Genomic DNA, 57,398 nt, shown 5'->3' on the forward strand with positions numbered 1-57,398 from the left:
CTGACCACCAACACCACCAGCCCCGACCGAAACGCGGCACCGAAGGACTGCGAGGAAGGACTGCGATGACCACGATCCACGGCTACTGCGACAGCCGCTTCCAGGCCGTCGCCGACACTTTCGCCGACACTTTCGCCGACACCTTCGCTGCCAACTTCGACGAACGCGGCGAACGCGGCGCCGCCTTCTGCGTGACCCTCGACGGCGAGACCGTCGTCGACCTGTGGGACGGCCACCGGACTCCGGCCGACCCGGAGTCGATCCGGGCGTGCGCCCTCGCCGATCTCTGCGGCTACGCGGAGCCGGGCGCCTGGAACCTCCCCGAGTACCTCACGGCGGAGATCCCCTCGTCGAACGGGATCGCGAACGCCCGAGCCCTGGCCGGCCTGTACCGGGCCGTCGTCCACGACCGTGCCCTCGGCGGACACAAGCTGTCGGCCTACGACGTGATCCGCATGGGCGCCGTCCGGTCGGCGACCTCCGTGGACCGGTTCTTCGGCTCGCCCAGTCGCTGGGCGCTCGGCTTCGCCAAGGCGACCCCGCCCGGAGACTCGTCCCAACTGACGCTCCGGCTGAGCGAGTCGGCCTTCGGCCACCAGGGCATGGGCGGCTCGTACGGCTTCGGCGATCCGGCATGCCGGATGAGCATGGGATACGTCATGAACCGGATGCACGCCGGCCCGGCCCTCACTCCGGCCGGAGCGTTGGCCGACGCCGTGTACCAGAGCCTCGGCCACGAGCGGCACGACAGCCTGTGGGTGGCACCGTGACCGACCGCCCCTTCTCCTGCCGCGACCTTGGCCGACGGCTTCCTGAATTACCCCGCCCCAGGCCGACAGCCGCCCAGGTCGGGCGCGTCGGCGGCCAGTAGCTGACACCGCGCCGCTGAACCGCCTGCCCCTCCCACCCCAAGGACAGGCGCTTCGACGCCCGCACGTCGCACGGCCGGCCGTAGATCCTCAGGCACCGGCGCCACCCCGCGTCGAGCCGACCACAGGCGAGATGTCCGCCTCCGGTCTCGACGGCCACCGCCGGACGGCCGGCAGGGCACGAGAACCGCTTCCCCGCACCGGTCGGCCCGCCCGCACCCCGGTCTCAGCACCGGCGACCGTACGCCCTCTCCACCACAACCTCGAAGCCACGACTCCGTCGTGATGACAGCCGCGCCCGCCGCTCCAACCGAGCCTGCCCGAATGGAGACAATGATGTCCCTGCAGCCCGAAACCGTCCCGTCCTCCGAAACCGTCCCACCCGTCGACACAGTCCCGGTCGCCGTCGGAAGACGGGTTCCCTCGGACCTCCGTCGGCTGTTCTACAGCTCCCCCTGGATGGCGGCGGTCGCCCCGGTCGCCACCAGCACGGCGGCGTACTTCCTCGCGATACAGGTCCAGCTTCTGGAGGGCAACGCGAAGGTCGGCTCGCTCGCCGTGGTCAACGCGCTCGCGTCGGCCGCGGCCATGCTCACCCAGCCGATCGTGGGTGTTCTCTCCGACCGCACCCGGTCACGCTTCGGTGCCCGTCGGCCGTGGATGCTGATCGGGGCGGTCATCGGCGCGGTCGCGCTGGTCACGGCCGGGCTCTCGCCGAACCTCGCGGTGCTGACCGTCGCGGCGATGGCGCTGCAGTTCGGGTTCAACGCCTTCCAGGGCCCGTTCTCGGCGCTCATGCCCGATCGCGTCCCCGAGCGGTTCCGTGGGCGCTACGCCACCGGGACCGGGCTCGGGATCATTCTCGGAGCCGTCCTCGGCCCCGTCGTCGGCTCGCTCTTCGTCGACCGGCTGCTGGTCGGCTACACCGCCGTCGCGGGGATCGCACTACTGGCCGTCGTCGTGTTCCTCCTGCTGGTGCCCGAGGCGGACAACCGCAGTGAGCCGCGCCGTCCGTTCGCACCGCGTGCGTTCATCGCCGCGTTCTGGGTGAACCCGGTCAAGTATCCGGACTTCTTCTGGGGCTTCCTCGGCCGCATCCTCCTGTTCGGCAGCTACGCGATGCTGAACACCTACTCCCTTTACCTCGCGCAGGACTACATCGGCCTGTCGCTCGCCGAGGCGACGCGGATCGTGCCGATGATCATGCTCGTCTCGCTGCCCGGCATCATCATCGCCGCCGCCGTGGCGGGCCCGCTCTCCGACCGCATGGGCCGCCGCAAGCCCATCGTGCTCGTGTCCGGGCTCGCCATCGCACTCGGCGCCGTCATCCCGTTCGCCGTGCCGACGGTCATCGGGCTCACCGTCTCCACGATCGTGGTGGCGGCCGGCTTCGGTGCGTACGCGGCTGTGGACCAGGCGCTGATGAGCTCGGTGCTGCCGAACCCCGAGGACCACGGCAAGGACCTCGGCGTACTGAACATCGCGGCCTCGCTGCCGTACACCATCGCGCCGGTGATCGCGGGCGGCGTCGTCCTCGCGACCGGCGGTTACGCGGCTCTCTACCCCGTGGTCGGCGTCGTCGGCATCATCGGCGCCCTGGCGGTCCTGCCCATCCGCGGCGTCCGCTGACCCACCACCCACGGACGCACCCGCCACCCTGCCCCGTGCACGCGGCCCGGCCGAAAGGCCGGAAGCCGCGTGCACAGGGTTCACCTGGGCTGGACCACCTTCGTCAGCCGGGTCTCCGCGGTGACCGCCTACTGATAGCAGGGGGGTCCGCACAGCACGGTGACCATGCCGCTGCCCCCGGCCGCTGTGTGGGGAGCGTGGTGGACAGCGGTCGTGGGGGTCTTGCTCGTCTCCCAGGGCATGGGGGCGGCCACAGCCTGAGGGGCGAGGGCGACGAAGGCCGCGGTGGCCGCGAACACGGCGGCTGTCGCGCGCTTGCGCAGATGCATGCGGACTCCTCGATCGATGATCGGCCAGTGAACTCCGGCGGCCCGCGCGATCCTCGGGCAGGCCGCCACGGCTGGCTGCCAGTCTTGCCGCGCGCGAGGACTCAGGCCACGTTCGTGGGACGAGTGACGCGGTTCTCCGCAGGATCGTCGAATGGCGGACCGTGCTCAGGGTGGGCCCGACGCCGGATGCGATGTCTTCCGAATTCATCGACGGGAGATAGGGTTTATGGCGACATCGCGTGTCGGTCACCGGCTGGGTGAGGCATGGAGGTGTCAGGACATGCCTTCGGAGGCATTCCTTGTCAGTCGAGCTGAACCACACGATCGTCCACGCCCGGGACAAGCGGGAGTCCGCGGAGTTCTTCGCGAACCTGCTCGGTCTTGAGATCACCGCAGAGTGGGGCCCGTTCATAGCGGTCGACCTGAGCAATGGCGTCACGCTGGACTTCGCCACGATCCCCGCGGACAGCATCACCCCCCAGCACTACGCCTTCCTGGTCTCCGAGGAAGAGTTCGACGCGGCGTACGCGCAGATCAGACAGCGTGGCATCGAGCACTACGCCGACCCCCACCGGAAGCGGCCCGGCATGATCAACCACCACGACGGTGGCCGCGGCGTGTACTTCATGGACCCGGCCGGCCACGCCATGGAACTCATCACCGTGCCGTACGGCGGCCGTCCCTCGTAACCACATCACCGAGGGCCGCACCCCCGCGCGGAGTGCGGACCTCAACAGCTGCTTGCGGCCCACGTGATCCCGGCCGGCGCCCTGCGACCACGTACGGGATCTTGAGACCCCGAGCCCCCCATGGCAGGCTCATGCCGCATGATCGATGAATTCGCGAAGGACAACCTGCACGGGAGACTGCGGCGGGACCGCGAGGCGCTGCTCTGGAAACTCGACGGCTTGTCCGAATACGACGCCCGTCGGCCTTTGACCGTGACCGGGACCAATCTCCTCGGCCTGGTCAAACACGTGGCCACCGTCGAGGCCAGGTACTTCGGCGAGGTCTTCGACCGCCCTTCCCCGGAACGGCTGCCCCGGTGGCAGGACCACAACGGCAGCGATCTGTGGGCGACCGAGGGCGAGTCCCGCGATCAGATCATCGGGTTCTACCGGCGTACGTGGGAACACTCGGGCGCGACGATCGACGAGCTTCCCCTCGACGCCCCCGGCCACGTGCCGTGGTGGCCGGAGCCCTTTCCCAACACGAACCTGTTCGCCGTCATGGTCCATGTCCTCGGCGAGACCATCCGGCATACCGGGCACGCCGACATCCTGCGCGAGGGCCTCGACGGCCGGACCGGGATGCGCGCCGAACACGAGAAGCGGATCGACGAGGAAGCCCGCGCGGCCTACCGCGCGAAGATCGAGCGGGCCGCCGGATCGGCTGCACCAATCACGGCCTAGCCTCGGGCTTTCATGACGGCTGTCCGGGCGGCTCGTCGTAAGTCCTTGGCACTGCCCGCGAGCTGGGCATCTCCACCCCTGCCCAGGTATCAGCCGAGTGTGGTGCGTGCACCCGTGGGGTGAGCTTTCATGTGGCGGATGCAGTAGCTGGCACGCTGTTTCCATGGGCATGGAGGTGCTCAGTGCGGATGACTACGAGTCGGTACATCGGGCAAGCGGGAGACTGGCCGCCCGGTACGGGGTGGCTACCGTGCCATTGCACGGCCAGGCCGACAACGTGAAGTGGCGCTCCCGCCGACCGCTGCGGATTGTCGGTGGCCCTCGGCTGGAACCGCCGGCGTCCTGGCGCGTGTGACCCGTTCCCGCTGACGTCCAGGAATCGGGCAGGATCCCGGAGATCGCCGCTGAGCTGGGAAGACAGGGCTTGTCCAGGGTCCTGTCCGACCAGCGAAAGAGGGACTCTCCGGGTGAGTAATCGTATTGGGTCATACCCGCGCGTCCGGCTACCAGACAGTGGTGGCCGAGTGGTCTCACAGGCCGGCGGTGCCCTGCTGGTGGAGACGGCCCGCCGAACGGGCCTGGCCGACGCACTGTCGCGGGCGCTCGCACCATGGCGCAAGCCCAGAGCAGTGCACGATCCCGGCAAGATCCTTGGCCCTCGCCCTCGCCGTCGCGCTGGGCGGCGACTGTCTGGCCGATGGTGGCGTGTCGCGGGCCGAGCCAGGAGTGTTCGGGCCGGCCCGATCCAACAGTCTCCCGCCTCATCGACACGCTGGCCGCAGCCGGCCCCCGCGCTCTGGTGGCCGTCCGGCGGGCCCGGGCCGAAGTCCGCGAGCGGGTCTGGCGGTTGGCCGACCAGGCTGCACCCAACTCGGACGGCCAAGTGGTTGTGGACATGTTCGCGTTCGTCGACCACGGCCGGCACGGGGTCTGGCGAGCCGGTCGCGGGCTTGCTGCGGCCGGGAGACGCCGGCAGTGACACTGCAGTCGACCACCTTGCCGCCTGCGACTGCCGGCCTCGATGACGACCGTCTCGTACAGCCGTTTCAGCAGCCGTTTCAGGAGCCGTTTCAGCATGCCGGCGTCGGCATGCAGGAAGTCGATCGTCGGGATCGTTTCTGCCTGGGAGCGCGGGAAGGTGTGCCGGGTGTCGGCGCGCCGGGACGGCGGCGGGGTCCGGTGTGCCCGCGGGTTTCCCGAATGCGGCGGTCCGGGCCGCCGGTGTTTCGGCGGCCCGGACCAGTGATGTGTGGTGTCAGAAGGCGGTTGCCGAGTCCAGGGCGATGATGTCGTTGGAGCTCGCGCCGTTCTTGGTTCCGGTGACGGTGATGGTGATCGTGTGGGTTCCGGAGGTCAGGCCCGAGGTGGTGAACAGGCTGGCTCCCGGGATCCGGGTGGCGCTGTAGTCGTCGACGCTGCGGGCGGTGCCGCCGTCCACCGAGTAGGTGGCGATGCCCTGGTCCACGTCCTTGACGCCGTAGATGACCGCGCCGGTGCCGGTGAAGGTGAGTGTGGCGGTCGACCCGGTGGTGCCGTTCCAGTGGGTGGTTGCGCTGTACAGGTCGCTGATGTTGGTGGCGGCGCCCCAGTTGGTGCCGTAGCCGAACCGGTTGGTGCCGGTGGTGGCTGCTTCGTCGATGGTCGAGATGTTCGGCGTGACCGTGGCGTAGTCCAGGGCGACCGTCACGTTGGTGCTGGCGGAGTTCTTCGTCCCGGTGTTGCTGATGGTGACGGTGTGGGTGCCGGAGCTGAGGCCGGTGGTGGACCACAGGGGTGCTTGTGGGGTGCGGGTGGTGGCGTAGTCGTCGGCGTAGGTCACCGGGCCGCCGTCGATGGAGAACGCGGCGATACCCTGGTCGCGGTCCTTGACGCCCCAGATGGTGGCGCCGCTGCCGGTGAAGGTGTAGGTGGCGGTGCCGCCGGTGGTGTTGCTCCAGTGCGCGGTGCCCTGGGACAGGTCTGACACGCCGGTGGCGGTGCCCCAGTTGGCGCCGTAGCCGAAGTGGTCGGTGCCGGAGGTGGCGGTGTCGTCGGTGGTGGTGTCGCTGGTGACCGGGCCGGGCGGCGTCACATACACGACGTAGGCGCCGTTCTTGTCGCCCAGGGCGACCGGCACGGTGATGGCTCCGCCGGAGACGGTGAGGTTGCCGCTGAAAACGGTCTGGGGGCTGTTCAGTGAGGCCACGTTGGGGATCCGGTCGACCTCGACGTGGGTGGCTCCACCGGAGGCGAGCCAGGGGACCGACCCGAATCCGGTGATGGAGACGTTGGCCTGTCCGACAAATCCGGCCGAATCGCCGATGAGTGCGGCGGCCTGGTTCTTGGTGCTGTCGATGGCGGCGGTGATGGTGGTGCTACCGCTGCCGGTGGTGGCCACGCGCGTTCCGGTCAGGTTCGCGTAGGCGCGGTAGGTCCAGTACTGGCCGGAGGGGACCAGGTTCCCGCCGGTGTGGTTGAGGATGACGCCGAGGTCGCCGGAAGTGCAGCAGTTGATCCACTCCGTGCGGGCCGCGGTGGCCATGCCGGACTGGGCGAAGCGGTCCAGCATCCAGGCGGTGTGGGCGGGGTCCTGCTGGTCCGGGACGAGGTACTCGTTGGAGGACTGGGTGAGGCCGGTGACGCCGGCGGCGGACAGGTATCCGTTGACCTGGGCGACCGCGGCGACCGGGTCGTCGGTGGTGCCGCCTCCGAGGTGGTAGCTGATGACGTCGGGCAGGGTGCCGGCGGCCTTTGCGGTCTGGATCCACGTCTGCATGGCGCTCGTGGGGTTGGAGGCGTACGCGGGGCCGTCGATGCGCGCGGACGGGGCGACCCGCCGGATTTCCCGGACGGCGCTGTTCCACATGTTCCAGTACTGCGTGCCGATCCCGGGAGGGAAGAAGCCGCCGGCGTTGGGCTCGTTGTAGGGCTCGTAGGTGACGGTGACGCCGGCGGACTGCATGGCGGCCACGGTGGTGTCGATGAACGTGGTCCAGCTCGAGCAGTCGCCGTTGTTGCAGGGGTAGAGCGCGTTGCCCGGCTGGGTCAGGTCGGCGCCCCACAGGTCGCTGAGCATCAGGACGTACTCGGCGTGGTACGGGGCCTGGGTGACCCGTCTGGCCTGGGCGATGATGGAGTTGATGCGGGCCTGGTAGCCGGCCCCGGCCTTGTAGCCGTCGCCGATCCAGCCGTCGCCGGGGATGTGCGCCCCGCCGCCGCGCATCAGGGTGAGGTTGAGCGGCTGGAGGTAGTTGTCGCCGGGGGCGCTGCCGTCCTGGCTCAGGCCGTACAGGAAGCCTTCGCCGACGCCGGTCATGGGCCCGGCGGTGGTGGACAGGTCCACGCTCAGTGTTTCGGTGGAGGCGCTGGCTGTGGGCGGTATGGCCAGCAGCGTCAGGGCGGCGGCCGCGACGACCGTCAGCCAGCTCTTGATCTTGAGGCGGGCAGGGAGTGCCATGGTGACTGTCCTTCGGGATGACGAAACACGATGGTGCACTTGCCGGGATCGGTCAGGCCCCAGTCCGGAGATTCCTTGTTCGGGGGGCGGGCCGGTCCGCTGTTCGGCGCGCGATGCGTCGTACGTGGGGAGGGCGGGGTATGCCCTCGGGTCGCCGGCCGGGTGAGACGCCCTTTGTCGAACCGGTTCGTCAGAAAGTAGGGGGCCCGGATCGGTGATGTCAATGGCGGATGAGCCTTAGGTTTCAGAAAAGCAGCAGGCCGTTCATGTGGTCGACACACGAACGCCGTAGGGTCTCGGGCTCGCATCCACCCAACCGATCGAACCGGTTCGACGCGCAGGAGTCGATCCGCGTCATCCAGCATCGGACAGTCGCGTGAACATGCGTGAGACCGCTCGGCGCGCGGGAGTCGCACGCGGCACGGTGCCGTACGCGCTGCCCGGGAAGCGTTCGATCTCGCCCGAGACCCGGCGCGGATCCAGACGGTGATGGACGAGTTCGACCACCTGCCGGCCCAGCGCCACCCCGCGGGCGCTGTCCTCGGGTGAGACCCGCACCGTGGGTCTGGTGTTTCCGCCGGCCGGCGGCCACCACCCCGACATGCCGTTGGATTTCATCGGCTCGCCGGTCGAGGCCGCCGCCGGGTTCAGCTGCGACGTACTGCCGGCCGCCTCGATCGGCGACGGCGAGCAGGGGCCGCGGCGGCTGGTCGCCGAGCGGCGGGAGGACCGCGCGGTCCTGATGGAGATCCGGTAGTCGACCCGCGGGTCGACTACCTGTCCGAGGCCGGGTTCCCGTTCGTCACCATCGGCCGCACCGGCAAGCCCGACCACACCAGCCTCGGGCTTTCACCAGGAGGGGAAGGACACACTTCTCAGGCGAGGCGGCGTTCCACCGTCGACCCGGACGTTTCCCGGCTTGTCTCCGGTGGCCGTCCACGCTCGTAGCGCTGAGGTCGCCCGCACGGTAAAGAACGGGACCCGGGGTGGACAGGGTCGTTTGCCTCATCACCTTTACGTGATCGAATCCCCGCGGCCAGCCCTCCCGGCGTCGCCCGAGCGGGCTGTCCGACGGGTGCCCAGATAACTGGAAAGTGCCTCTGACCAGCGAGAATAAGGATTGTCGAGGTCCTTGTTCCCGCGCCCGTCGGAGGCACTTTCCAGGTGATCAATCGTATCGGGTCCTACCCGCGTGTGCGCGTGTCCGGTGGTGGCAGCGGGGTGGTCTCGCAAGCCGGCGGGGTGCTGTTGGTGGAAACGGCTCGCCGGACGGGCCGGGAGGCTGCGCTGTCTTCGGCGCTCGCGCCATGCCGCAAACCCAGGACGGTGCACGATCCCGGCAAGATCCTGCTGGACATCGCCTTAAGGTGCCCGCAGTTCACGTCGCAAGGAAGTGCCCAGTTCGCGGTAGCTCTCGACCAGGTCCACGGCGTCAGGGTCCAGTAGCCACTGGGTCTGAAGGCCGTCGAGAGTCGCGATGAGGCGTTGGGCGACCAGAGGCAGATCCGCGTCCGGACGAATTTCTCCACGACTCTGACCGGCATGCAGAGCGCGGAACATCGCGTCTCGTAGCTCCCGGTACCGCTGTACGAAGAAATCATGGGTCGGATTCCGGGGGAGAAGGTTCTCGGCCACCAGGATGGTGAACAGTTGCGAAAGCCCGGCTCGTTTTACGTTGTGTTCGGCGAGGAGATGCAATCGGTCGAGCATTCCCAGGCCTCCGTCGCCGATGATCTCCGCGATGAGTGAGGCGTCCTGTCGGCTGCGGTGACTGATCACCGCCTCCAGCAGCGCTTCCTTGCTGCCGAAGTGGTGTCGCAGACCAGCCTGGGTGATGCCCACTTCTGTGGCGATCCCGGCCAGACCGGTGCCACGGTATCCATGCATGGCGAAAAGCTCGGTAGCGGCCTCAAGGATCTGTTGACGCCGCTGTCTGCCCCGCTCAAGGGTCTCCGGCGAGGAATGTTTCTTGGGGCCCTGGTCAATGGCAGTCGTGTCAACAGATCGGAAGCCATTCGAAAGGTCGCTCAACTTGTTGCCTCGATTCGATGGGCGCTCAGGAAGTCGAGGACCACTCTGTTGCCGAGGCAGTCGACGTCGTCCATGTAGTTGTGGCGAGCGCCGGGGAGAGTGACAAAAGCGGCCCCGGGAATCAGGCTCGCCAGGTCCTCGCCCATCGCATGAGGGACAGTGCGGTCGTCGTCCCCGTGAATTACCAGGGTCGGGACGTCGAGGTTCCCCAGGCGCGATCGGTTGCGGTAGGTGGCGACGGCCTTGGACTGCGCCGCCAGGCCGTCGCCGACGATCGTGGTGCTCGCGATGATCCGCATGTCCTCGTCGACGACTCGGCGATCGACGCTGGGCGCGTACAAGCTGTTGCGCTTCATCCGTACCTTCACCCAGTCGGGGGCGTATCGGACGAGAGCCGTCCGCAGTCGGGGCGACGGACGCTGGTCCGTCTCCGTCAGGCTCCCCGTGCAGCCGAGAACGAGGGAGTGGACCCGTTCGGGAGCGGTCAGCGCGATTTCCTGCGCCGTCACTCCTCCCATGGATACGCCGTAGACGTGCGCCCGCTCGACGCCGGCCGCGTCGAGCACCGCCAATCCGTCCGCCGCCAGATCCGGGATGCCGAGCGAGTCTCCGGGCCATTCGGTGCGGCCCACGCCTCTGTTGTCGAACAGGAGGACCCGATAGCGGGGGCTCAGAGCGGCAACCGCGCGGTGCCACATACGGGAGTCGAAGCCGTGCCCCATGACCAGGAGCACCGGCTCACCCGAACCGTGCTCCTCCCACCACACGCGCGTGCCGCCATTTTGTACGTACGCCATCTCGGCTCCCTGTTTCTGACGGTTCGCCCGATTGCTGCCTGGGCGTCCCGGTCCGGCTCGCGTGGACAGTACTTACCTTGCGGCTAGGAAGCAAGATGCGAAAGCTGAGACACATGCGTCGGTCCCGGTGCGTTGACCGGCTGCGTCTCACGGTGCTTCACTGCCGGAACCGGTTCCGAAACCGGTTCCGGTACCGCTTCCGGAACCGATTCCACAATCTCTGTGATCTCTGTGATCTCTGTACGACCAGCGCGGAGGAGGGGTGGCATGGCAGTCACCATCGCTGACGTGGCCGCACGGGCCGGCGTCAGCAAGACGACGGTCTCGCGGGTGCTGAACGACAAGGGCGAGATCAACGCGACCACGGTCCTGAAGGTCCGCGAGGCGATCTCGGAGCTCGGTTACGTGCCGAGCGCCGGGGCGGTCGGGCTCGCGCGCGGCAGCACCCGGGTGATCGGCATGCTGGTCCCGGAGATGAGCTGGCCGTGGACCGGGACTGTCGTACAGGCGGTCGTCGACACGCTTGAGCGCGAAGGCTTCGGTATGCGCCTGCTGACTTGCAACCGGGGCGAGGCGTCACTGCGTCGGCTGGGTGCGCAGGTCGCCGCCAAGTCCTTCGACGGGCTACTGGTGATCGAGCCCGAGGGAACCCTCGGATACATCCAGGAGCTGTACGAGTCGGGGTTGCCGGTCGTACTCATCGACGATCGCGGTCACCGGCCGGGTTTCCCCTACGTGGAGACCACGAACCGGGAGGGCGGCGCGCAGGCGGCGCGCCACCTGCTGGACATCGGGCGACGCCGTCCGCTGGTGGTGACGGGGCCGGAGAGCTACGGCTGCACGCGCGAACGGCTGGCCGGCTTCGTCGACGCCTTCGCCGAAGCCGGGATCACGCTCGACGAGCGGACCGTCACCAGCGGCGGGTTCCAGTTCGAGGGCGGCCGGGCCGCGGTGCGGCGGGCCCTCGCGGACGGCACTGCCTTCGACGCGGTGTTCGCGCACAACGACGCCTCCGCGGCCGGGGTCCTGGTCGGACTGCGGGAGGCCGGGCTGGAGATCCCCCGGGATGTCGCCGTGGTCGGCTTCGACGACGTCGAGCTGGCGTCGTACACCTATCCGGCGCTGACCACCATCCGCCAGCCGATGCGGGAGATGGGCGAGTCCGCTGTGCGCCTGCTGCTGGAGCGGGTGCGCAGCTCGCCGCAGGTCTCCACCTCGTGCTCCCTCGCCACCTCGCTGGTGATCCGGGGGTCGACCCAGCAGGTGTCTACGGCCTGATCCGACGCCGTACCGCCGATTCGACCGACTTCGCTCAGCCCGGAAGGTTCCCCATGTCCTGTGTTCCCTGGCCCGACGACGCCGAGCTTCGCCGTCGCGTCGAAGCTCTGGACCTTCCGTCGAAGGTCCGGCTGCTGACGGGTGAGACCGTATGGCGGCTGCCTGCAGAACCCCGGCTGGGGCTGCTGCCGGTGACGATGTCCGACGGTCCGCAGGGCGTACGCGGCACCGGCGAGGACCCGACGGCCACCGGGCTGCTGGCTCCGGCGCCCAGTGCCCTCGGAGCGACCTGGGACAAGGTGCTCGCGGAGCGGCTGGGGGCTCTGTTCGCGGGGGAGGCGCACCGGAAGGGCGTGGATGTGCTGCTGGCGCCCGATGTGAACCTGCAGCGCACTCCGGTCGCCGGACGGCACTTCGAGTACTTCTCGGAGGATCCCCTGCTCACCGGCACTCTCGCCGCCGCCATGGTCCGCGGGCTGCAGGACCGCGGTGTGGGCGCCTGCCTGAAGCATTACGTGGCCAACGATTCGGAGACCGACCGCACCCGGTACCGCTCCCGGCTGGACGAACGCACACTGCGCGAGGTGTATCTGGCGCCCTTCGAACAGGTCCTCGCCGAGGCCGGGCCGTGGAGTGTGATGGCCGCCTATTCGGGGGTCGACGACGGGGTGCGGTCGGCGCCGATGACCGAACACACCCGCCTCCTGCACGACGTACTGAAGGGGGAGTGGGGCTTCGACGGGCCCGTGGTCAGCGACTGGGCCGCCACCAACTCGGTGATCGCCTCGGCGGTCGGCGGCCTCGATCTGGTGATGCCCGGGCCCCAGGGGCCGTGGGGCGAGGCCCTGGTCTCCGCCGTCCGCGCGGGCCAGGTTCCGGAGGAGCTCATCGACGACAAGGTTCTGAGGCTGCTGCGCCTGGCCCGTCACACCGGCCGGCTCGGCGAGCCGGGGGCGCGAGCCGAGGACTTGCCCGCCGAGCCGTCAGGTTCCCCTGTGCCTTCGGCCGCGCCCGCTCCGGAGGAGTTCGCGCTGCTGCGGGAGGCGGCTGCCCGGAGCACCGTGGTGCTGCGCGACGAGTTCAGGCTGCTGCCGTTGGCCGCGGACCGTCTCGGCAGCGTCGCGCTGATCGGCCCGAACGCGGTGGCGCCCTATCTCCAGGGCGGCGGCAGCGCGTTCGTGCCCGCCGTGCGCACGGTGTCCTTCGAGGAGGGGCTGCGCGCCGCACTGCCGCCGGAGGTGCGGCTGACGCTCCACCGGGGCGGGGACTCCCGCCGCCGCCCGCCCGTCGTCCCGGACGCGATGCTCACCGTCCCCGGCGAGGGGGAGGGCTTCGGCGCGCCGGGCGTACGGGCGGATCATGTCGGCGCCGACGGAACGATCCTGCGCAGCACGGTCCGTGCAGGCGGCGACTGGACGACGTACCAGGACTTCTGCGCGGCCACGCGCCGGGTCGTCCTGCGCACCGTACTGACGCTGTCCGAACCGGGGGCGCACCGGCTGGAGTTCGGGTGCACCGGTCGTTTCACCCTCACGGTCGACGGTACGGAGGTCCTGTCCGGTGACGACGACCGCGGTGTCGACCACATCCTCGACTCCACCCACAGCCACCCCGAACTGCGGGGCATCGACGTGGAGGTGGGCGGCGAACCGCGTCGGCTGTCCGTCCGCGCGGACCTGGGCGTGATCGAGGCCGGCGGGTACGGCAGCTTCGTCACCGCCCAACTGCGCCACGCCCCGCCCGCTCCGACACGACGCGAGGAGATCGCCGAGGCCGTCGCCGCGGCTCGGGTGGCCGATGTGGCCGTGGTCGTGGTGGGCACCAACGAGGAGGTCGAGTCCGAGGGCTGGGACCGCACCGGTCTTGACCTGCCGGCCCCGCAGGACGATCTGGTGCGCGCCGTCCTGGCCGCCAACCCGCGCACGATCGTGGTCGTCAACGCCGGTGCCCCCGTGCTGCTGCCCTGGGCGCGGGAGGCCCCGGTGCTGCTGTGGGCGTGGCTGCCGGGGCAGGAGGCCGGTCACGCGCTGGCCGATGTCCTGTTCGGCCGTACCGAGCCGTCCGGCCGTCTGCCATGGACGCTGCCGGCCCGCGCGGAGGACGTCCCGGTGCCCCACGCCCTTCCCCTGGACGGGATCGTCGCCTACGACGAAGGCGTCCACGTCGGCCACCGCTCCTGGGACCGCCACGGCCTCGACCCGGCCTTCCCGTTCGGGCACGGCCTGGGCTGGACCCAGTGGGACTACGAGTCCGTCACCCTCCCCCAGACGTCCGTCTCCGCCGCAGCCCTGACATGCACCGCAGGCGGAGACGGACTCCAACTGTCCGTGGCGGTGGCCAACACAGGCCCCCGGGCGGGCCAGGAGGTGGTCCAGGTCTATCTGGAACCGCCCCGGACCGGATACGACCGGCCCGTACGCCTGCTCGCCGGCTTCGCCACCGTCCGCGCCGAGGCCGGCGCGAAGGCCACCGCCCAGGTGTACGTGCCCGCCCGCGCCTTCCAGATCTGGGACACCGCGAGCCGCACCTGGCACACCCCGCCCGGCCGCTACCGGCTGCGCGCCGGACGCTCCAGCCGGGATCTGCGCCTGACCGTCGAGGTGAGCGCCGACGGCGACCGCCTCACCCCGATGGGCTGACCCGCTGCCGGGACGGCCGTCACCCGGCAGGGAGGCTGACCGTGAATCGTGCCCCGGGTGTGTGTCCGGGGTCGTACGTCACCTCGCCGTCGGCGGAGCGGGCGAGACGGCGTGCCAGCGGCAGACCGAGGCCCGCTCCGGCGTGTCCGTCACCGGGATCGGCCCGTCGGCCCGGTTCGAAGAGGTGGGCGGCGAACGGGGGCGGTACGCCGGGCCCGTCGTCGATGACCTCGACGCGTACGCCGTCGGAGGTGTGGTAGGCGTGGACGGTGATGCGGGCGTGCGCGTAGCGGCAGGCGTTGGCCAGGAGCGGGCCGACGATGCGTTCGAGGAGCGCGGGCGGGACACCGGCCGCCACGTGCCGGCCTTCCGTGGTGATTGTCAAGTGGTCGGGTACGTCCTGGAGTTGGATGAGGCGTCGTAGCGCGGGCAGGACCTCGGCGGTGCCCGGAGCGGTGAGTGTGCCGCCCCGGGCGTCGTCCAGGAGGGTGTCGCAGATGACGCGCATGGACTCGGCGGCATCCGCGATGACCTGGTGGGTGGTGCGGGTCTGGTCGTCCGTTCGCGGGCGGGTGCGCCACCAGTCGAGTTCGGCGATGATCCTGCTCAGGGGCGTACGCAGCTCGTGCGAGAGTTCGCCGGTGAGCTGCCGCTCGTGGCGCAGAAGGGTGCGGATGCGGTCCAGGATCGCGTCCAGCGAGGTGCCGAGGCGGGCGAGTTCGGCCGGGTGGCGCATGCTGCCGAAGCGTTCGTCGGAGGCGACGGCGCTCCACTGGGTGGCCTGGTCGGTCATAGTACGGACGGGGCGCAGCGCACGGCCCACCGCCAGCCGGGTCAGGACGTAGGTGCAGGCGAGCATCACGAAGTCCAGGGCGAGCGATCCCCACAGCAGGGTGTCGGCCGAACTCCGGTAGGGCGAGAGATCGAGCGCGGTGACCACCGTCGCCCCGGTGCTGCCGCCGGGCACGGGCTGTGAGCACAGCCGGAGGGGACCGTCGACGTCGGTGGTGAGGCACGGATGCCCGCCGCGTGCGGCGAGTGCGTCCGCGACACGGGTCACGGGGCCGGCGTTCGGTGGCTTCTCCAGGAGCTGTCCGCCGGCGTAGATCCAGACGTTGGTGTCGAGGAGTTCGTCGTGGGAGGTCTCCAGGACGCGTACGGTCGTGCCGCTGGTGTCGATGGTCGTGGCGACGGCGGCGGCGCGGGTGCGCAGTTCGTCGTCCGCCTGGTGCTGGAGCCGGTGGTCGGCGACGGCGTTGAAGGCGATGGTGAGGACCAGCATCAGCATCGTCGCCGTGGTCAGAGCCACGAGTGAGAGCCGGCCGCGCAGGGTGCGGGGCGCCAGATGCCGGCGAAGGACGGTCACGGCGGGCCGCGTCCGGTGGCGGGCACCGTTCATGACAGGCGGTGTCCGATCCCGCGGGCCGTGCCGATCGTCCGGTCGCTGCCCGCCTCGCGGAGCTTGCGCCGCAGTCGGGTCAGATACTGGTCGAGGGTGTTGTCGTGGACATGGGCGCCCTCGTGCCAACCGGCCCGGACCAGTTCGCGGCGGCTCACGATGTCGCCGCAGGCCGCCATGAGCGCGGCCAGGATACGGAACTCGGTCGGCGTCAGAGCGACCTCGCTGCCCCGCACGCTGACCAGGTGCCGGACCGCGTCCAGGACCAGGTCGCCCGCCGTGGCGAGGGGTGGTGGCGCGGCCCGTTTGAGGGCGGCCCGTAGGCGCGCGGCGAGTTCCGCGAGGTGGAACGGCTTGGGCAGATAGTCGTCGCCTCCGGCCGAGAACCCGGACAGCCGGTCGGCGAGCCGGTGATGGGCGGTCAGGAAGATGACGGGGGAGAGGAATCCGTTCGCGCGCATCGCCTGGCACACGTCCCGCCCGTCGGCGTCGGGCAGCCCGATGTCGAGCACGGCGGCGGAGATGTCCGGGGTGGCCAGCCGCAGGGCGGTGGCGCCGTCCGGCGCGGCCACGGTGTCGAAGTCCTCGTCGCGCAGTCCGCGCATCAGCACGTCACGCAGGGCGTGATCGTCCTCGACGACCAGGATTGTCCGGCGCATGGCCCTCCCTCGGTTCACGTGGCGTGTGCGTGTGCGTGTTCGTGGCCGTGTCTATCGCACTGGGGGTCCAGTTGGGGGTCCATCGCTCGGGGAGCCAGTGGACCACGGCGAACAGGCACACTCCCAGCCAGCCGAGGGCGAACAGCCACCCGCCGACCACGTCGGTGAACCAGTGCACCCCGAGATACACACGGGTCAGCCCCACCGAAGCGCCCCAGCCGCCGATGACCAGGACGAGCGGGACTCCGCCGCGTGGCCTCCGTACCCGGACGGCGATGATCAGCAGCCCCGCGGTGATGGCCGCCGTGCCGGCGTGACCGGACGGGAACGCCCAGCCCGAGGCATGCGTCGCCCAGTCGGCCCGGGGCGGCCGTGGCCGGGCGACGAGCGCCATCACCGCGTACCGCAGTGCCTGGCCCGCCCCGAGGCAGACCAGGCAGAGCACGGCAGCCATGGCGCGTTGCCGGAGGGTGCGGGCGGCGACGAAACCGGCCAGTGCGGCCAGCGCGAACGGGATGACGCCCGTTCCGGTGGCGGTCAGCCCGCGGGCGAACGCCACCGCCACGGCCGGCCGGTGGCTGACGGACCAGGCGAGCAGGCCGTCGTCGGTGAACAGCGGGACGCCGTCGTGGCCCACCACGACCATGGTCAGCACGGCGAACGCCGTCCACGCGCCCAGGCAGCAGCTCCCGGCCAGTCCGACGACGTCGCCGCGCTTCATGGCGCGGCCTCCAGCAGCGGACGCAGCCGGGTGGCCTGGAGCCGCAGGGCCGCCGCCCGCGTCCACCCGCGCAGCACCGACATGGCGAGCAGCGCCGTCAGGGCGCCCACCACAACCCCGGCCAGCACGTCGTGGGGGTAGTGCGCGCCGACCCAGACCCGCGAGACCGCCATCGCACCGGCGGCCACCGCGGCGAACGAGCCGAGCCGGCGGGAGACGAACATCAGGGCGACGGCCGCAGCGGCGGCGATGGCCGCGTGGTTGCTGGGGAAGGACCAGTCGCCCGGCGCGGGACACGCCTCCAGCGTGGTCACCCGCAGGCTCTGGCAGGGCCGGTCCTCGCGCACCAGCGACTTCAGTGCCAGGTCCACCCCGAAGGCCACGACCACCACGAACGGCACGGCGAGCGCCGTCACCGACGCCACCGCGCCCGCCCGCCGGGCGTGCCACCAGCCGATGGTCATGAGGACCGCGAACAGGGCGAGTCCGTACGTCGACCACGCCGACGCGGCGTCGTCCAGCCAGGCGGGCGTGTGCCGGGCGAGGTCCACCACGTCGGTGTAGGCCTCGCCGTCGACCGGCGAACCGTTGAGAGCGAGAATCATCCGCGAGCCTCCTCGGCAGTGGCGGCAGCACTGGCGGCAGCCTTGGCGGCCCGGCGCGAGCGGTAGACCTCGGCGGCGACCGGAACGAGCGACAGCGCCACGATCACCGCCACCATCGGCAGCAGATATCTGTCCACGTTCGGTACGGAGGAGCCCAGCGCGTAGCCCGCCAGGGTGAGACCCAGGCTCCACACCAGCCCGCTGGCCACCTGCCAGACGGTGAACGTCCGCACCGGCACCCCGAGGGCGCCCGCCATCGGGTTCAGGACGGTGCGTACCACCGGAACGAAGCGGGCCAGGACGATCGCCTTCGCGCACCCGTAACGCTCCAGCAGCTCCTCCGTACGTCTCGCCCCCTCGTGCAGACGGGCCGAGCGGCTGCGGGCGAGCAGCGCGCCGCCCGCTCTTCGGCCCAGGAGATATCCGCACTGCGAACCCGCCAGCGCCCCCACCGCCGCCGTGACCAGGAGCGGGGCGAGCGACAGCTTCAGACCGTGGCTGTCGGTGCCGGTGCACAGCAGTCCGGCCGTGAACAGGAGTGAGTCGCCCGGGAGGAAGAAGCCGACCAGCAGCCCGGTCTCGGCGAACAGCACGACGCCCACGCCGAGCACACCGAACGCGGCCAGCAGGGAACGGGCATCCAGCACATTGACGGCCAACTGCGACGATAGCTGTATGGCTGTGGTGGTCACCGAGATCATCGAGAGCCCCTTCAACGGACAACCGGCATCCGACTACAATTCTGTAGACGGACTACTGAACTGTAGACGATATTGGGGTGAGGATCGTTCCCATGACCGACGAGACGGGCGCGAGGGACGAGAGGCGGCCGGCCGGTGAGCTCGAAGCCGCCGTCATGGCCGTGCTGTGGACCGCCGGAGCTCCGCTGACGCCCGGGAGGGTGCGGACCGGACTCGGGTCCGGGCTGGCCCGCACGACGGTGGCGACGATACTGACCCGTCTCCACGAGAAGGGCGTCGTCAGCCGGGAGCGGCAGGGCCGCGGCTATGCCTACGTCCCCGTGCAGGACGCCCCCGGTCTGACCGCCCGGCGCATGCACACCGAACTCGACCGGGACACCGACCGGGAGACGGTCCTGGCCCGCTTCGTCGCCCAGCTCAGCCCCGGCGACGAACAGCACCTGCGCCGGCTCCTGGAGGATGGCCTGCGATGACCGCCCTGCTGCTGCTCGTACCGCTGGTCCTGCCCTTCCTCGCGCCCGCTCTGGCCCGCCGGACCCTCGACCGCCTGGCCCCCGCCAGCGCGCTCTGGATCGTCAGCGCCTCGGCCCTGGCCCTGGCCGGTGCCTGCGTCGCCGCGCTCGGAGCCCTGGTCCTGACCGGACTGCTCAAACTTCCGGCCCTCGCCGCTCTCGGTGAACTCGTCCACCCGCTGCGGACACCCGCGGACCGTCTCGTCGTCCCCGCCGCCGTCGCGGCCACCGGGGTGCTCACCCTCAGCGCCTGGACGCTTCTACGCTCGGTCCTCGTACAGGCCCGCGCCTTCCGCACCGCCCGCACCCAGGCCGACCGCCGTCCCGCCGCGGGCGACCTGTGCGTGGTCGATTCGCCCCACCCGGACGCGTACGCCCTGCCCGGACGGCCCCACCGCATCGTCGTCACCACAGCCATGCTGCGCAGCCTGGGACCTGCCGAGCGTGAAGCGCTGTTCGCCCACGAACGCGCCCACAACCGGGCCGGCCACCACTACTTCCTGGCCGCGGCCGAACTCGCCGCCCACTGCCACCCCGCCCTGCGCACCACCCGCGACACCATCCGGCTCGCCGCCGAACGGGCCGCCGACGAAGCCGCTGCCGTCGTCGTCGGCGACCGGCGGGTGCTCGCCACGGCCATCGCCCGTGCCGCGCTTGCCGGGCACGCCTCCCCGTCCACCCGGCCGGACTTCGCGCCCGCCGCGGCGACCGGCCCGGTCCCGCGACGCGTCGAGGCACTCCTCGCAGCCCCCGGGAAGCCCACGCGCCCCAACCGCCGTACGGCCTTCCTCCTCGTGGCCTGCACGATCCTGTCCGTCACCGCCGGAACGGTCGGCGTGGCCGACTTCCATCACGACGTCGAGATCGCCCAGGGCGAGGCGAGCCCCTGACCGGGGAGATTCCGGGCGCGACCGGCCATCGTGTACGTGCCCGGCCCGTCGCGTGTGTCCCGCCGTACGGTGAGCCGGGCGGCGACGGCCGGGTCGCGGGGGTGGTGACGACCAGGGCCGTGCCCTTCCGGTTCCGCCGTCGGCAGGGCGTCCAGGGCGCGGGTGCCCATGGTGTGCCGAGGCGGCCGGTGGGCTCTTCGGCGAGGATCAGGGGCGGTGCCCGCGCCGGCACGCGCGCCAGGGTCACCCGCCGGGCCGGTCGGCGCCCCGCACCAGCTTCCGCGTTGTGCGTCACCATCGGCACCGCGCAGCCGTCCGCCGCCCGGTGCCGCAGCATTCGCGGCACCGGCTGCCCGGGCCCGGCTCACCCGGGAAGCGCGTGTTGCTCGTCCCCGTACGCGGGAAGGGGTCGGGAACGCGGCGGCCGACGAACCATCAGGAACCAGCGGCCGAAGCCGGATCGGGATCGGGGCGGAGGCGGGTGACGACGCGGCTCGCGGCGGTTTTCTGCATGAGGCCGTAGGCCAGGACCGGTAGCAGCAGGTGGGGTTTGTCGGGCAGCGAGGCGGTGAGCAGGACCGCGCTCGCGCTGCTGTTGTTCATCCCGCAGGCGAGCGTCAGTGACGAGGCGGTGCCCGCCTCCAGCCGCAGGAAGCGGGCGGCGGCCCGGCCGAGGGCGAAGGACAGCAGACAGACCAGAGCGGCCACGGCCAGGGCGGCGGCGTACAGCAGGGGGCGTGGCCGGGTCAGGACCGAGCCGAGGGCGCCGCTGGCGTTGACGTAGGTCAGGAGCAACGAACCGGCCATGGCGAACGGCGTCACCGTGCTGACAAGACGTCCGAGCCGGCGGGCCGGGAGGGCGAGGGTGACCAGCAGGCCGGTGGCACAGGGCAGGACCACGGTGGTGAGGGCGAACCCGTCCCCGGCCGGCCCGGCGGTGGCGGCGAGCGTGTCGGCGTAGCCGCCGCTGAGCAGCGGCGACAGCGCCGCCAGCAGCAACGGGGTGGTGAGCGGGCTGAGCAGGGTGGAGGCCAGGACCAGGCCCACCATCGTCGGCTGGTCGCCGTCGCCCTTGTCGGTCCAGACGGTGGCCCCGGCGGCGACGGGCATCGCCACGACGAGGATCATCGCGGTGAGCAGTCCGCTGCCGCCGTCGGCGTCGGGTGTGCGCCGCAGCAGCAACGCCACGAACGGCACGACCGCGAGCGGGATCACCAGGTGCAGCACAAGCCCGGCGAGCAGCGCCTTCGGGTGCCGCAGCAGCCGGCCCAGCGCGCGCACGGGCACCTGGAGCCCGGCCGAGAACAGCACCAGGGACAGCAGGAGCGGTGCGGTGTGGAGGGTGAGGTGCGGCGGCGGCAGAGGTAAGGGGTGCGGGTGGCGCAGCCACAGACCCGGTCCGGGCAGGAGCAGGGCGAGTACGTAGGCGAGGACGACGGCGCGGCCGAGCCGGTGCCGGAGCCAGGACGCGGCGCGGGTGTGCATGCGTTCATCGTGATCAGGCCGGGGGCAAAGCGCCGCGAAAGCCGCGCGGCGGTCAGGATGCGTTCAGGCAACCACTGGCAGCGTCCTGCCCATGACCCATGAACTCGCAGAGACTCCCGGGGCCGTACCGGGCATGAGCGCCTCCGCCGGCCCCTCCCACCGACCGCGCTGGAACAAGGTTCCCGAGGTCACCGCCTACTTCTGGATCATCAAGGTCCTGTGCACGACAGTCGGCGAGACCGCGGCCGACCTCCTCAGCGAGAAGGCCGGCCTGGGCCTGACCGGTGTGTCGGTCCTGATGAGCGCGCTGCTCGCGGTCGTCCTGGTCGTCCAGTTCCGTACGACCGCCTACCGCGCGGGCGTGTACTGGCTCGCCGTCGCCCTGATCAGCGTGGTCGGCACGCTGATCAGCGACAACCTCACCGACAGGATGGGCGTCCCGCTGGAGACGAGCACCACGGTGTTCGCGCTGCTCCTCGCGGTCGTCTTCGTCGTCTGGTACCGGCGTGAGCGCACCCTGTCGATCCACAGCGTCGACTCCACGAGCCGTGAGTCGTTCTACTGGCTGGCGGTGCTGTTCACCTTCGCCCTGGGCACGGCGGCCGGTGACCTGGTCTCCGAGCGGATGAACCTGGGCTACTGGCTCGCGGCGGTCCTGTTCGCCCTGGCCATCGCGGCCGTCGCGCTCGCCCACTTCGCCCTGGGGCTGGACGCGGTGTGGAGCTTCTGGATCGCCTACGTCCTCACCCGCCCGCTCGGGGCCTCGATCGGCGACTATCTCTCCCAGCCGACCGGCGACGGCGGGATCGGCCTGGGCACCGTCGTCACCAGCGCGCTGTTCCTGACGGTCATCCTCGGCCTGGTCGTCCATCTGGCGGTGACGCGCAAGGACGTCGTGGCGCCGCAGAGTGCGGTGCGGCAGGGGATCTGAGCGGTTTGCGCTCGATCGGTGGGCGGGTGGTCACCGGCCATCCGCCCACCTGTCGGTTCAGGCGGCCGACGCGGTCAGGTGCCCGGCGGTGGAGAGGGCGGTGCTGTAGCGGCGCAGCAGGAGTGCGGCGGTGGCGGCGAGGCCGGTGAGGAGGCCGAGCCAGATACCGAGGGTGTCCAGGTGGAGGGCGTACGCGAGCAGCCAGGCGGCGGGCAGTCCGACGGCCCAGTAGCCGATGAGGGTGATGCGGAACCCGCTCTTGGTGTCGTCGAGTCCGCGCAGGAGTCCGACGCCGATGTTCTGGGCGCAGTCGAAGAACTGGAGGAAGGCCGTGACGACCAGGAGCTGCGTCGCGATGGTGAGCGCCCGGTCGGAGCCGGTGTCCAGGAACGGCGCCAGTACGAGGCGCGGCACGGTGAGATACAGGATGCCGACGCCGGCCATGACGGCGGCGGCGCAGGTCAGTGCCGTGTTCTTGATGCGCCGGGCGCCGTCGTGGTTGCCGAGGGCGAGTTCGCGGCTGACGTTGATGGACGCCGCGTGGGAGAGCCCTACGGCCACCTGGAAGACGATGTAGACGAGCTGGTTGACGGCGGTGTGCGCGGCCAGCGCGTCCGGGCCGAACGAGCCTGCCATGAGGGCGGTGACGGAGAAGAACCCGGCCTCCGAGCCGTAGGTGGCGGCGATCGGCACACCGAGGCCGAGGATCCGCTTGAGTACGGCCGGGTCGGTGCGGTTGATGTCGAGGGCGAGGAACGGGGCGAGTGCCCTGTCCTTCTTCGCGGAAAGATAGAGGGCGAGGAAGGACAGCAGGTAGACGGTGGACGTGGCGATGCCGACGCCCGTCAGTCCCAGGCGGGGCAGGCCGAACGTCCCGTGGATCAGGATCCAGTTGAGGCCCGCGTTCACGCCGATCGACACCACGGTGATCCGGAGCAGGGCCTGGGGGCGGCGCATGCCGACGGTGAACTGGCGTACGGCCTGGAACCACAGGCAGGGCAGCAGGCCGGGGGCGAGCGCGAAGAGCATGTTCTGCGTGAGGTGGACGACGTCGGCGTCCTGGCCGAGCCAGGCCAGCGCCTGACCGAGCAGGATCATCAGCAGGGCTCCGGCGAGCCCGGCGAGCGTGGCGACGGCCAGGCCGGCGCGCACGATGGCCCGTACCTCGTCGTGTGCCGACTCGCGGGAGCGGCCCGAACCATCTGACGCATCCGGGTCAGTGCTGTCGGCCGACTGCTCGGCGCGGGCCGCGGCGGCGGCGACCTGGTTGCCGACGGAGGTGACGAGGCCGACGCCCATGGTGCGGATCTGGTTGAAGATCACGATGGCGAGGCCGCCGGCCGCGAGTTCGGTGGTGCCGAGCAGCCCCATCATCACCGTGTCGGTGGTCGTGAGGGCCACCTGGGCGAGCTGGGTGAGGACGAGCGGCACGGCGAGCACACCGAGTGCGCGGCTGTCGCGGAGGAGGGTGGTCAGCATGTGGTGGTCTACCGGTTCCCGCGGAGTTTGGTGAGGAGTTCGTCGACTTCCCGCTCGGTGTCGGGGCTCAGCAGGTTCCGCTCGGCCATCCATTCGTCGTTGAAGACCGTGTCCATGTACTTCTCTCCGCCGTCGTTGATCAAGGCGACCATAGTGGTGCCGGGCGGCAGGTCGGACAGCCGGGCCAGGGCCTCGTGGACGACGCCACCGGCCGAGCCGCCGATGAGCAGACCGGTACGGGCGACCGCCCGGCAGGTCGCGAAGGCCTCGACGTCGCCGACCTTGACGCCCTCGTCGATCAGGTCGAAGTCGACCAGGGCGCCGATCGTCGCGCCCTCGGGCGTGCCGGTGCCGGACTGGTAGTAGTCGTGGGCGGGGCCGCCGAAGGCGATGGACCCCTTGGGCTCCACGCCGATGACGGTGAAGCCGGACATGAGCCTGCTCAGTTCGCGGCCGGTGCCGCACAGGGCTCCGCCGGTGCCGACGGCGCCGATCAGGACGCCGATGTCACCGTCGAGCGCCTCGTGGAGTTCATGGGCCACGGGGAAGTAACCGACGCCGTTGGCGAGGTTGTTGTGCTGCTCGGTGAAGACGGTGTTGTCCTGGCCTCGGGCCATGTCCTCGGCGAGTTCCTCGCGGGCGGCGGTGGCCAGCTCCTCGGCGCCGTCGTCGACGACGTACACCAGTTCGGTGCCCAGCGCCTTCATGCCGCGCAGTTTGTCGGGGGCCGCGTGGTTGTCGACCACGGCGGTGAAGGTGTACCCGCGTTCGGCGGCGATCACCGACAGGCCCAGGCCGGTGTTGCCGGAGGTGGACTCGATGATGCGCCCTCCGGCCCGCAGTTCGCCCGCGGCTTCGGCGGCGTCGATCATGGCGCGGGCCATGCGGATCTTCGCGGTTCCGGTGGGGTTGAACATCTCCAGTTTCAGCAGCAGACGGCTGCCGGTCTCGGTGGTGGCGAGTTCCAGCAGAGGGGTGTAGCCGATGAGGTCGGATATGCGGGAGACCACGGCGGGGCGCTGGAGAGCTCCAGGCATCGAATGCTCCTGTAAGGCAGCGGGCAGGGGGCGGAGGGTATTGGTGCGGGCGGTGGTGTCAGGTGAAGTGACGGTCCAGGCGCCAGCGCGGCCGGGGGCGGTCGGTCCGGTCGATCACGACCTTGGGCGGCAGCGGCAGGTCGTGGAAGGGCGACTCGTTGGAGTCCATCTGGTAGCCGGCCGTGTTCGGGTACACCAGGAGATCCCCGGCTCGCGGCAGGCGCGGGAAAGTGATCTTGCGCCAGGTGAGCATGTCCGACTCCAGACAGGTGGCCGCGCCCACACTGGCCGGGAACACCCCGGCGGGCGCGAGCGGTTCCTGGGGGAGCAGCCGCGGGTCGGGAAGGTACTCGCTGTTGAACCACTGCTCGGACAGGCTCAGGCTCGTCCCGTCCACGGTCAGCAACCGGTAGCCGTCGCGCTCCTTGACGCCCTGGACGGTGAACACGGTGGCCCCGGCCCGGTCGAGCAGGGCGCGCCCGGGTTCCAGGAGCAGTTCAAGACCCGCGTCCCTGAGGACGTCGGCCAGGGTGCCGCCGGTGTTCTCCGGCCGGGTCGCCAGGAGCGCGGCCAGGGCGTCGGCCCCGGCGACGGGGGAGTGGTACGGGTAGAAGTCGCCGCTCCGGAACGACTTCCCGGCGTGATAGTGGGCCGGGCTCTGGTCCTTGAGGAAGGTGTGCCAGGCGTCGGCGTCGGTGTAACTGATGGGCAGGCCGCCGCCGATGCTGATCCGGCCGGCCTCCAGCCCCTTGACGCGGGCCGCCAGGCACAGGTCGGCGAGCCGGGCGGCGAGGTCGGCGCGGGGCTGGAGGGCGTAGCCGGACAGATGGAAGCTGAAGCCCTCCATGCGCAGCGCGTCGCCCGCGGACACACAGCGGTCCATGGCGACGGCCAGCTCGGCCCCGGTCATCCCGAACCGGCTGTGCGGCTGCGCGGGTGGCAGCGCACGCAGGAGCACCCGGCCCGGGCGGACCCGGCCGGTCAGCGCGAGGGTGATGACGGCGTCCAGTTCGTCGAGCGCGTCGACAGCCACCAGCGCGCCGTGCTGGACGGCCAGCCGCAGCAGACGCGGATCCTTCGCGGGCCCGGTCACCACGAGGTGCTCGCCCCGTACGCCGTGCCCGAGCGCCTCGCGCAGCTCCCCGGCGGAGGCCACGTCCACCCCGGCGCCCAGCGCCGCCGCGCGCTCGGCGAAGACGGCCGCCTTGTTGGCCTTCTTCGCGAAGTACACGAAGCCGTCCACACCGGCGGCGGCGAGGGCGTCCCGCATGGCGCGCAGGTTGGCGTCGAAGGCGTCGGGCAGCAGGAAGTGGAAGGGACCGCCGAAGGCGTGGGCGAGTTCGGGCAGCAGCCCGCTGGCCAGCACCGCTTCCGTGGCGGGGTCGGACAGGGCGGGGAGCGAGGGGAAGCCGGGGGCGGTCACTGCCACAGCGGCACCTCGGTGCCCAGGCCCTGGGCGATGGCCAACTGCGCGAAACGGTGGCCGAGCGCGATGTCGGTGACGACGAGACCGCTGTTGTAGGCGAAGATCCGCTCGGTGCCGCTGACGCGTCCGGCAGTGATCCCGGCGATCACGGGCGGGAACTCGGTGTCGACCGCGGGGAGTTTGCCCTCGGCGTCGGCCATGTCGGTGCCGGTGACGTTCATCTGCGCCTCGCTGGTGGCGATGACGCGGTCCGCCCGGTGCAGCGTGGAGGGCGCGAGTCCGTGTCCGACGAGGACGGACAGCGCGCCCGGCTTCAGCCAGCCCGACTCGACGGCGGCCGGGGTGTGCGCGCCGGCCGTGGCCACGATGACATCGGCGTCCATGGCGGCGGCCCGCAGATCGGTGACGATCTCGACGTCCCGGTCGGGGAAGTGCGCGCGCAACTCCTCGCGGACGGCCGCGATGCCCTCGGGGTGGGTGCCGGACAGCATCAGCCGGTCCAGGTCCGGAAGGGTGGTGAGCAGGAACGGCAGGGCGAGGCGCCCCTGGGTTCCGGTGCCGATGACCAGTGCGGAGCGGGCGCCGGGGGCCGCGCATTCACGGGCGAGGAGCGCGGAGACGGCCGGTGTGCGCAGCGAGCCGATGCGGGAGCAGTCCATCATCGCCACCGGCAGCCCGGTGACGTCGTCGTAGAGGGTCAGCGACGTGTAGTAGTGCTGTTCCTCGCGGCCCTTGTCCAGGCCGTGCTTGTACGAGGTCTTGATCGCCACGACGTCGCGGGAGCCGTCCCGGCCCAGCATCGCGTAGGAGACGGAGTGGCCGTCCTCCGGTTTGACGGTCAGCTTGCGGGGGTTGTCGGACTGGCCCGCGTGGAGCGTGCGGTAGGCGCCTTCCACCGTGGCCACCACGTCGGCCAGGGATATCTCGATCCCGGCGAGGTCGCTGGTGGACAGGATCCGCAGATGGGTGCCGTCCCCGGACACCGGGGTGCCGGCCGGGGCGGACGGGATGGCGGCCGAGATGTCGGCCGAAGCGTCGGCCGAGTTGTCGTACGACGTGTCGGGCATGGGTGATTCCTTCGGTGGGGGGCGGGTGTTCAGCTCGTGAACGCTTCGAGGGCGGCCTGGCCGTAGCCGTGCTCGGCGGCCTCGGCGGGCGGCCGGGTGCGCCTGCCGGGGACGCGGACGGAGGCCCGCTTGAGCCAGCGGTCGGTGCCGTCGTAACGGGCCTTGAAGGGGACCCGGCCGTGGACGACGAGGTCGTTGTCGACGACGAGGACGTCACCGGGTTCCAGACTGACGGCGACCGAGACCCTGGCCAGCTCGTCCGACAGGCGGTGGTAGGCGGCGCGGTGTTCCTCGGATGCCTGGTCCAGCGGGGTGTAGGCGGGGTCGAAGCGCAGGGTCGGCCCGTCCGGGGACTGCCACAGCGTGGGTACGAGCGGCGGGGTACCGGCGTAGGACCGGGCTTCGGCGTAGGCGTCGTCGGGGAGGATCGGCAGGGCCGGACTGCTGAGCAACTCGACGTCACCGGAGGGCAGTTCGGCCTGCCGGATGGAGGCGGCGGTGGTGGCGACGGAGTCGTGGTTGCGCATGCAGCCGAGGATCAGCAGATGGGCGCGGCCGGGGTGGAAGGCGTCCTCGGTGTGCGGGCTGAGCAGCACGCTGCTGCTGGCGCCGGTCTGCTCCTCCTCGTGACCGGGGGAGGGCACGATGTTGTGCACGAACCGGCCGTCCTGCTGCCCCTCCCAGGCGATGGGGGTGCCCATCACGGTGGCGAGCAGGAGCAGGGCCACGTCGTACACGGCCCCCGAGGCGGCGGCGGTCGACCAGTGGTCCGGCGTGGGGCCGATGGCCTCGTCGTCCACGGGGATGCCGCGTACGACGTACAGGCCGGCGGAGGTGTCCACCGGGCGGCAGGCGTCGCGGATACCGGCACCGAGGGCGGCGGCAGCGGCCGGGACCTCGCGTACGAGGGCTTCGGAGCGGGGGTCCCCGCCGTGGGCGGAGAGGAGGTGCTGGGCCGCTTCGGTCAGTTCGTGTACGGCGTGCGGGTCGAGCTGGCGCACAGGCGTGACTGCCGTCGGCATGGTCAACCGTCCGTTCATGGGGGCGCGTGCGGGCGCGGTGGGGTGGCCGGCGAAAGCCGGGCCGGGGCGTGCCGGGTGGATCGGCCGCACGGGACACGTGGGTCGGCGGAGTCGCGATCCGTTTACGCACCCGGTCGGCTGGATTAGGTTAGCCATGCCTAAGTTAGGCGGCTTGAGCGAAGGGTGCAGTACTCCAGTTGGAGTATTGCCGCATGGTGATCCCTTAGGGTAGGCATACCTAAGTAAATGGATGCCGCTTTTGGGAAGCCGAGGAACAAGTGGACCTGACGAGACGTCGATTGCTGTGGGCCGGTGCCGCTCTGACCACGGCGTCCGTGCTGACCGCGTGCGGCAGCGGCGCCGGCGACCAGCCGGCCGGGTCCGCCGGCGGAGGGTCCGCGAAGCCCCGCAAGGGCGGCACGCTGCGGGTCGGGGCCCTCGGCCGCGCGAGCGCCGTCACCCGCGACCCGCACGGGGTCCAGTCCAACGAGAGCGACTACCTGATCATCAGCCTCGTATACGACGCGCTGACCGTGCCCGGCGCCAGGCCGAACACCGCGCCCCGCCTCGCCGCGAGCTGGGAGGCCTCGGCCGACCTGAGGACCTGGAAGTTCAGGATCGCCAAGGGCGCCAAGTTCCACGACGGTTCCCCGGTGACCGCGAAGGACGTCGTCTTCTCGCTCAAGCGGCTGCGCGCCACCCCCGCCGGCGCCTCCCGCCTGCCGGGCATCGAGGCGAAGAACATCACCGCCGAGGGCACCGACACGGTCGTCCTGGTCTCCGACTACGCCAACGCCGAACTCCCGCTCCTCACCCGTCTGACCACCTTCGTGATCCCCGACGGCACGAGCGACAAGGACATCGCGAAGGCACCGGGCACCGGACCGTTCAAACTCGACTGGTTCCGGGACGGCAACGCACGCCTGGTGCGCAACGACTCCTGGTACGGCGGGGCCGTGCACCTGGACGCAATCGAGGTGAAGATCTTCGAGAGCCCGCAGGCCATGGCCAACGCGCTGCTCGCCGGGCAGATCGACGTCGCCTCCAACGCCGGTGCCATCGCGGCGCGTACGGCGAAGACACGCGGCGACGTCCAGACCGTCCGCCGGCCCAACGACATGGCGATGCCGATCGTCATGCGCACCGCCGACGGCCCCTTCGCCGACGCCAGGGTGCGCGAGGCGCTGCGCCTGGCCGTCGACCGCGAGGCCATGGTGAAGCAGGTCCTGTCCGGCTACGGCAGCGTCGCCAACGACATCCTCGGCACCGGCGACCCCGCCTACGCCAAGCAGATCCCGCAGCGCGCCCGTGACCTCGCCAAGGCCAGGCAACTGCTGAAGGAGGCCGGATTCGACACCTCCAGGACCTACGAGCTGTACACCACCGAGGACATCTCCGGCCTCGCCGAGTCGGCCACCCTCTTCGCCACCCAGGTACGCGAGGCCGGCGTCAGGATCAAGGTCGTCAAGCAGGAGTCCGCGGTCTTCTGGGACAAGACCTGGCTCAAGGGCGACCTCTACACCACCTACTGGGGCACCAACGACTCGGTGGTCTTCTTCGCCAGCAAGACCATGGTCTCCGGCAGCGCGCAGAACGAGGCCGGCTGGAAGGACACCGCATTCGACACCGCGTACCAGAAGGCCATCGGCACCGCAGACGCCGCCCGGCGCACCCAACTGCTCCAGAAGATGCAGCAGATCGAGTACGACAGCTCCGGCTACCTCCTGTGGGGCATGGCCGACGGAGTCGACCTCGCCGCCGCCAAGGTGCACGGACTGCCGACCCTGCCCGGCTACGGCCGCGTCCAGCTCGAAAAGGCATGGCTGGCCAGTTGATACCGGACATCGGAGAGCCGGCCGCCCTCCCGGCGGCGTCCGCCGGGAGCCGGCCGGCCCCGCCCGTGGCGGCGCGGCTCGCGGCCCGCGCCGGCCTCGTCGTTCTCGTCGTTCTCAAACGCGCGGCGCTCCTCGCGACGCTGCTCGCCGTCGTGTTCATCGGCGTCGCGCTGCTCCCCGGTGACGCGGCGAGCGCCACCTCGGAGCGCGGCGAGAGCGCCGCGGACCTGGCCCGGCGGCGGGCGCGGCTCGGCCTCGACCGGCCCGTCCTGGAACGGTTCTGGGACTGGATGTCCGGGCTGCCCACCGGAAACCTCGGGACCTCCGCACATGGTGAACGCGTAAGCTCCATGCTGGCCACGGCGTTCCCCAACACCCTGGTGCTCAGCGGAACAGCCCTGGTCCTCACGGCTCTGCTCTCCCTGGCGTTCGCGTCCGGCGCGGCCCTGCGACCCGGCGGACGCCTCGACCGGATCGTCGGCGGCGCGTCGACCGCCGTGTTCGCCGTCCCGGAGTTCGTCGTCGCCGTCGGACTCGTCCTGGTGCTGTCGCTGTGGACCGGCTGGCTGCCCGCCGTCACCCTCACCGACGGCGACGGCACTCCCGCCTCCTGGACCATGCTCGTACTCCCCGTGCTGGCCCTGACCATTCCGCAGGCCGGCTGGAACACACGCATCGCCCGCGCGGCCCTCGCCGACGAGGCCCGCGCCCCCCATGTCGAGGCCGCCGTCCTCGACGGCCTGCCGCCGCACCGGGTGATGCTGTGGCACGTCCTGCCGGGCGCCCTGCCGACCATCGCCACCGGACTCGCCACCTCGTCAGGAGTGCTGCTCGGGGGAGCGGTCGCGGTGGAGACCATCTTCAACTACCCAGGCGTCGGAGCCGTGCTGGCCTCCGCGGTCGCCGACCGGGACACCCCGGTGATCGCCGGCGTGACCGTGCTGGCGGGCGCGGCCATCACCGTCGTACTGCTGGCGGCCGACCTCCTGCGCGACCTCATGACAGTAGGCCGACGATGACCATCCCCCACCGCGCGGCCCGCTTCCTCCGGGTCCTGCCCGCCGCGCTGCTTGTCGTCCTCGCCCTTGTCGGACCGTGGATCACACCCCACGCGGTGGACGAGCCCGGCACGATGCCGTTCGCCGAACCCGGCGACGGGGCACTCCTCGGCGGGGACCAGCTCGGCCGCGACGTCCTCAGCAGAGTGCTGGCGGGCGGTCGTGAACTCGTACTGTCGGCACTGCTCATCGCCGTGGTGGTCACGGCCGCCGCAGCCGTCATCGGGACGATCGGCGCCCTGCGACCGGCCGTCGGCCGCGTCGTCGAGCGCGCCGCGGACGTTCTCATCCTTCTCCCCGCCGTGCTGGGCATCATGCTGGTCGCCCTGTCCTGGCCGGGCGGCGGCCGTCTCGCCGTGGCCGTCGCGGCCGTCGTCCTCGGACTGCCCTACGCCGTCCGCCTCGTCGCCCACGCCGCCGCCCCCGTGGCCGCGTCCGGCTACGTCGAAGCGGCGGCGGCCGGCGGCGAGCGGCTCTGGTTCCTCGTGGTCCGGGAAGTGCTGCCCAACCTGCGTGCCATCCTGCTCGCGCTGTTCGGCCTGAGATTCGTCGCGGCGGTCTACGTCGTCTCCATGGCCGGCTTCCTCCAGATCGGCCCCCAACCCCCGGCCGCCGACTGGGCGTTGATGATCCGCGAGAACTCACCCGGCATCCTGCTGAATCCCTGGGCCGTCCTCGCCCCCAGCGCGGCGATCGGCCTGCTGGCACTGAGCGTCAACCTCGCGGCGGCCGCCCTGGCCCCGCAGACCGGCCGGAAGGCGGTAACCCTGCTGTGAGCCCCACCCCCGACCAGCACAGGGACACCGCTGCCCGACTTCCCGCACCGGTGGCCGAGGTGAACGGACTCGGCATCACCGCCTCGGACGGCCGCCGTCTCCTCGGCGACATATCCATGAGCCTGCGCCCGGGCCGACTTGTCGCGATCACCGGCCCGTCGGGAGCGGGCAAGACGACCCTGATGCGCGCCCTCCTCGGCCAACTGCCCCCCGACACCGCGCACTCGGCAGGACACCTCCACGTACTCGGCCACGACATGCTCGACCTGGGCGAACGCGAACGCCGTGAGATCCGCAGAACCAAGATCGCCTACGTCGGTCAGGATCCCGCGTCGGCCCTCAACCCCCGACTGCGCATCCGCACGCTCCTCACCGAGCTGAACACGGACCGCACCCCCACGGCCGTACGCGATCTGTTGGACGCGGTCCGCCTGCCGGCCGAGCCCAGGTTCGCCTCCCGCCGTCCGGGCCAGCTCTCGGGCGGCCAACTGCGCCGAGTCGCACTGGCCCGCGCCCTGTCCAAACGGCCGGCCCTGCTGCTTCTGGACGAGCCCACCGCCGGACTCGACCCGGCGCTCCGCGGCGAGATCACCGAACTGCTCCGCCGCCTGACCCACGAGCACCAGCTCGCCGTGGCCTTCGCCTCCCATGACGCGGACGTCGTCGCACAACTCGCCGACGATGTCGTGGTGTTGGGTTCGGACGGGGCGCGGGGGGACCGGCTGAAGCGTCCTTCGGTTACTTCTGTTGCGGCAACTGGCCGGGAGCCGTCGGGTGCGGATGCGGGTGCCGCAGGCGCTGAAGGTGCTGAAGGTGCTGAGGGCGCCCCTGTCCTCGAAGTCCACGACCTCAGCGTGACGTTCGGCCGCGGGGGAGAAGGGAGCCAGCCGGTCCTGGACGGCGTCCACCTCTCCGTGGCCCAGGGCTCGGCGGCAGCCGTCGTCGGAGCCTCCGGGTGCGGCAAGACGACACTGGCCCGGACACTCGTCGGCCTCCAGCGGAGCCGGTCGGGCACCGTACGGCTCGACGGCACAGCCTTGCCCGCGGCCATGTGGCGCCGCAGCCGGGAACAGCGCCGCCGGATCCAACTGATCACCCAGAACCCGCTCGGCGCGCTCAACCCCAGCCGTACGGTGGGCTCTTCGGTGGCCAGGCCGCTGCGCGTGCACCACAGAACCCCCGCGGCCTCCGTCGATCGGGTCGTCGAGGATCTGCTGAACCAGGTCGGACTGCCCCCCGCGTTCGCCGACCGGTATCCGCACGAACTGTCGGGCGGACAGCGCCAACGGGTGGCGATCGCCAGGGCCCTCGCGGCCGGACCCGACATCCTGATCTGCGACGAGATCACCTCCGCACTCGACGAGGCCACCGGCCACGCGGTCATGGACCTGCTCCAGCACCTGCGCGAGGACCGGTCCATGACGCTCATCGTCATCAGCCACGATCTGCCCCTCGTCCGGGACCGCACGGAGACGGTCACCGTCCTCGCCGACGGGCGAGTGGTGGAGTCCGGCCGCACGGCGGATGTCTTCGCCGATCCACGGCACCCGGCCACACGCGAACTCTGCCGCGACTTCGTGACGTGAATCGCGCGGCCTTTCGCGATTCCGGTGCAGTAGTTGATTTTTTCAGTGAAGGTGAATGATGCTCCGCGTGCTGCTGGTCCATGGCCGGGATTCCGTGTATTCCCGGGTCGACGACCTCATGGAAAGAGCGTCGGGCATCGAACTGGTCGCAGCAGTCGAAAGTGGGATCGAAGGTGTCCGGCTGGCTTGTGAACTGCGGCCGGACGTGGTTCTCGTCCACCACGACGCGACGGGGATCGACGGCATCGAGGTGTCCCGTCAGATCACGCAGGCGCCGTGGGCGGCGGGTGTTCGGGTGGTGATGCTGGCCGATGCCATCACGGAGACCTGGGTGTTCGGGGCCCTGAATTCCGGAGTCAGCGGATTCCTCGAAATCGGGGATCAGGCGGCAGGACTTGTCGATGCGATAAAGTCCGTCGCTCGCGGCGACGCGCATTTGTCACCGGCCGCGACGCGCTGCGTCCTCGACAGGATATTTCCGCTGACGCACATCGTCGTCGGCGAGGAAATGGACGAGAGGTTCACCGATCTCACCCCGAGGGAACGGGAAGTGGTTTCCTTCGCGGCTCTCGGTCTGGACAACAGGGAGATATCCGATCGCCTGATCGTCTCGCACCTCACCGTGAAGACCCACATCAATCGGGCCATGCTCAAGCTCGACATCAGAAGCCGCGCCCAGCTCGTCGCGGAGGCACATCGAAACGGCCTCGTCCGCGCGAGAGGCGAGGAGGCACGATAGTCGCTCGGGCGGCGACACGCCCGTGATGTCTCCCCCCGCCCTGATAATAGGGGCGGGCGGCTGAGGCCTGTCCTGTGCACAGCCCGGCAAGAAGTGGGAGGGGCCATGACCGAGGGTGACGGTGAGCGTCGGCCTGCGGGAGAGCTGGAGGCGAGCGTACTCGCCGCGCTCTGGGCGGCGGGGAAACCGCAGTCGGCCGCCGAGGTCCGGGCGGTGATGCCACAGCCGCTGGCCCGCACGACGGTCGCGACACTGCTGGTCCGGCTCCACGACAAGGGTGTTGTCGGCCGCAGTCCGGCGAAGCGCGGTTTCGTCTACTTCCCCGTCGAGGACTCCCATGGCCTGACCGCCCGCCGAATGCACCGCGAACTCGACCAGGACGAGGACCGGAGCACGGTACTTGCCCGGTTCGTCGAACATCTCACCACCGAGGACGAGCAGGAACTGAGGCGCCTGCTGGACGAGAACGGACGCTGACCCGGCCGCCGGCAGCCGGTGTTCAGTCCCCGTCCCCTTCCCCGTCCCCGATCCGTACGAGCCCGCTCTCGTAGGCGAAGATCACCGCCTGGATACGGTCCCGGAGGCCCAGCTTGGTCAGGATCCGGCCCAGGTGGGTCTTGACGGTCGTCTCCCCGACGAAGAGGCGGCCCGCGATCTCACCGTTGGCCAGTCCCCGGGCGACCAGGGCGAGGACGTCCCGTTCCCGTTCGGTGAGAGCCCCGAGGCGGCTGCGCTGGGCGGGAGCGGACGCGGGGGCGTGCAGGACGAAGCGTTCGACAAGGCGCCGGGTGAGCGAGGGCGCCACCATGACCTCGCCCCGCAGCACCGCACGCACGGTCACCAGGATCTCCTCGGCGGGGGCGTCCTTGACGAGGAACCCGTTCGCGCCGGCCCGCAGAGCGGCGTAGGCGTACTCATCGAGGTCGAAGGTGGTGACGACGAGGATCCGGGGCCCGTGGGGCTGCGCGCAGAGGTGCTCGGTCGCGGCGAGACCGTCCAGACCGGGCATGCGTACGTCCATCAGGACGAGGTCCGGCTCCAGCGCGGCCACGCCCGCGATCGCCGCGTCGCCGTCGGCGGCCTCGCCCACCACGGTGAGGTCGGGCTGGCTGTCGACGACCATGCGCAGCCCCATCCGGATCAGCTCCTGGTCGTCGCAGATCAGCACACGGGAGGGTGCCGCGGTCGGAGACGGCATTGGGACCGGGGCCGGGGCGGTCATGGGGTCGCCCCGGTGGGTTCGGCACCGGTGGGGCGCAGGACGGCGGCGACCCGGTAGCCGCCGTCGGGCGTGGGCCCCGCGTCGACACTCCCGCCGTAGAGGGCGGTGCGTTCGCGCATGCCGGTCAGTCCGTGCCCCGAGGAGTGCGGCGGGGCGGCGGGCGCCGTGGCGGCTGCCCCGCCGGCTCCGGCCGAGTTCCGTACCTGGACGCGGACCAGCCGTCCGGGCCCCTGGGTGCCGGTGTCGACCCGTACGTGGATCGTGGCGTCCGGAGGCGCGTGCTTGACGACGTTGGTGAGGGCCTCCTGCACGATGCGGTACGTCTGCACGCCGACATCCGCCGCGAGGCCTTCGCACTCTCCGTGAAGGTCCAGCCGGGCGCGTGTGCCGCCCGTGTCGAGGCGCTGGACCAGCCGCCGTAGTGCGACGGCCAGCGACTCGGCCGTCCCGTCGGGTTCGGGGCCGGAACCGGAGCCGGGGCCGAACCCGGGGCCGTGGGCGGGGAGGGGGCCGCCGGCATGGGCGTCCGCGCCGGGCGTGCGCAGCACCTCCAGCAGTCGGCGCAGTTCACCCAGGGCCTCGCGGCCGGTCGCGCTGATGACGCCGAAAGTGCGGTCGACGGCGGCGGGGTCGACCTGCCGCATCATCCTGCCGCCCTCGGCGTTCAGCACCATGACGCTCACACTGTGCGCGAGGACATCGTGGATCTCGCGGGCGATGCGAGCCCGTTCCTCGGCGACGGCGACCCGGGCCAGCGCGAGACGTTCCGACTCGGCGAGCGCGACCCGCCGCTCGAACTCGGCGATGTAGGCACGCCGGGCACGGACGTACTCGCCGAACACCCAGGCCCCCGCCAGCAGAAGCTCCACCGCGAGCAGCGTGAGCCAGGCCCCCCGGGCACCCGGGCCCTGGTGGTCCCGCTGCCACGCGGGGACCCACAGCAGAACGCAGCCGGTGGCACAGATCATCGTCGCCGCGGCGGCCCGGCGCAGGCCACGCACCGTGAGGGTGGCCAGCACCGCCGCGAGCGAGACCGCGCCGCGCCCCGGTTCCTGTCCCCAGACGTGTCCGAGATACTGCGCCCAGAACGCCGCAGTCACCAGGGCCGCGACGAGCACCGGCCGACGACGGCGCCACAACAGGGGAAGCACCAGGGCCGCGTACACGACGACCTGCACCCGGACCGGCCGCCAGCCCGGCTCCGCGCGGATCACCGGGGGCACGGCCACCAGCACGACCAGCAGGAGGTCCGTCAGCCACGGGTGGCCGCGTCGGAGGCGGGGCAGGGTCTCGATGAGCCGTTGCACCACCTCACGCTACGGCCGGGGCCCGCACCACCACATCGTCCTGCGGGGCGTCGCGGGGTCATCCTGCGGTCGTACAGGGACCGGCCGGGGATACGACGTGCGGCTCCCCGGGCCGCTTCCAGCATGGCCGTCATGTCGATCACCACCGAGTTCCTCAGGCGACCTCTCATGACCGGTGCCGTGGCGGCCAGTTCACGGCGGCTGGCTTTCGCGATGACCGAAGGGATCGGCCTGGAGCGGGCCCGGCTCGTCGTCGAACTCGGCCCGGGAACCGGGATCTTCACCGACGCGATCCTCGCCCGGCTCGCCCCCGGCGCACGGCTCGTCGCGGTCGAGCTGAACCCGGTGCTCGCCGCCCGGCTGGCGGCCACCCGGCGTGACACCCGGCTGACCGTGGTGGCGGGCTCGGCCGCCGGGCTGGCCGCCATCGTGGGCGAGCCGGTCGACGCGGTGGTCTCCGGGCTGCCGTGGACGGTCATGCCGAAGCAACGGCGCGCACAGATCCTGGACGCCGTGACCGACGTCCTCGAACCCGGCGGCCGGTTCACCACCTTCGCGTATCTGCACGCGGCCTGGACCCCGCCCGCCCGTGACTTCACCGCCGAACTGGCAGGCCGGTTCCACCGGTTGGAACGCTCGCCCGTGGTGTGGGGGAACCTCCCGCCCGCATTCGCGCACCGGGCCACCCGGTAGCCCCCTTCGCCGACGCCACCACAGTCACCCGCACCCGCCCGGCCCCGGGAACGCCGGCCGAACCCGGGCCCGGTACCATCACGGCCCGTCGCCCGAATGACCCTGGGGCGCCGGGGGAAGGATGCGGGGTGACGTCGTGGCGGCGGGCGTGCCCCGCCGGGCAGCCCTGCGAGGGAGGCGGCGTGGACGGCGAACACAGAGGTGACCCGGGACTGTTCGGCCCGGATTCCGTGACGTGGCAACTGCACGCCGACCCCATGATGTGGGTCGCCGGAATCCGCGCGCTGTACCTCCAGGCGCTGCATCCGCGCGCGGTGCGCGGGGTCGTACAGAACTCGGACTTCCGCAAGGACGCCTGGGGCCGGCTGATGCGCACCGAGAGCTTCGTCGGCACCACGACCTACGGGACCAAGGACGCGGCCGAGAAGGCGGGCGCCCGCGTCCGGAAGATCCACCGCATGCTGTCCGCCGTCGACCCGGACACCGGGGAACGGTACGGCGTCGACGAACCCGGACTGCTGCTGTGGGTGCACTGCGCCGAGATCGACTCCTATCTGCACGTCCTGCGTCGCTCCGGATACCCGGTTACCGACGCCCACGCCGACCAGTACATCCGAGAACACCTGGTCAGCGCCCGTCTGGTGGGCCTCGACCCCGGCGCCGTACCGGCGAGCCAGGCCGAGATGCGCGCGTACTTCGACAAGACGCGGCCCGAGCTGGCCGTCGGAGCCGAGGCACGTGAAGTGGACGACTTTCTCCGCCGTCCACCGACGCATCCGCTGCTCGTCCCGGCGCGGGAGGTGCTGTGGCGGCGCGTGGCGCGGCTGGCGTACGCCTCTCTGCCGCCGTACGCCCACGAGCTGTACGGCAGAGCGGCAGCCGAACCGGCCACCGTGACCCGGCAGTTGCGTGCCACCGGCACCCTCCTGCGCTGTGTTCCCGCACGTCTTCGCCGGCAGCTTCCGCCCAAACACGTCCTGCGGGCCATGTCACGCCTCGGCCCCGGCTCGCGCCCCGCGCCGTACAAAGTCGGAGGACGGCTCGCCATACTGGACGGGCCGGGGGAGGCGAACAGGACCGGGGGCGGCAGTACGAGATGGCGGACACCAGACTGATCCAGGGCCGGTACCGGCTGATCGATCTGATCGGGCGCGGCGGCATGGGGGAAGTGTGGCGCGCCCGCGACGAGTCGCTCGGGCGGCAGGTCGCCGTGAAATGCCTGAAGCCGCTCGGGCCGCACCACGACCAATCCTTCACCCGTGTACTGCGCGAGCGCTTCCGCCGCGAGGCGCGGGTCGCCGCCGCGCTGCAGCATCGCGGGGTGACCGTCGTGCACGACTTCGGCGAGTCCGAGGGGGTGCTCTATCTCGTCATGGAGCTGCTGGACGGACGCAATCTGAGCCAGCTCCTGGAGGACAACAGACACCATCCGCTGCGCGTCCCGGACGTCGTCGACATCGCCGACCAGGTCGCCGCCGCCCTCGCCTACACCCACGAACAGGGCATCGTCCACCGTGACCTGAAGCCCGCGAACATCATGCGGCTGTCCGACGGCACGGTGAAGATCTGCGACTTCGGCATAGCGCGTCTCGGCCACGACATCGGCTTCACCTCCCGGCTCACCGGCACCGGAATCGCCATGGGCACCCCGCACTACATGTCGCCGGAGCAGATCAGCGGCGCCGAGGTCGACCAGCGCAGCGACCTGTACTCCTTCGGCTGTGTGCTCTACGAACTGGCCACCGGGGCACCGCCGTTCGACCTGGACGACGCCTGGGCGGTCCTCATAGGGCATCGTGACACCCCGCCCGAGCCGCCGCGCGGCCACCGCCCGGAGATCCCCGAGTTCCTGGAGCGGATCATCCTGGCGCTCCTCGCCAAGCATCCCGACGAACGCCCGCGTGACGCACGGGAGCTGGCCCGCCGGATCGGCGCGGGCCGCGCCACCCCGCTGTACGTGCCGACCGTCGTCTCCCCGCGACCCCACTTCCCGCCGCCCGAACCCGCCGCCCGTGAACCCCGGCTGCCGTCCTGGACCCGGGGCATGACAGGCGGCCACAGGGCGACCGGCGCGGGCATCCGCGCCCTGCCCCCGGACCCGGCGGCCGGCCTCACCGGCGACTGGACCGCCCGCCCGGCCACCGGCCGCCCCGAGGCACCCGTACCGCAACTGCCGCCCGTTCCCTCGCCGCAGACACTCACCGCACTGGCCGGACGGCACAACGCCGGCCTGAGCCTGGGGCGCCTCGGGCGCTGGGCCGAGGCGGGCGAGGTGCACCGCGCGGTCGCCGCCGAACGCGAACACGTCCTCGGCCCCGCCCACCCCGACACCCTCGCCAGCCGCTACGAGATCGGCTTCACCCTCAGCCGCACCGGCCGCGCCGCCGACGCCCTGCGCGAGTACACCCATGTGGCCAGGGAACGCGAACGGGTGCTCGGCGCCGACCACCCGGACACGCTGGCCGCCCGGCAGGAAACGGCGTACGTCCTGGGCCAGCTGGGCCGCCACTTCGAGGCGCACCAGGCCTACACGGCAGTCCTGGCCGCCCGGGAGCGCACGACGGGCCCCGACCATCCGGACACCCTGCGCTGCCGCCACAACCTCGCCTTCAACCTGAGCCGTCTGGGGCGCCTGGAGGACTCGTACCGCATGGCCCGCGAGGTGGCGGCGGCGCGCGCCCGGGTGCTCGGCGCCGCCCATCCGGACACACTGGTCACCCAGTACGAGGTCGCCTACGCCCTCGGCCAGTTGGGGCGCTGGCCGGAAGCCCTGCGGACATACCAGGAGGTCGCCGCCGCACGCGCCGAGGCATTCGGCCCGGACCACCCCGACACCCTCGCGGCCCGCTACGAGGTCGGCATCAGCCTCGGGCGGCTCGGCCGCAGCACGGAGGCCCTCAAGCTGTACCGCGACCTGATCGACGACCGCACCCGCGTCAACGGCCCCACGCACCCCGAGACCCTGCGCGCCCGGCACGGTCTCGGCGTCAACCTGGGCCGCCTGGACCGCTGGGAGGAGGCGCTCGCCGAGTCCCGTGACGTGTGCGCGATCCGGGAGCGGACCCTGGGCGCGGACCATCCGGACACACTGGTCAGCCGTCGTGAGGTGGCCGTCGGCCTGGGCTGGCTCGGCCGCTGGCCCGACGCCCTGGCCGAGTACCGGCGGGTCGCCACCGCCCGCGAACAGGTGCTCGGCGCCGGCCATCCCGACACCCTCGCCAGCCGCAACGACGAGGCCCACTGCCTGGAGCAGCTCGGGCGGGGCGCCGAGGCCGTTGAGCTGTACCGGAGGGTGGCTGTGCTCCGGCAGCAGCAGCGGGCCTCCGGCGGTTGAGGTGCACGGTTGGGCTGAGGGTCTGCTGCGGCGCCGTCGTGGCTGGTCGCGCAGTTCCCCGCGCCCCTCTAGGGGCGCTGCGCGCCCTAGAGGGGCGCGCGGTCTGGCCCAGGTGATCATCGCGTGTTACCAAGGACCATGCCCGTACATGAGCGCCCCGGACGATCCGACGTACGCGACCGATACGACGCGGTGATCGTCGGTGGTGGTCACAACGGTCTTGTCGCCGCCGCCTACCTGGCCCGGGCCGGGAAGTCCGTGCTGGTCCTGGAGCGGCTGGCCACGACCGGTGGCGCCGCCGTGTCGACCCGCCCCTTCAGCGGGGTGGACGCCCGGCTGTCCCGCTACTCCTACCTGGTCAGCCTGCTGCCCCGGAAGATCGTGCGCGATCTCGGCCTGGACTTCCGGGTGCGCGGGCGCACAGTCTCCTCGTACACCCCCGTGGAACGCGGCGGACGGGCCACCGGGCTGCTCGTCGGCGGCGGCGTGCGCCGCACCCGCGAGGCCTTCGCGCGCCTCACCGGAGGGGAACGCGAGTACGAGTCCTGGCAGCGTTTCTACGGCATGACCGGCCACGTGGCCGAAAAGGTGTTCCCCACTCTCACCGGGCCGCTGCCCACCCGCGACGAGCTCCGCCGCCGTATCGGGGACGAGGACGCCTGGCGCACTCTCTTCGAGGAGCCGATCGGCGCCGCCGTCGAGGCGAACTTCGCCGACGACCTCGTACGCGGTGTCGTCCTCACCGACGCGCTCATCGGCACCTTCGCCGACGCCCACGACCCCTCCCTCCGGCAGAACCGCTGCTTCCTCTACCACGTCATCGGCGGCGGCACCGGCGCCTGGGACGTGCCCGTGGGCGGCATGGGCGCCCTCACCGACGCGCTGGCCGGCGCCGCCCGGAACGCGGGCGCCGTGCTCGCCACCGGCCACGAGGCCGTACGGGTCGACACGGACGGCCGCGCCGCCGAGGTGACGTACCGGACGGCCGACGGGGAGGGGGTGGTCGGTGCCCGGCACGTCCTCGTCAACGCCTCGCCGCAGGAACTGGCCGCGCTGACGGGCGACACGCCGCCGAGCCCCGCCGAGGGCGCCCAGCTCAAGGTGAACATGCTGCTCACCCGGCTGCCGCGGCTCAAGGACACCTCCGTCGACCCACGCGAGGCGTTCGCCGGGACCTTCCACATCGCCGAGGGGTACGAGCAACTCGCCGCCGCCCACGCCCAGGCGACGGCCGGTGAGCTGCCCGCCGCGCCGCCGTCCGAGATCTACTGCCACTCCCTCACCGACCCGACGATCCTCGGCCCGGACCTCGTCGAGCGGGGCTACCAGACGCTGACCCTGTTCGGCCTGCACACCCCCGCACGACTGTTCGTCCGCGACAACGACGCCGTCCGCGACGAACTGCTGAAGTCCACTCTCGCCCAGCTCGACGCCCACCTCGCCGAGCCCCTGGCGGACTGCCTGGCCACCGACGCCGACGGCCGTCCCTGCATCGAGGCGAAGACCCCTCTCGACCTCGAACGCGACCTGCGCCTGCCCGGCGGCAACATCTTCCACCGTGACCTGACCTGGCCCTACGCCCAGGAGGACACCGGACGCTGGGGCGTGGAGACCGGGCACGCCAACGTCCTGCTGTGCGGGGCGGGCGCGGTGCGCGGGGGTGGCGTGAGCGGGGTGCCCGGGCACAACGCCGCCATGGCCGTACTGGAGACGGACGAGGGCTGAACCGGCCGCCATCGCGGTCAGGCGCGCCCGGCCCTCCGTGGCCAAGAATCTGACGGTGTATCAGAAAAGGTCTTCCCTCGTCCGGAGGACTGCGGCATCCTGCCGCCATGCAGACGGAGCTGAGCAGGAAACTGGGCATCGAGCACGCCGTCTTCGGCTTCACGCCGTTCCCCGCCGTCGCCGCGGCCATCAGCCGGGCCGGGGGTTTCGGGGTGCTCGGCGCGGTCCGGTACACGGACCCGGACGACCTCAAACGCGACCTGGACTGGATCGAGGCGCACGTCGACGGCCGCCCGTACGGCCTGGACGTGGTCATGCCGGCCCGGAAGGTCGAAGGGGTCACCGAGGCCGAGGTCGAGGCGATGATCCCCGAGGGGCACCGCCAGTTCGTCCGGGACACCCTGGCCAAGTACGGCGTGCCCGAGCTGGCCGAGGGCGACGCGGCCGGGTGGCGCATCACGGGGTGGATGGAACAGGTCGCCCGCGGCCAGCTCGACGTGGCCTTCGACTACCCGATCAAACTGCTGGCCAACGCGCTGGGCTCGCCGCCCGCCGATGTCGTGGCCCGCGCGCACGATCAGGGTGTGCTCGTCGCGGCCCTCGCGGGCAGCGCCCGGCACGCGCTCAAGCACGCCGAGGCCGGCATCGACATCGTCGTCGCCCAGGGCTACGAGGCCGGCGGTCACACCGGCGAGATCGCCTCCATGGTGCTGACCCCCGAAGTCGTCGACGCGGTCGGCCCGTTGCCCGTCCTCGCCGCCGGCGGAATCGGCAGCGGACGACAGGTGGCCGCCGCGCTGGCCCTCGGCGCCCAGGGCGTCTGGCTGGGCTCCCTCTGGCTGACCGTCACCGAGGCCGACATGCACTCGGCCGCGCTCACCCGGAAGCTGCTCGCGGCCGGGTCCGGCGACACCGTCCGCTCCCGCGCCCTGACCGGCAAACCCGCACGTCAGCTCCGCACCGACTGGACCGACGCCTGGGACTCCACCGACGGACCCGGCACCCTCCCCATGCCGTTGCAGGGCCTGCTCGTCGCCGACGCCGTCTCGCGCATCCAGAAGTTCGAGGTCGCACCGCTCCTCGGCACACCGGTCGGCCAGATCGTCGGCCGGATGAACAGCGAGCGCAGCGTCCAGGCCGTCTTCGACGACCTGACCAGCGGTTTCGAGGAAGCCGTGAACAGGGTCAACGAGATCGCGGGACGCACCGCCGACGGAAGGGGCGACCAGCCGTGAGCGATACAGCGAGCGGAACATCGGGCGTCGAGTCCCTCAACGGATTCTGGGCGCAGGCCGCCGCCGACCCCGAGCGTACGGTCCTCGTCGCGCCCGACGGTGAGCAGTGGACCGCCGGACGCCTGCACGCCGCCACCAACCAGCTGGTCCACGGGCTGCGCGCCGCCGGACTCGGACGCGGTGACGCCTTCGCCGTGGTCCTGCCCAACGGTGTCGAGTTCCTCGTCGCGTATCTCGCCGCCTCCCAGGCCGGGTTCTACCTCGTCCCCGTCAACCACCACCTCGTCGGGCCCGAGATCGCCTGGATCGTCTCCGACTCCGGCGCCAAGGTGCTCATCGCGCACGAGCGGTTCGCCGACGCGGCCCGCGCCGCCGCCGACGAGGCCAGGCTCCCGGCGGACCGGCGGTACGCGGTCGGCGAGGTCGACGGATTCCGGCCGTACGCCGAACTCCTCGACGGACAGCCCGAATCGCCGCCCGGCGAACGCACCCTCGGCTGGGTCATGAACTACACCTCGGGCACCACGGGCCGCCCGCGCGGCATCCGGCGCCCCCTACAGGGCAAGCCGCCTGAGGAGACGTACCTCGGCGGGTTCCTCGCCATCTTCGGCATCATGCCGTTCGGCGGGAACACGCACCTCGTCTGCTCACCGCTCTACCACACCGCCGTACTCCAGTTCGCGGGCGCGTCCCTGCACATCGGGCACCGACTGGTGCTGATGGACAAGTGGACACCGGAGGAGATGCTCCGCGTCATCGACGCCCATCAGTGCACACACACCCATATGGTGCCGACCCAGTTCCACCGGCTGCTCGCCCTGCCGGAGGAGGTGCGGCGGGCGTACGACGTGTCGTCGATGCGGCACGCCATCCATGGCGCCGCGCCCTGCCCCGACCATGTGAAACGGGCCATGATCGACTGGTGGGGCGACTGCGTCGAGGAGTACTACGCGGCCAGCGAGGGCGGCGGGGCGTTCGCGACAGCCGAGGACTGGCTGAAGAAGCCCGGCACGGTCGGCAAGGCCTGGCCGATCAGCGAACTCGCGATCTTCGACGACGACGGCAACCGGCTGCCTCCCGGCGAACTCGGCACCGTCTACATGAAGATGAGCACCGGCGGCTTCGCCTACCACAAGGACGAGGGCAAGACCCGGAAGAACCGCATCGGCGACTTCTTCACCGTCGGCGACCTGGGCGTCCTCGACGAGGACGGCTATCTCTTCCTCCGGGACCGCAAGATCGACATGATCATCTCGGGCGGGGTCAACATCTACCCCGCCGAGATCGAGGCCGCCCTGCTCGCCCACCCCGCCGTCGCCGACGCCGCCGCCTTTGGCATCCCGCACGACGACTGGGGCGAGGAGGTCAAGGCGGTCGTGGAGGCCGCGCCCGGACATGAGCCGGGTCCCGAGCTCGCCGCCGAGATCCTCGCCCACTGCGCGAGCCGGCTCGCCGGATACAAGCGGCCCAGGAGCGTCGCCTTCATCGAGCGGATGCCCCGCGATCCCAACGGGAAGCTGTACAAGCGCCGGTTGCGCGACCCGTACTGGGAAGGCCGTACGCGGTCCGTGTGAGCGGCGGCAGGCGTCGACCGTGGTGTGGTCCCGCCCCGACAACGGGACGGGACCACACCAGACCGCACATCACACATCACACATGTATGGCGTCCATACGTGTGTCCGTCAGCCGTGCACCCGGACCACCCGCAGCGTCGGCGACGCCAGGATGTCCTTCTCGCAGAACCTCGCCGTGACCCAGTTCTTTGTCGAGAACAGGCGCGTCTGGTCCGCGAAGTGCGGCGAGTCCGGATTCGACGACTGGGAGTACGTCAGCAGCGTGCGGGCCACCGGGCAGCGGCTGCCGTCCCAGCCCACGGCCTGGATGTGGCTGGACCCGAACGCGTTGTCCCGGTAGCTGCCGTTCGCCGTGTCCCACACGGGCTCGATCTTGTTCCACACGCCCAGGGACTCGGTGCCGCCGCCGAGCGGCAGACGCTGACCCTTCCTGACCACGTACTGGTGGTCCCCGAGCCGGGCGTTCAGCGGGATGCCCGCGCCGCGCAGCTCGGTCACCGCGTCGGCGAGCGCCCTGGTGAACCCCGGCGCGTCCGTGTTGAGCGTGTTCGGGGTGCCGACCGGGTCCGCCACCGAGAACGGCACCTTCCAGCGCTGCGCGGAGGGCACGGCGCCCATCAGCTTCCGCCAGAACCGGTCGAAGAGCAGCGCGCCCCGGCTGTCACTGTTCATGGTGCGGTCCCAGGACGCCAGCACCCCGCACGCCTCGCTGACGTCAACTGCCGTACCGGTACTGCCGGTTGCCGTACCGCCCGGCAGGGCCGCGCATGCCCGGGCCGCGTCGGCGGCGGCCAGCGCGCCCGTGGTCGAACGGTTCGTGAACTGGTGGCGCTGGAGATCCGCGACCGTCAGCCCGCCCTTCGCGGCCAGCGCCGCCACATCGGCGACGGCACCACGGGTACGCGGTGAGACGTCCGTACGCACCGGTCCGAAGATCCGCTCGTACCCCGTGATCGGCCGGTCCAGGTTGGTCAGCCACGCACTGTTGTTGGAGTTCTCGACATACGGCGTGTCCTTCAGGATCGGCATCCGCGACGGCCCGAAGATCCCGGGCGCCACGGCGTCCGGGTCGTCGGCGATCGCACAGTCGGTGCGCGAGCCGTCGAGGACCGCGACGCCCGCCGCTGGATAGGTGACCCTGCCGAGCGGCGTCGAACAGGCCGCCGCCAACTCGTCGGTGACCCGGGGGAGCACCTGCGACTGGGTGAACAGGGAGTGCCCCGAGGAGTCGGCGGCGACGGTGTTCACCCAGGGAATGCCCTGGTGCCGGTCGAGGGAGTCGAGGATGTCGGCGGTGCGGCGCGCCTTGCTGAAACCGAGCGAGGTGTCGTAGAACCGCAGGTTCGCCGAGTTCGGGTCGTTCAGCGCGTACGCCGTCGTGGTGGTCCAGGGCAGGGGGAGGCCGGTGCCGGGGGAGAGGACGACGGGTCCGTAACGGGTCCACCACTGGACGCGGGTCACCGGCGCGCCGTCCTTCACCGGGACGGTCACCGAACGGCGTGTCATCCGCTCCGGTTTGCCGTCGACCAGGTATGTCGTGGGGTCGGCGGGGTCCAGCTTCAACTGGTGCAGGCTGAACGGCACACCGGTCGAGACGGTGTGGCTCCATGCCACGTTCGCGTTGTAGCCGATGGAGATCGTCGGCGAGCCGAGCAACGAGCCGCCCGCGACGTTCAGTTCGCCCGGGATCGTCTGCTGGGACTGCCAGAAACGGCGTCCGCCCTGCCACGGGTAGTGCGGATTGCCGAGCAGCAGACCACGGCCGCCCGCCGTCGTACTGCCGTTGAACGCCACGGCGTTGGAACCCATGTCGGAGATGCCGAACAGTTCGCGCGCGCCCTTGGCGGCGGCAGCGGCGCTCGGGAGAGCGGACTTCGCGCCCGGGGCGGACGCGGCCGGCGGCTGTGCGGTGGTGATCTCGTCCACGAGGTCGCCCTGGCCGCCGAGCACCGCGAGGGCGTACGCACGGGTGGCCACGTCGAGACCGGTCACCGGCCGTACCCAGGCGGCGCCCGCGCACGCCGGGTCCTCGACCTTGTTCTGCTTCAGCCACGCGTTGTAGCCGGCCGCCCAGCCGTTCATCAGGTCCTTGACGGCCCTGCTCGGGCCCTGCGGCGCGGGCTGGGCGAGCAGCCGCCCGACCGTGCCGTTGTCGCGCACTCCACGGAAGTACAGATCGCTGGAGAGGTTGTCGGACGCCTCCGAGAGTGAGTGGTCGGTCCCGGCGTCGGGACCGAACCAGCGCGAGCGGTCGCCGCGCAGGGTCGTGAAACCGTCGGCGAGCACACACACCTGGTCGGCGGCCTGCGCCCAGCCGCTGCCGAAGCCGAGGTTCTTGTAGTCCTTCGCGACGATGTGCGGGATGCCGTACTCGGTGTACCGGATCACGGCGGACAGCCCACCGTGGGACGTATGCCGCTGTGACACCTGTGACACGTGTGACATCTGTGATGCCCGTGCTGTCTGTGACGGCGCGCTCTGCGCCGTGGCGGCGGGCAGTGCTGTCGTGGCGGTGAGTAATGCGACGGCAGTGACGACGAGCCGTCTTGTGCGGGTGCGCATCGTGCCTCCCAACGTCATTGAGGGAAGGGTCGGTTGACCGTACCAGCGGGTATGTGTCCTGGCCCCCGCCGGTGCTTGACCTCGTTCGGTGACGGAACGAGGATCATGGACTATGACGCAGCAATACGGGAGCACGGTTGATGGGGTGCTGCGGCGCAGCGCCCAGCGCGTTCCGGCGCGGATGGCGGTCGAGTACCGCGAACGCGACTGGACGTACGAGGAACTCGACGAGGCCGTCTCCCGTGCGGCGGGCGTACTGATCGCCGAGGGCCTGAACCCCGGCGACCGGGTCGGCGCCTACGGCCACAACTCGGACGCCTATCTGATCGCCTTCCTCGCCTGCGCCCGCGCCGGCCTCGTGCACGTCCCGGTCAACCAGAACCTGACCGGCGACGACCTCACCTACATCGTGGAGCAGTCCGGCAGCACGCTGGTCCTCGCCGACCCGGACCTCGCCGACCGGCTCCCCGACGGCGTACGGACCCTGCCGCTCCGTGACGCCGACGGCTCGCTCCTCGCGCGGCTGGCCGACACCGAGCCCTACGACGGTTCCGAGTCGCGCACCGAGGACCTGGTGCAACTGCTGTACACCTCCGGGACCACCGCGCTGCCCAAGGGCGCGATGATGACGCACCGCTCCCTGGTGCACGAGTACCTCAGCGCGATCGCCGCCCTCGACCTGAGCCCCGGCGACCGGCCCGTGCACTCGCTGCCGCTCTACCACTCGGCCCAGATGCATGTGTTCCTGCTGCCGTATCTCGCGGTGGGCGCGACGAACGTCATCCTCGACGCACCCGACGGCGACACGATCCTCGACCTCGTCGAGACCGGCCGGGCGGACAGCCTGTTCGCGCCGCCGACCGTGTGGATCGCCCTCGCTGGCCGCCCCGACTTCGCCACCCGAGACCTGAGCGGACTGCGCAAGGCGTACTACGGGGCGTCGGTCATGCCGGTCCCGGTGCTGGAGCGGCTGCGCGAGCGGCTCCCGAAGCTCGCCTTCTACAACTGCTTCGGCCAGAGCGAGATCGGCCCCCTCTCCATGGTTCTCGGACCCTACGAGCACAAGGGCCGGCTGGACTCCTGCGGGCATCCGGTGCTCTTCGTGGACGCGCGGGTGGTGGACGAGGACGGCGAGGAGGTCCCGGACGGCACGGCCGGCGAGGTCGTCTACCGGTCCCCGCAACTGTGCGAGGGCTACTGGGACAAGCCCGAGGAGACGGCCGCCGCCTTCCGCGACGGCTGGTTCCACTCCGGTGACCTGGTCGTCCGGGACGCCGACGGTTTCTACACCGTCGTCGACCGGGTCAAGGACGTCATCAACTCCGGTGGCGTCCTGATCGCCTCACGCCAGGTCGAGGACGCCCTGTACACCCATGAGGCGGTCGCCGAGGCGGCCGTCGTCGGCCTTCCCGACGAGCGCTGGATCGAGGCGGTCACGGCGGTCGTCGTCGCGCGCGGCGAGGTGACGGAAGCCGAACTGATCGCCCATGCCCGCGAGAAGCTCGCCCACTTCAAGGCACCGAAGCGGGTTCTGTTCGTGGACGAGCTGCCCCGCAACGCGAGCGGGAAGATCCTCAAGCGGGAGTTGCGGGACCGGTTCGCCGGTTCCTGACCGGTCAGTTCTCGGCGGCGGCGAAGGTCGCCTCCGAGGCGCTGACCGTCCCGGCGGTACGCCCGGGGGCCGTCTGGTACTGCCAGTAGAGGTTGGTGTGCGCTATCACCTCGGCCGGTTTCGGAGCGCCGTACTCCGTGAGGTCCTCCGTGGCGTGGGCGTCGCTGACCAGCGTCACGTCGTAACCGCGCACCAGGCCGCCGTGCAGGGTGGAGCGGACACACCAATCGGTCTGGGCGCCCGTGACGAGCAGCCGGCCGACCGAGTGTCCGGCGAGGACGTCCTCCAGTTCGGTGGCCTCGAAGGAGTCGCCGTACCTCTTGTGGACGAGGGGCTCGGTGTCGCGGCGGACCAGTTCCGGCACGTACTCCCAGCCTTCGCTCCCCGTCTTCAGCTCGTCGCTGGAGTGCTGCACCCAGACCACGGGCGCACCCTCGGCGCGGGCCTTGTCGACGAGGATGTTGATGTTCGCGAGGACCTCGTCACGGTTGTGCGCGCCCTCCATCACTTGGTTCTGGACGTCGATGATGAGCAGCGCGCTGTTCGGGCGGTCGGGCAGGGTCGTCATGGGAACCTCGTCATCTCCTCGGCACGGACGTCCATCGCACCCACCACACTAGAACCCACCACTGACAACGGCACCTGACCTGCTGGTTTCCCCTGATTTCCGCTGGTCTCCCCGTCGGCCGGGGTCAGCGCGACCTCAGGTCCACCACCCGCCTGATCTTCCCCACCGACCGCTCCAGCGACTCCGGCTCGACGATCTCCACCGCCGCCGAGACCCCGATGCCGTCCTTCACCGCGGCCGCGATCGCGCGGGCCGCCGCCTCCCGGATCTCGGGGGTGGCACCTGGTCGCGCCTCGGCCCGGACGGTGAGGAGGTCGAGGCGGGACTCGCGGGTCAGGCGGAGCTGGAAGTGGGGCGCGACACCCGGAGTGCGCAGCACGATCTCCTCGATCTGGGTGGGAAAGAGGTTCACTCCGCGCACGATCAGCATGTCGTCGCTGCGTCCGGTGACCTTCTCCATCCGCCGGAAGACGCGGGCCGTACCGGGCAGCAGCCGGGTCAGGTCCCGGGTCCGGTAACGGATCACCGGCATCGCCTCCTTGGTGAGCGAGGTGAACACCACTTCCCCCTTCGCCCCCTCCGGCAGCACCTCGCCCGTGATCGGGTCGACGACCTCCGGGAAGAAGTGGTCCTCCCACACATGCAGCCCGTCCTTGGTCTCGACGCACTCCTGGGCGACCCCCGGGCCGATCACCTCCGACAGGCCGTATATGTCGACGGCGTCGATCGCGAACCGCTCCTCGATCTCCTCGCGCATCCGCTCCGTCCACGGCTCGGCCCCGAAGATGCCGACCCGTAGGGAAGTGCCCCGGGGATCGACGCCCTGCTTCTCGAACTCGTCGAGGATCGTAAGGAGATAGGACGGGGTCACCATGATGATCCCGGGCCGCAGGTCCTGGATCAGCCGGACCTGGCGGGCCGTCATGCCGCCGGACGCGGGGATCACCGTGCAGCCGAGCCGTTCGGCGCCGTAGTGCGCGCCGAGACCACCGGTGAACAGGCCGTATCCGTACGCCACATGGACCGTGTCACCGGGTCGGCCGCCCGCCGCGCGGATCGAACGCGCGACCAGGTCGGCCCACAGGGACAGGTCGTTGTCCGTGTAGCCGACGACCGTCGGGTGACCGGTGGTGCCGCTCGACGCGTGGATCCGGCGGACCCGGTCCCGGGGGACGGCGAACATCCCGTACGGGTAGGTGTCGCGCAGGTCCGCCTTGGTGGTGAAGGGGAACAGGGCCAGATCGGCGAGGGAACGGCAGTCGTCCGGGTGGACGCCCGCCGCGTCGAACGAGCCGCGGTAGAAGGGCACGTTCTCGTAGGCGTAACGCAGCGAGGCCCGCAGCCGCTCCAACTGGAGTGTGCGCAGGGCCTCCGCGTCGAGCCGTTCCCCCGCGTCCAGCCAGCGCGTCGCATCCGCCATCGGGCGTCTCCCCAGCATCGCGGCCGTCCGCGCCGGTACGGGCCACCGATCGGTCCACGGATCGGGCCGCGGATCGGGCCGCGGATCGGGCCGCGGATCGGGCCGGCACGGGCGACCGATCATTCGGTCGAGGTGTCGGTGATCAGTAATCCAGGAGTGCGCCGCGAGGGCAAGAGGGCGGCCCGGAAGCCCGGTGGGTGTCGGCCCGCGCTGGAACGCGGGCCGAGTCCGTCAGGTCGTTCGGTTCTTCACCTGTTCACTTCTTCGCCGGGCCGTACGCCGTCATGAAACGGTCCCGGAACTGGTCCATGCGCCACTTCGGGGCGTTGCCGGCGGGCTTGAGGCCGTCCGTCCAGCCCCAGTCGGCGACGCGGTCCAGCACCTTCGGGTCGTGGGCGATGATCGTGACCGGCACGTCCCTGTTGGCGGTGCCCCCGGTGACCGTAGGGACGGGCTGGTGGTCGCCGAGGACGACGAGGACGGTCTTGTCGTCGCCGTAGCGCTGGACCCACTGGGTCACGCTGTCCAAGGAGTACTGGATGGCCTTGCGGTACTCGGTCCGCACGCGCTTGGCGCTCTTCCAGACCTCGGTGGGGTTCGTGCCCTCCTCCTTGATCTTGTTGAAGACCGTACCGTTCCCGAGGTCGTTCCAGTCGATCGTGTGGGCGATGGGGGACCAGGGGTTGTGGCTGGAGGCCAGGATGATCTCCGCCATGATCGGGTCGCGGTCCTTTTTCCCGTGCTCCAGTTTCTGGAAGGCCTCCAGGCTGAACTGGTCCGGCACCGGGGTCCAGCTGAAGTACGGGCCCTGGTAGCCGAGGTGCGTGGAGTCGTAGATGTGGTCGAGCCCGAAGTACTTGCCCTCGGGCCAGGACTTCCGGACGCCCGGGACGATGCCGACCGTGCGCCAGGCACCGGTCTTCTGGAAATAGCTGGTGAGGGTGGCGCGGTCGCTGGTGGTCACGGTCCGGTACCGCTGCTGGTTCTTGATCCACAGACCGGACAGGAACGTCGTGTGGGCGAGCCAGCTCCCGGCGCCCGTCACGGGTGACGTGAGCCAGCCGCTGCGCGCCGCGAACCCGGCCGACTTCAGCCTGTCGTCGCCCGCCTTGAGCGTCGCGTCGATCTCCGGGGCCATCGCCGGATCGTCGATCGCCACCCGGCCGTAGCTCTCGATGAAGGTGAACAGCATGTCCTTGCCGCGAAGTCCGGTCAGCAGCCGGTCGGACGGGGTGCCGGCGAAGGCGTCGACGCGGAGCTGCTTCTGGAAGACCTCGGCGTCCCCGAGGCCTTCGCGGACGTACTGCACACGGTTGGTGAGGTACTGGGTGTAACCCTTGGTCGCGATCGTCACACCGCCCGGCTGTACGCCCAAGGTGAAGCAGACGATCCACGCGGTGCCGAGGACCAGCGTGGTACGCACGGCCACGGGCCGGTGCCTGGCCATCAGGTCGGCCAGCCGCACCATGGCGAGCGCGCTCATCACGAGAACGGCGATCAGCAGGACGATCACGCCGATCACCACGAGCACCTCGCCCGGCCGGCCCAGGGAGTCCTTGAGGAAGTCCGCCGCGTCGTTCAGCAGCACCCAGTCGAAGACCAGGTCGAACGGCCGGGCGAGGGTCTGGTAGAAGCCCATGTCGAGGCACTTCAGCACGGTGGACAGCCCGACGAACGCCCCCAGGACGAGGGCCGTGACCCGCCGTGCCCTCGACGGCAGTACGAGCAGCACGGCCGCGAGGAAGATCGCCTCGACGGGCAGCCGGAGGAACGAGTCGACGGCGATCCGGTCGAGGCGGTTGGGTATGAGGAGCACGCCGAACAGCAGCACACCGGCCAGGACGCTCGTGCCCACCCGCACGGCACGGGCGGCACGGGGGAAACGACGGCGCCAGCCGAACCAGCCGGGGCGGACGGCAGCGGCGGCGCCGCCGCTCGGGCCGGGTTCGTCGGCGGACGTGGAGCCGGCGGACGTGGAGCCGGAGGCCGCCGCGTCGGTGGAGTCCTCGTCGGCGGAAGCCGCGCGGGGGACGACGGCCTCGTTGGGCGCTTTCTCGCCCTTCCCGCCCTTCCCGTCCTTCCCGTCCTCCGGGCCGTCGGCGGTCCGAGCCGATGCGGGGTGTGCGACCGGCTCGTCCGCCTCCGCGGTCGTTGTGGGCCCGTTCGCTTCGCCGGTCGCCCCGGCCGTTTCCTCGTCCGCAGGTTCTACGTCCGCAGGTTCTACGTCCGCCGGGGCGCCGGGGCCGGGGTCGTTCGGCGCGGGAGCGGTCGAGGCATCCTCGGCCGGGGTTCCGTCCGGTGAGGCCGAGGCCGCGTCCGTCTCCGGCAGTTGACGAGGGGGCGTGTGGTGCGACACCCGAGGGTCCTTCCGTGCGAAGACGCTGATGGCACGGCAGACCGGGCCCGCAGGGCAGGGCCGCCAACCTGGCGTACGGCCCTGCGTCATCCTCTGTTCAAACACCCGTCGACCGCGCGCACAGAGTACGCCCGCTGCCCCCGGCCCCGCCCACCGGCGACCGACCCCTGCCTAGCGGTCCGCCCCGGCCGCCACTTGCTGGGCCCACCGGTAGTCCGCCTTGCCGCTGGGCGACCGCTGTATCGTCTCGGCGATCACCAGTTGGCGAGGGATCTTGTAACCGGCCAGACGGGTACGGCAGTGGGACTGGACGTCCTCCAGCGAGGGCCGTGGCGCCCCCTTCCGCAACTCCACCACCGCCGCCACATGGTTGCCCCACCGCGCGTCCGGAACACCGGCCACGAGCACGTCGTACACGTCCGGATGGGACTTGAGCGCCTGCTCGACCTCCTCCGGATACACCTTCTCCCCACCCGTGTTGATGCACTGCGAACCCCGGCCGAGGACGGTGACGACACCTTCCTCGTCGACCGTCGCCATGTCACCGAGCAGCGCCCACCGCTCGCCGTCCTTCTCGAAGAAGGTCTCCGCCGTCTTCCGCGGGTCGTTGTAGTAGCCGAGCGGTACGTGTCCGCACTGGGCGATCCTGCCCACCTCACCCGGCGCCACCGGCTCGTGGGTCGCCGGATCCACCACCTGTGTGCGGGAGTTGACGCGGATACGGAAGCCGCGCTCGGGGCCCGAGTCCTCGGTCGCCGTACCGTTGAAGCCGGACTCCGACGACCCGAAGTTGTTCAGCAGCATGACGTTGGGGACCAGGGCCTGGAACTCGGCGCGCACCGTGTCCGACATGATCGCGCCGGAGGACGAGACACTGAACAGGGCTGAGCAGTCCGTGTCCTTCATGGGCCCGTTGAGGGCGTCGATCAGCGGACGCAGCATCGCGTCGCCCACCAGGGACACACTGGTGACCTTCTCCCGCTCGATCGTGCGCAGCACGTCCTCCGGGGTGAACTTGCGGTGGATCACCACGCGTTGGCCGAAGTTGAAGCCGATGAAGGCGGTCAGGGTCGAGGTGCCGTGCATCAGCGGGGGAGTGGGGAAGAAGGTGATCCCCTCACCGCCGGCCGCGACCCGCTCGGCCAGCTCCTGCGGGGACTTGACCGGCTCCCCGGTCGGCGCACCGCCACCGAGCCCCGAGAAGAACAGGTCCTCCTGACGCCACATCACCCCCTTGGGCATACCGGTGGTCCCGCCGGTGTAGATGATGAACTGGTCATCGCCCGAGCGGGCCGGGAAACCCCGCTCCGCGGACCCGGCCACCTCGGCCTCGGTGAAAGGCACCGCATCCAACTCGGTTGACCCGGGAGCGGGTTCGCCCACCCGGATCAGATGCCGCAAGGCGGTCGCCCGTGGCCGTGCCGCCGCCACCCGATCCGTGAACTCCGCGTCGAACACCAGGGCGGCGAGATCGGCGTCCCGGTAGAGGTACACCAACTCCTCTTCCACATAACGGTAGTTGACGTTGACCGGCACGATTCGCGCCTTCAGGCACCCCAACACGGTCTGGAGATACTCGACCCCGTTGTAGAGATGCAGCCCCAGATGCTCGCCGGGGCGTATCCCGCTGTCGACCAGATGATGGGCGATCCGGTTGGCGGCGGCGTCCAACTCCGCGTAGGTCAGGCGGCGTTCCGCGCCGGTACCGGGGTGATCGAGGTACACCAGTGCCGCACGATCCGGCACCGCGTCCACGACCGACTCGAACAGGTCGGCAAGGTTGTACTCCACCGCTCCTCCTGACCCCGGGCATCCCTGGCGGTTGTCGGCTCGCCGGTCATCAGAGCAAAGGGCGCGGCAACTGTGAAGGGGCGGCGCCGAAGAAATCTGACTACCTGTCAGAAAACCCTTGAAGTGCTTCCTCCGCTACTGCAACCTGTTCTCGTTCTTCACCTGTTCTCGTTCTTTCATCAGAGGGGAGATGGGCGATGGGTGGGACCGAACACCTCACCGTGCGGCGCGAGAACGCCACGCTGGTCCTCACGCTCAACCGGCCGGAAGCCAGGAACGCGCTCTCGCTGCCGATGCTCGTCGGGCTGTACGACGGCTGGGTCGAGGCCGACGCGGACGACTCCGTCCGCTCCGTCGTGCTCACCGGAGCGGGGGGTGCCTTCTGCGCCGGGATGGACCTGAAAGCCCTGGCCGGAAACGGTGGTCAGGAGGGGGAGCAGTACCGCCACCGCCTCAAGGCCGACCCGGACCTGCACTGGAAGGCGATGCTGCGCCACCACCGCCCCCGCAAACCGGTCATCGCCGCGGTCGAGGGGTACTGCGTCGCCGGCGGCACCGAGATCATCCAGGGCACCGACATCCGGGTCGCGGGCGAGTCGGCGACCTTCGGACTCTTCGAGGTCAAACGCGGCCTCTTCCCGATCGGTGGCTCCACGGTCCGCCTCCAACGGCAGATCCCCCGCACCCACGCCCTGGAGATGCTGCTCACCGGACGCCCGTACAGCGCCCAGGAGGCCGCCGCGATCGGGCTGATCGGACACGTCGTGCCCGACGGAACCGCCCTGGACAAGGCCCTGGAGATCGCCGAACGGATCAACGCGTGCGGCCCGCTCGCCGTCGAGGCGGTCAAGGCCTCCGTCTACGAGACCGCCGAACTGACGGAGACCGAGGGTCTCGCCGCCGAACTCAAGCGCGGCTGGCCCATCTTCGACACCGCCGACGCCAAGGAAGGCACCCGAGCCTTCGCCGAAAAGCGCCCGCCCGTCTATCGGCGGGCCTGACCCGCGAAGGAGCACACCCGGATGACCACCGAAGTCCTCAAAGCGCCCCTGGTCGTCGAATTCCCCTTCACCCGCTCCCTGGGCCCCGTCCAGAGCGCCTTCCTGACCGGCCTGCGCGAACAGGTCGTCCTCGGTGTCCGCACCGCCGACGGCCGCACCCTCGTCCCGCCCGTCGAGTACGACCCGGTGACCGCCGACGAGATACGCGACCTGGTCGAGGTGGCCCCCACCGGCACCGTCACCACCTGGGCCTGGAACCACGCCCCGCGCCGGGGCCAGCCCCTCGACACACCCTTCGCCTGGGTCCTGGTCCGCCTCGACGGCGCCGACACGGCCCTCCTCCACGCCCTCGACGCACCCGGCCCCGACGCCGTCCACACCGGCATGCGCGTCCGGATCCGCTGGGCGGCGGAACGCTCCGGCGCGATCACGGACATCGCCTGCTTCGAGCGGTACGACGGCGACGGCGACGGCGATGGAGATGGAGATGGCGGCCATGAAGTGGCCGACCACGATGGGCAGTTCGAGTCCATGGTGACCGGCATCGTCGCCCAGGCCCGCCTCGACTACTCCTACTCGCCCGGCCGCGCCCAGACCGCCTACATCAACGCCCTCGCCGAGCGGCGGATCGTCGGCGAACGCTGCCCGTC

At 71.0% G+C, this 57,398-nt stretch carries 49 protein-coding genes and 2 pseudogenes (1 of these 51 running past the window's edge); 27 read left to right on the forward strand and 24 right to left on the reverse strand.

The genetic code is table 11. From position 1 onward, the window contains the following. The first annotated feature begins 65 nt into the window (after positions 1-65). Both AOK08_RS04065 and AOK08_RS04070 read left to right on the forward strand, forming a co-directional pair. Positions 66-770: a serine hydrolase gene (locus AOK08_RS04065; protein ID WP_055523705.1), complete on the forward strand. Its 705-nt coding sequence runs from the start codon at positions 66-68 to the stop codon at positions 768-770. A 423-nt stretch (positions 771-1,193) separates the two neighbouring features. After that, positions 1,194-2,498, forward strand: a complete 1,305-nt coding sequence (locus AOK08_RS04070) for an MFS transporter (RefSeq protein ID WP_157876560.1) — start codon at positions 1,194-1,196, stop codon at positions 2,496-2,498. 128 nt (positions 2,499-2,626) lie between these two features. Here the strand turns inward: AOK08_RS04070 and AOK08_RS04075 are convergent, their stop codons facing one another. Continuing rightward, complete coding sequence (locus tag AOK08_RS04075; RefSeq protein ID WP_055523708.1) at positions 2,627-2,827, reverse strand: hypothetical protein; 201 nt, start codon at positions 2,825-2,827, stop codon at positions 2,627-2,629. 299 nt (positions 2,828-3,126) lie between these two features. Here AOK08_RS04075 and AOK08_RS04080 point away from each other — a divergent pair, with 299 nt between their 5' ends. From AOK08_RS04080 to AOK08_RS42700, 3 genes and pseudogenes are all read left to right on the forward strand, one after another. After that, positions 3,127-3,516, forward strand: a complete 390-nt coding sequence (locus AOK08_RS04080) for a VOC family protein (protein WP_055523710.1) — start codon at positions 3,127-3,129, stop codon at positions 3,514-3,516. Between the two features lie 138 nt (positions 3,517-3,654). Continuing rightward, positions 3,655-4,239, forward strand: a complete 585-nt coding sequence (locus tag AOK08_RS04085) for a DinB family protein (protein WP_055523712.1) — start codon at positions 3,655-3,657, stop codon at positions 4,237-4,239. Between the two features lie 467 nt (positions 4,240-4,706). Continuing rightward, a pseudogene (locus tag AOK08_RS42700) lies at positions 4,707-5,237 on the forward strand (transposase); the annotation flags it as partial. Between the two features lie 257 nt (positions 5,238-5,494). Here AOK08_RS42700 and AOK08_RS04090 read toward each other — a convergent pair. Continuing rightward, positions 5,495-7,675, reverse strand: coding sequence for an autotransporter outer membrane beta-barrel domain-containing protein (locus AOK08_RS04090; protein WP_055523713.1), 2,181 nt, complete (start codon positions 7,673-7,675; stop codon positions 5,495-5,497). A gap of 354 nt (positions 7,676-8,029) precedes the next feature. Then, the gene (locus AOK08_RS47005; protein WP_055523715.1) at positions 8,030-8,233 is read right to left on the reverse strand and encodes a hypothetical protein; all 204 of its coding nucleotides are present in this window, start codon (positions 8,231-8,233) and stop codon (positions 8,030-8,032) included. A gap of 10 nt (positions 8,234-8,243) precedes the next feature. Here AOK08_RS47005 and AOK08_RS04100 point away from each other — a divergent pair, with 10 nt between their 5' ends. Both AOK08_RS04100 and AOK08_RS42705 read left to right on the forward strand, forming a co-directional pair. Further along, on the forward strand, positions 8,244-8,432 hold the full coding sequence (locus AOK08_RS04100) for a hypothetical protein (protein ID WP_157876562.1): 189 nt from the start codon (positions 8,244-8,246) through the stop codon (positions 8,430-8,432). A 407-nt stretch (positions 8,433-8,839) separates the two neighbouring features. Beyond that, a pseudogene (locus AOK08_RS42705) lies at positions 8,840-9,040 on the forward strand (IS1380 family transposase); the annotation flags it as partial. On the opposite strand, the gene AOK08_RS04105 reads toward AOK08_RS42705, so the two are convergent. Continuing rightward, on the reverse strand, positions 9,038-9,706 hold the full coding sequence (locus tag AOK08_RS04105; RefSeq protein ID WP_157876563.1) for a TetR/AcrR family transcriptional regulator: 669 nt from the start codon (positions 9,704-9,706) through the stop codon (positions 9,038-9,040). The pseudogene AOK08_RS42705 and the gene AOK08_RS04105 sit on opposite strands and share 3 nt — an antisense overlap. Further along, positions 9,703-10,503, reverse strand: a complete 801-nt coding sequence (locus AOK08_RS04110; protein ID WP_055523720.1) for an alpha/beta fold hydrolase — start codon at positions 10,501-10,503, stop codon at positions 9,703-9,705. Before AOK08_RS04110 ends, AOK08_RS04105 begins: the two co-directional genes overlap by 4 nt. Before the next feature lie 267 nt (positions 10,504-10,770). Between AOK08_RS04110 and AOK08_RS04115 the strand changes: the two genes are divergently transcribed. Next, positions 10,771-11,781, forward strand: coding sequence for a LacI family DNA-binding transcriptional regulator (locus tag AOK08_RS04115; RefSeq protein WP_055523721.1), 1,011 nt, complete (start codon positions 10,771-10,773; stop codon positions 11,779-11,781). A gap of 53 nt (positions 11,782-11,834) precedes the next feature. Continuing rightward, on the forward strand, positions 11,835-14,420 hold the full coding sequence (locus AOK08_RS04120; RefSeq protein WP_055523723.1) for a beta-glucosidase: 2,586 nt from the start codon (positions 11,835-11,837) through the stop codon (positions 14,418-14,420). Between the two features lie 19 nt (positions 14,421-14,439). Here the strand turns inward: AOK08_RS04120 and AOK08_RS04125 are convergent, their stop codons facing one another. From AOK08_RS04125 to AOK08_RS04145, 5 genes are read right to left on the reverse strand one after another with little or no spacing between them, the layout of a single operon-like run. Then, entirely contained in the window at positions 14,440-15,819 is a 1,380-nt protein-coding gene (locus tag AOK08_RS04125) for a sensor histidine kinase (RefSeq protein ID WP_055523724.1), read from the reverse strand. Continuing rightward, the gene (locus tag AOK08_RS04130) at positions 15,816-16,478 is read right to left on the reverse strand and encodes a response regulator transcription factor (protein ID WP_055523726.1); all 663 of its coding nucleotides are present in this window, start codon (positions 16,476-16,478) and stop codon (positions 15,816-15,818) included. Before AOK08_RS04130 ends, AOK08_RS04125 begins: the two co-directional genes overlap by 4 nt. After that, the gene (locus AOK08_RS04135) at positions 16,432-17,199 is read right to left on the reverse strand and encodes a phosphatase PAP2 family protein (RefSeq protein WP_055523727.1); all 768 of its coding nucleotides are present in this window, start codon (positions 17,197-17,199) and stop codon (positions 16,432-16,434) included. Before AOK08_RS04135 ends, AOK08_RS04130 begins: the two co-directional genes overlap by 47 nt. After that, positions 17,196-17,804, reverse strand: a complete 609-nt coding sequence (locus tag AOK08_RS04140; RefSeq protein ID WP_055523729.1) for a phosphatase PAP2 family protein — start codon at positions 17,802-17,804, stop codon at positions 17,196-17,198. Before AOK08_RS04140 ends, AOK08_RS04135 begins: the two co-directional genes overlap by 4 nt. After that, entirely contained in the window at positions 17,801-18,505 is a 705-nt protein-coding gene (locus AOK08_RS04145) for a DedA family protein (RefSeq protein ID WP_055523731.1), read from the reverse strand. Before AOK08_RS04145 ends, AOK08_RS04140 begins: the two co-directional genes overlap by 4 nt. Positions 18,506-18,597: 92 nt before the next feature. On the opposite strand from AOK08_RS04145, the gene AOK08_RS04150 reads away from it, so the two are divergent. Both AOK08_RS04150 and AOK08_RS04155 read left to right on the forward strand, forming a co-directional pair. After that, on the forward strand, positions 18,598-18,978 hold the full coding sequence (locus tag AOK08_RS04150) for a BlaI/MecI/CopY family transcriptional regulator (protein ID WP_055523733.1): 381 nt from the start codon (positions 18,598-18,600) through the stop codon (positions 18,976-18,978). Beyond that, the gene (locus tag AOK08_RS04155; protein ID WP_055523735.1) at positions 18,975-19,907 is read left to right on the forward strand and encodes a M48 family metalloprotease; all 933 of its coding nucleotides are present in this window, start codon (positions 18,975-18,977) and stop codon (positions 19,905-19,907) included. Before AOK08_RS04150 ends, AOK08_RS04155 begins: the two co-directional genes overlap by 4 nt. Here AOK08_RS04155 and AOK08_RS04160 read toward each other — a convergent pair. Together AOK08_RS04160 and AOK08_RS04165 are read right to left on the reverse strand one after the other, a co-directional pair. Then, the gene (locus AOK08_RS04160) at positions 19,868-20,077 is read right to left on the reverse strand and encodes a hypothetical protein (protein WP_055523736.1); all 210 of its coding nucleotides are present in this window, start codon (positions 20,075-20,077) and stop codon (positions 19,868-19,870) included. The genes AOK08_RS04155 and AOK08_RS04160 overlap by 40 nt on opposite strands. 265 nt (positions 20,078-20,342) lie before the next feature. Then, positions 20,343-21,392, reverse strand: coding sequence for a bile acid:sodium symporter family protein (locus AOK08_RS04165; RefSeq protein WP_055523737.1), 1,050 nt, complete (start codon positions 21,390-21,392; stop codon positions 20,343-20,345). A 91-nt stretch (positions 21,393-21,483) separates the two neighbouring features. On the opposite strand from AOK08_RS04165, the gene AOK08_RS04170 reads away from it, so the two are divergent. Further along, the gene (locus AOK08_RS04170) at positions 21,484-22,323 is read left to right on the forward strand and encodes a COG4705 family protein (protein ID WP_055523738.1); all 840 of its coding nucleotides are present in this window, start codon (positions 21,484-21,486) and stop codon (positions 22,321-22,323) included. 57 nt (positions 22,324-22,380) lie between these two features. Here the strand turns inward: AOK08_RS04170 and AOK08_RS04175 are convergent, their stop codons facing one another. From AOK08_RS04175 to AOK08_RS04195, 5 genes are read right to left on the reverse strand one after another with little or no spacing between them, the layout of a single operon-like run. Then, positions 22,381-23,802, reverse strand: a complete 1,422-nt coding sequence (locus AOK08_RS04175) for an MATE family efflux transporter (protein WP_055523739.1) — start codon at positions 23,800-23,802, stop codon at positions 22,381-22,383. Positions 23,803-23,810: 8 nt separating this feature from the next. Then, positions 23,811-24,839, reverse strand: a complete 1,029-nt coding sequence (locus tag AOK08_RS04180; RefSeq protein ID WP_055523741.1) for a cysteine synthase family protein — start codon at positions 24,837-24,839, stop codon at positions 23,811-23,813. A gap of 58 nt (positions 24,840-24,897) precedes the next feature. After that, positions 24,898-26,268: a type III PLP-dependent enzyme domain-containing protein gene (locus AOK08_RS04185; protein WP_055523742.1), complete on the reverse strand. Its 1,371-nt coding sequence runs from the start codon at positions 26,266-26,268 to the stop codon at positions 24,898-24,900. Continuing rightward, positions 26,259-27,332 (reverse strand): ornithine cyclodeaminase, encoded by a 1,074-nt coding sequence (locus tag AOK08_RS04190; protein WP_079053808.1) that lies wholly within the window; start codon positions 27,330-27,332, stop codon positions 26,259-26,261. Before AOK08_RS04190 ends, AOK08_RS04185 begins: the two co-directional genes overlap by 10 nt. 29 nt (positions 27,333-27,361) lie before the next feature. Further along, positions 27,362-28,354: a TauD/TfdA family dioxygenase gene (locus tag AOK08_RS04195; protein WP_055523744.1), complete on the reverse strand. Its 993-nt coding sequence runs from the start codon at positions 28,352-28,354 to the stop codon at positions 27,362-27,364. Between the two features lie 278 nt (positions 28,355-28,632). Here AOK08_RS04195 and AOK08_RS04200 point away from each other — a divergent pair, with 278 nt between their 5' ends. From AOK08_RS04200 to AOK08_RS04225, 6 genes are all read left to right on the forward strand, one after another. Beyond that, on the forward strand, positions 28,633-30,189 hold the full coding sequence (locus AOK08_RS04200; RefSeq protein ID WP_055523746.1) for an ABC transporter substrate-binding protein: 1,557 nt from the start codon (positions 28,633-28,635) through the stop codon (positions 30,187-30,189). After that, positions 30,174-31,208, forward strand: coding sequence for an ABC transporter permease (locus AOK08_RS04205; RefSeq protein WP_055523747.1), 1,035 nt, complete (start codon positions 30,174-30,176; stop codon positions 31,206-31,208). Before AOK08_RS04200 ends, AOK08_RS04205 begins: the two co-directional genes overlap by 16 nt. Continuing rightward, positions 31,205-32,023 carry an ABC transporter permease gene (locus AOK08_RS04210; RefSeq protein ID WP_055523749.1) on the forward strand — a complete coding sequence of 273 codons (819 nt, stop codon included), beginning with the start codon at positions 31,205-31,207 and terminating at the stop codon, positions 32,021-32,023. Before AOK08_RS04205 ends, AOK08_RS04210 begins: the two co-directional genes overlap by 4 nt. Next, positions 32,020-33,609: an ABC transporter ATP-binding protein gene (locus AOK08_RS04215; RefSeq protein ID WP_055523751.1), complete on the forward strand. Its 1,590-nt coding sequence runs from the start codon at positions 32,020-32,022 to the stop codon at positions 33,607-33,609. Before AOK08_RS04210 ends, AOK08_RS04215 begins: the two co-directional genes overlap by 4 nt. A gap of 67 nt (positions 33,610-33,676) precedes the next feature. After that, positions 33,677-34,348: a LuxR C-terminal-related transcriptional regulator gene (locus AOK08_RS04220; RefSeq protein ID WP_198539103.1), complete on the forward strand. Its 672-nt coding sequence runs from the start codon at positions 33,677-33,679 to the stop codon at positions 34,346-34,348. A 105-nt stretch (positions 34,349-34,453) separates the two neighbouring features. After that, on the forward strand, positions 34,454-34,825 hold the full coding sequence (locus AOK08_RS04225) for a BlaI/MecI/CopY family transcriptional regulator (protein WP_055523754.1): 372 nt from the start codon (positions 34,454-34,456) through the stop codon (positions 34,823-34,825). 22 nt (positions 34,826-34,847) lie between these two features. On the opposite strand, the gene AOK08_RS04230 is transcribed toward AOK08_RS04225, so the two are convergent. After that, positions 34,848-35,546 (reverse strand): response regulator, encoded by a 699-nt coding sequence (locus AOK08_RS04230; RefSeq protein WP_055523756.1) that lies wholly within the window; start codon positions 35,544-35,546, stop codon positions 34,848-34,850. 20 nt (positions 35,547-35,566) lie between these two features. Continuing rightward, on the reverse strand, positions 35,567-36,877 hold the full coding sequence (locus AOK08_RS04235) for a sensor histidine kinase (RefSeq protein WP_063794004.1): 1,311 nt from the start codon (positions 36,875-36,877) through the stop codon (positions 35,567-35,569). 132 nt (positions 36,878-37,009) lie between these two features. Here AOK08_RS04235 and AOK08_RS04240 point away from each other — a divergent pair, with 132 nt between their 5' ends. The 6 genes from AOK08_RS04240 to AOK08_RS04265 all read left to right on the forward strand — a co-directional run bounded on the left by AOK08_RS04240 (position 37,010) and on the right by AOK08_RS04265 (position 45,438). Next, a complete protein-coding gene (locus AOK08_RS04240) occupies positions 37,010-37,570 on the forward strand; it encodes a class I SAM-dependent methyltransferase (RefSeq protein ID WP_055523789.1) in 561 nt (186 codons plus the stop codon). Between the two features lie 182 nt (positions 37,571-37,752). Then, positions 37,753-38,685 carry an oxygenase MpaB family protein gene (locus AOK08_RS04245; RefSeq protein ID WP_055523760.1) on the forward strand — a complete coding sequence of 311 codons (933 nt, stop codon included), beginning with the start codon at positions 37,753-37,755 and terminating at the stop codon, positions 38,683-38,685. Then, positions 38,667-40,904 (forward strand): serine/threonine-protein kinase, encoded by a 2,238-nt coding sequence (locus tag AOK08_RS04250; protein WP_055523762.1) that lies wholly within the window; start codon positions 38,667-38,669, stop codon positions 40,902-40,904. The genes AOK08_RS04245 and AOK08_RS04250 overlap by 19 nt, the downstream gene beginning before the upstream one ends. Positions 40,905-41,042: 138 nt before the next feature. Next, positions 41,043-42,629: a phytoene desaturase family protein gene (locus AOK08_RS04255; RefSeq protein ID WP_055523763.1), complete on the forward strand. Its 1,587-nt coding sequence runs from the start codon at positions 41,043-41,045 to the stop codon at positions 42,627-42,629. Positions 42,630-42,736: 107 nt separating this feature from the next. Next, positions 42,737-43,864 carry a nitronate monooxygenase gene (locus tag AOK08_RS04260; protein ID WP_055523765.1) on the forward strand — a complete coding sequence of 376 codons (1,128 nt, stop codon included), beginning with the start codon at positions 42,737-42,739 and terminating at the stop codon, positions 43,862-43,864. Beyond that, complete coding sequence (locus AOK08_RS04265) at positions 43,861-45,438, forward strand: acyl-CoA synthetase (RefSeq protein ID WP_055523766.1); 1,578 nt, start codon at positions 43,861-43,863, stop codon at positions 45,436-45,438. The genes AOK08_RS04260 and AOK08_RS04265 overlap by 4 nt, the downstream gene beginning before the upstream one ends. 108 nt (positions 45,439-45,546) lie before the next feature. Here AOK08_RS04265 and AOK08_RS04270 read toward each other — a convergent pair whose 3' ends face one another. Further along, positions 45,547-48,000 (reverse strand): penicillin acylase family protein, encoded by a 2,454-nt coding sequence (locus AOK08_RS04270; RefSeq protein ID WP_055523768.1) that lies wholly within the window; start codon positions 47,998-48,000, stop codon positions 45,547-45,549. 112 nt (positions 48,001-48,112) lie between these two features. Between AOK08_RS04270 and AOK08_RS04275 the strand changes: the two genes are divergently transcribed. Continuing rightward, entirely contained in the window at positions 48,113-49,612 is a 1,500-nt protein-coding gene (locus AOK08_RS04275; protein ID WP_055523773.1) for an acyl-CoA synthetase, read from the forward strand. 4 nt (positions 49,613-49,616) lie between these two features. Here the strand turns inward: AOK08_RS04275 and AOK08_RS04280 are convergent, their stop codons facing one another. The 4 genes from AOK08_RS04280 to AOK08_RS04295 form a co-directional block, all read right to left on the reverse strand. Next, positions 49,617-50,180, reverse strand: a complete 564-nt coding sequence (locus tag AOK08_RS04280) for a cysteine hydrolase family protein (protein WP_055523774.1) — start codon at positions 50,178-50,180, stop codon at positions 49,617-49,619. A 124-nt stretch (positions 50,181-50,304) separates the two neighbouring features. Then, positions 50,305-51,600: a phenylacetate--CoA ligase PaaK gene (paaK, locus tag AOK08_RS04285; protein ID WP_055523776.1), complete on the reverse strand. Its 1,296-nt coding sequence runs from the start codon at positions 51,598-51,600 to the stop codon at positions 50,305-50,307. Positions 51,601-51,856: 256 nt separating this feature from the next. Next, on the reverse strand, positions 51,857-53,956 hold the full coding sequence (locus tag AOK08_RS04290; RefSeq protein ID WP_055523777.1) for an alkaline phosphatase family protein: 2,100 nt from the start codon (positions 53,954-53,956) through the stop codon (positions 51,857-51,859). A gap of 171 nt (positions 53,957-54,127) precedes the next feature. After that, positions 54,128-55,747 carry an acyl-CoA synthetase gene (locus AOK08_RS04295; RefSeq protein WP_055523779.1) on the reverse strand — a complete coding sequence of 540 codons (1,620 nt, stop codon included), beginning with the start codon at positions 55,745-55,747 and terminating at the stop codon, positions 54,128-54,130. 197 nt (positions 55,748-55,944) lie between these two features. On the opposite strand from AOK08_RS04295, the gene AOK08_RS04300 reads away from it, so the two are divergent. Both AOK08_RS04300 and AOK08_RS04305 read left to right on the forward strand, forming a co-directional pair. Continuing rightward, positions 55,945-56,748 (forward strand): crotonase/enoyl-CoA hydratase family protein, encoded by an 804-nt coding sequence (locus AOK08_RS04300; RefSeq protein ID WP_055523781.1) that lies wholly within the window; start codon positions 55,945-55,947, stop codon positions 56,746-56,748. A gap of 21 nt (positions 56,749-56,769) precedes the next feature. Continuing rightward, on the forward strand, positions 56,770-57,398 hold the 5' portion of the coding sequence (locus AOK08_RS04305; RefSeq protein WP_055523783.1) for a Zn-ribbon domain-containing OB-fold protein. Its footprint extends 343 nt past the window's final position; 629 of the gene's 972 nt are visible here — the first part of the coding sequence; it begins with the start codon at positions 56,770-56,772; its stop codon lies beyond the right edge, outside the window.

The organism is Streptomyces graminilatus, from assembly GCF_001418565.1.
Lineage (GTDB): Bacteria > Actinomycetota > Actinomycetes > Streptomycetales > Streptomycetaceae > Streptomyces > Streptomyces graminilatus.

Coding starts and splice junctions, on each gene's coding strand:
- AOK08_RS04065 (WP_055523705.1), top strand. CDS start 66: ATGACCACGATCCACGGCTACTGCGACAGCCGCTTCCAGGCCGTCGCC.
- AOK08_RS04070 (WP_157876560.1), top strand. CDS start 1,194: ATGGAGACAATGATGTCCCTGCAGCCCGAAACCGTCCCGTCCTCCGAA.
- AOK08_RS04075 (WP_055523708.1), bottom strand. CDS start 2,827: ATGCATCTGCGCAAGCGCGCGACAGCCGCCGTGTTCGCGGCCACCGCG.
- AOK08_RS04085 (WP_055523712.1), top strand. CDS start 3,655: ATGATCGATGAATTCGCGAAGGACAACCTGCACGGGAGACTGCGGCGG.
- AOK08_RS04090 (WP_055523713.1), bottom strand. CDS start 7,675: ATGGCACTCCCTGCCCGCCTCAAGATCAAGAGCTGGCTGACGGTCGTC.
- AOK08_RS04110 (WP_055523720.1), bottom strand. CDS start 10,503: ATGGCGTACGTACAAAATGGCGGCACGCGCGTGTGGTGGGAGGAGCAC.
- AOK08_RS04115 (WP_055523721.1), top strand. CDS start 10,771: ATGGCAGTCACCATCGCTGACGTGGCCGCACGGGCCGGCGTCAGCAAG.
- AOK08_RS04120 (WP_055523723.1), top strand. CDS start 11,835: ATGTCCTGTGTTCCCTGGCCCGACGACGCCGAGCTTCGCCGTCGCGTC.
- AOK08_RS04125 (WP_055523724.1), bottom strand. CDS start 15,819: ATGAACGGTGCCCGCCACCGGACGCGGCCCGCCGTGACCGTCCTTCGC.
- AOK08_RS04130 (WP_055523726.1), bottom strand. CDS start 16,478: ATGCGCCGGACAATCCTGGTCGTCGAGGACGATCACGCCCTGCGTGAC.
- AOK08_RS04135 (WP_055523727.1), bottom strand. CDS start 17,199: ATGAAGCGCGGCGACGTCGTCGGACTGGCCGGGAGCTGCTGCCTGGGC.
- AOK08_RS04140 (WP_055523729.1), bottom strand. CDS start 17,804: ATGATTCTCGCTCTCAACGGTTCGCCGGTCGACGGCGAGGCCTACACC.
- AOK08_RS04145 (WP_055523731.1), bottom strand. CDS start 18,505: ATGATCTCGGTGACCACCACAGCCATACAGCTATCGTCGCAGTTGGCC.
- AOK08_RS04150 (WP_055523733.1), top strand. CDS start 18,598: ATGACCGACGAGACGGGCGCGAGGGACGAGAGGCGGCCGGCCGGTGAG.
- AOK08_RS04155 (WP_055523735.1), top strand. CDS start 18,975: ATGACCGCCCTGCTGCTGCTCGTACCGCTGGTCCTGCCCTTCCTCGCG.
- AOK08_RS04160 (WP_055523736.1), bottom strand. CDS start 20,077: ATGGGCACCCGCGCCCTGGACGCCCTGCCGACGGCGGAACCGGAAGGG.
- AOK08_RS04165 (WP_055523737.1), bottom strand. CDS start 21,392: ATGCACACCCGCGCCGCGTCCTGGCTCCGGCACCGGCTCGGCCGCGCC.
- AOK08_RS04170 (WP_055523738.1), top strand. CDS start 21,484: ATGACCCATGAACTCGCAGAGACTCCCGGGGCCGTACCGGGCATGAGC.
- AOK08_RS04175 (WP_055523739.1), bottom strand. CDS start 23,802: ATGCTGACCACCCTCCTCCGCGACAGCCGCGCACTCGGTGTGCTCGCC.
- AOK08_RS04180 (WP_055523741.1), bottom strand. CDS start 24,839: ATGCCTGGAGCTCTCCAGCGCCCCGCCGTGGTCTCCCGCATATCCGAC.
- AOK08_RS04190 (WP_079053808.1), bottom strand. CDS start 27,332: ATGCCCGACACGTCGTACGACAACTCGGCCGACGCTTCGGCCGACATC.
- AOK08_RS04195 (WP_055523744.1), bottom strand. CDS start 28,354: ATGCCGACGGCAGTCACGCCTGTGCGCCAGCTCGACCCGCACGCCGTA.
- AOK08_RS04205 (WP_055523747.1), top strand. CDS start 30,174: ATGGCTGGCCAGTTGATACCGGACATCGGAGAGCCGGCCGCCCTCCCG.
- AOK08_RS04210 (WP_055523749.1), top strand. CDS start 31,205: ATGACCATCCCCCACCGCGCGGCCCGCTTCCTCCGGGTCCTGCCCGCC.
- AOK08_RS04225 (WP_055523754.1), top strand. CDS start 34,454: ATGACCGAGGGTGACGGTGAGCGTCGGCCTGCGGGAGAGCTGGAGGCG.
- AOK08_RS04230 (WP_055523756.1), bottom strand. CDS start 35,546: ATGCCGTCTCCGACCGCGGCACCCTCCCGTGTGCTGATCTGCGACGAC.
- AOK08_RS04240 (WP_055523789.1), top strand. CDS start 37,010: ATGTCGATCACCACCGAGTTCCTCAGGCGACCTCTCATGACCGGTGCC.
- AOK08_RS04250 (WP_055523762.1), top strand. CDS start 38,667: ATGGCGGACACCAGACTGATCCAGGGCCGGTACCGGCTGATCGATCTG.
- AOK08_RS04255 (WP_055523763.1), top strand. CDS start 41,043: ATGCCCGTACATGAGCGCCCCGGACGATCCGACGTACGCGACCGATAC.
- AOK08_RS04260 (WP_055523765.1), top strand. CDS start 42,737: ATGCAGACGGAGCTGAGCAGGAAACTGGGCATCGAGCACGCCGTCTTC.
- AOK08_RS04270 (WP_055523768.1), bottom strand. CDS start 48,000: ATGCGCACCCGCACAAGACGGCTCGTCGTCACTGCCGTCGCATTACTC.
- AOK08_RS04275 (WP_055523773.1), top strand. CDS start 48,113: ATGACGCAGCAATACGGGAGCACGGTTGATGGGGTGCTGCGGCGCAGC.
- AOK08_RS04280 (WP_055523774.1), bottom strand. CDS start 50,180: ATGACGACCCTGCCCGACCGCCCGAACAGCGCGCTGCTCATCATCGAC.
- paaK (WP_055523776.1), bottom strand. CDS start 51,600: ATGGCGGATGCGACGCGCTGGCTGGACGCGGGGGAACGGCTCGACGCG.
- AOK08_RS04300 (WP_055523781.1), top strand. CDS start 55,945: ATGGGTGGGACCGAACACCTCACCGTGCGGCGCGAGAACGCCACGCTG.